Origin of the sequence: Streptomyces sp. NPDC059443 (assembly GCF_042750105.1) — a bacterium.
In the GTDB taxonomy this organism is placed as follows: Bacteria; Actinomycetota; Actinomycetes; order Streptomycetales; family Streptomycetaceae; genus Streptomyces.
Window position 1 is genome coordinate 31,992 of record NZ_JBHYVM010000025.1, and the last position, 57,671, is coordinate 89,662.

The window sequence follows — 57,671 nt, forward strand, 5'->3', positions numbered from 1 at the left end:
GCGCCCGGCCGCGGCGGCCGCGGGCCGGTCCCGGCGCCTTGGGCGGCGCTTTCCGGGGGGGGGGGGCGGCCGGGACCGCCCCGGCCCGGTCCGGTTCGGCCCGGACCGGGCCGCCCCGGCTCACGAGGACCGTGCCCGGCTGGAGACCGTGACGCGGTCGACGCGCATCGGGTGGCCCGGTTCGGTCTCCGGGCCGGGGACCGCGCCGTCGGCGAGGGGGAGGCCGCCGCCGACGGCCACGTCGAGGATCAGGAACAGCCCGTGGTCCACCGCCCGCTTCCAGGTGTCCGGGTCCATGGCGGAGGCGGCCACCCGGTGGTGCACACGGCCGTCCAGGTACCAGCGCACCTCCTCGCCGCCGGGGGAGAGGTCCACCTCGACGGCGTACGAGTGGAACCCCGAGCGGCAGCCGTCGCACGGCCGCGGCCCCGAGCTCAGCCCCGCCGGCTCGCGGCACGGGCCACCTTCGAGGATCCCGCAGTGCAGGGTCGCGTAGACGCTGTCCCGCCCGTTGACGGACTCCATCACGTCGAGCTCCCCGATGCCCGGCCACCCCGTGTACCCGTCGCGCAACGGCGCGCCGAGGGTCCAGAACGCCGGCCAGTAGCCCGCCGCCTTCGGGCCGGCCACCTCGGGCAGGGCGATCGAGGCCTCGATGCGCAGGGTGCCGCCGGGGGGCGGTGCGAAGTCGGAGCGCCTGGTCTCGATGCGTCCCGAACTCCACCGGCCGTCCTTGCGGGTGGGGACGATCTCCAGCACCCCCTTCCCGTCGAGCCGGACGTTGTCGGTGGAGTCGGTCATGGTCTCGATCTCGCCGGTGCCCCACTGGGGTGCGGGGCACCCCGGGTAGCACGTACCGATGTCGTGCAGCCAGTTGGCGGCGGACGGGGCGCTGCCCGCGGGGCCGTCGAAGTCGTCCCGGAGCAGCTCGGTCCAACCGGACGCCTTTGGTGCCGCGGAGGCGGCCACGGCGGGCAGGGCCCCGGACTCCGTGAGCAGCCGTTCCAGCCGGGGGGTCAGGACCACGGTCGCGACATTGGTCAGGTGGGCGTCGTCCCGGTAGAGCAGGATGCGGTCCAGTACGGCCGGGCAGCTCGGGCCGTCCCCCGGGCACAGGACCGGGTTCACGCTGACGCCGAGTATGCCGGGCAGCGCGCCGGAGGCGATCCGCCGCGCCAGGGGATCGGGCCGCAGGGCGTTCGTACGGCCGAACGCGCAGGCGTCGGGGGCCTCCGGGCTGCCGGAGACGCACGCGGGGACGTCCGTGCCGGGCACGGGGGTGTCCTCGATGTAGACGATCGGCACGCCGAGCGCCCGCAGCGGTTCGAGGGTCTTCTCCCAGCCCGCCGCCAGGAGTTCGGGGTCGGCGGTGTAGCGGTTGAGGGAGGAGATCACGATGAGACGGGGCTTCGGCTGCTGCCGCAGCCGGTCCAGGGTGTCGGCCCGCCAGGTGTCGCACTCCCGGTAGGCGCGGCCGAGCTGCGGGCTGTCCACGGCCAGTCGGGGCAGCGGGCAGCCCTGTTTCACGAACTCCTGTAGTGCCCAGCCGCGTTGTGAGGCCATGGCGAGCATCGCGGAGAACCACTGGCCCGCGTGCGAGTCGCCGAGCAGCACGATCCGGTCGGGGCTGTCCACCGCGCCGAACAGGCAATCCGGGCTGCGGGTCACCGCCGGGGCGACCTCGCAGGCCCCGTCCGGCGGGAAGTCCTTGCGCGCCTGGGCGGGTCCGGGTACCACGGGGCCGTCCTGGAGCGGCGCCCCGGCGGTCCGGGCCAGCAGGTGCGGGCCAAAGGCGGCGCCCGGGGGCAGGCCGTTCAGCTCGACCGGCGCGGCCGGACCCAGCAGGTTCAGCGTCGTGGTGCCCACCACGAGCGCGAGGACGACGGGCAGTACGACGGCCGTGACGCCCACCGACAGCCCGCGGCGCGGGAGTTCGGAGACGGTGCGGCTACGGCGCAGCGGCCGCTCGACCCAGCGCATGGTGGCGTAGGCGGGCAGTACGGCGGCCAGCGTGAGCGCGGCCTTCACCGGCCAGCCCAGAGCGCCGAACCGGGCCCCGGCGAGGACGAGCACCGGCCAGTGCCACAGGTACAGGTTGTAGGAGAGCCGCCCCACCGCCCGGGGCGCCCGGCCCGCCAGCGGCCGGCCGACCCCGTAGGCGCCCATCGCGGTGTGCTCGCCCCGGCCGGGTATCGCGGCGAGGATGACGGCGCCGGTGGCCAGGGTCGGCACGAGGGCCGCGTACCCGGGATAGGGGGTGGAGGTGTCGTACGAGACCACGCACCAGAGGATCGCCGCGCCCCCGGACCAGCCGCACAGCAGCCGCAGCGGCCGGGGGCCCCGCATGAGGTGCCAGGGCAGCAGGGCCAGCAGCGCGCCGACGCCGAACTGCCAGACGCGCGAGGGCGTCGCCAGGTAGGCGAGCGAGGCGGAATGCCCCGTCCACCGCAGGGACAGCGCGAACGACCCGAGGACCAGCGGTACGGCGGCGAGGCACACGGCGGAGCGCACGGCGCGGCCACGGCGCACCGACCGGGTCACGCCGAGCACGATCAGGGCGAGCAGCGGGGCCCAGAGGAGGTAGAACTGTTCCTCGACGGCGAGGGACCAGAAGTGCAGCAGCGGGCTCTGGTCCCGTCCGGCGGCGAGGTAGTCGGTCTGCTGGGCGACGAACCGCCAGTTGGCGGCGGAGAGCGCCGCCGCGACCACGTCGTGCTCCAGGTCGGCGCGGCGCAGCGGGACGGTCAGCCAGGCCCCGGCCAGGGCCACCGCGGCGAGCACGACGGCGGCGGAGGGCAGCAGCCTTCGCGCCCGCCGGGAGAAGAAGTCCAGGAGCCGGATCCGGCCGGTGGTGACGGCCTCCCGGACCAGGAGGCCGGTGATGAGGTAGCCGGAGACGACGAAGAAGACGTCCACGCCCACGAAGCCGCCCGCGAGCCCCGGAATACCGGCGTGGAAGGCGAGGACCGCGAGAACGGCGAGGGCGCGCAGTCCCTCGATGTCGGGCCGGAAGGCGGACCGGTGCGGGCTGGGCCCGGACTCGCCGGAGCCCGACGGGGAGGCCGGGGGTCCGGTCGGTGGCGCGGCGGCGCGCCGGCGGTCGCGGTGCGCGCCGGGTGCCAGGGGGAACAGCATGGTCGTGAAGCCTTTCAACTCAGCCAGGGAAGCATCGGGTTGACCCACCCGGATGCCACCAGGCCGGTGAGCAGGAGGACCGCCGAGGCGGCGAGGGTTTCGGGCCAGCGGCGGGGCAGCACGCCGGAGCGGGCGAGCGGGAAGCTCCGTACGAGGCTGCGCGGGCGGGCAGTGGCCGGGGCCGGGGCGGCGGCCGCCGCCGGGCGCAGCTCGGCGATCAGGTCGCGGATCAGCGGGCCGTTGATCTGGCACTGCACGAGGAAGTAGAGGAACAGGCCCCAGTTGGGCTCCCAGCCGTTGCGGGCCACGGCCAGCGCGAGACCCGCGGCGGCGGCGCCGTTGGAGAGGACGAGCCAGAGCAGCGAGACGCCCACCACCCGGCGGGCCATCCCGCCGGAGGAGCCGGTGCTCCGGGCGCCGGTGGGCACCCAGTCGGCGCTGCGGCCGCGCAGGGTGTGCAGGAAGGCGGTGGCGGCGGCGACGCTCGTCAGGACGTTCGCCCGGATGACCTCCACCCGCCAGCGGGTCCGGCTGATCCGGGGCAGCAGCACGTGCCAGAGCCACAGCGGGGCGAGCAGCGGCAGGACGTGCCAGGGCCGGATGTGGTCCGGATACCAGAACATCATCACCAGGGGCGGCAGCGGCGCCGCGAAGGTGTTCACGGCGGCGGCCAGGTAGCCGACGACGCCCTCGTAGAAGCACAGCCTCATCCGCCAGGGCGCGCCCATCCGCCGCAGTACGGGGGTGCCGAGCAGGTGGAGGTTGCCCATCGCCCACCGGTACTGCTGGTTGACGAAGGAGGTGACGGTGTCGGGGGAGGTCCCCTTGGCGACCAGCACCGGTACGTACAGGGTGCGGAAGCCCTGTTCGTGGAGGGCGAGGCCGGTGTACAGGTCCTCGCTGTGGTCGAGCCGGGCGAAGCCGCCCGCCAGGTCGATGGCGCTGCGCCGGTAGACGGCGTTGCTGCCGCAGCAGATGGCGGCGTCGCTCGCGTCCCGGGACGGCTGGATCCAGCGGAAGAACCACTCCTGCGCGGAGCCGGCGGCCCGCTGGATCCAGCCCATGGTCTCGTCGGTGTCGAAGCACTGCGGGCTCTGCACGATGCCGACGGCCGGGTCGGCGAGGTAGGGGACGAGATGGCGCAGGAAGTCGGCCCGGGGTGCGAAATCGGCGTCGAGGATGGCGATGAACTCGGCGTCGCTCAGCGTCAGCGCGTGGTTGAGGTTGCCGGCCTTCTTCAGGTGCCCCCGGTCCGGGCGCACGACGTACTCGTACCCGTACGAGGCCGCCAGCGCGGCGACTTCGGGCCGGTCCGCGTCGTCCAGTACCCAAGTGGTCAGTGCGCCGGGCCAGTCGACGGCCGCCACGGCGCGGTAGGCGTTGGCCAGGACGGGGAGCGGTTCGCCACAGGTCGGCAAGTACAGGTCCACGCTCGGCAGTTGCGTGGGCTGCCAGGCGCGCACGAGCACCTCGTGCGAGGGTCGGGTCAGCCGGCGCTGGCGCAGGCTGTTCACCGAGGAGAGGCCGAGGGCGACGACGTTGAGCCCGAGGACGGCGAGGAAGGCCCACAGGGCCGGGGTGCGCAGCGCGAAGGTGAACATGGTCGCCGCGGTGAAGGAGAAGGCGAGCGAGGTGCTGATGAGGACCCAGCGTCGTTGCGGGCCGAAGTACCAGTAGAGCTCTTCGTCGGTAGGAGGTTGCGGAAGATGCGGAAGATGATGAAACGTCATAAAGCCCCCCACGGCTGTTTATGCGCCGGTTTCAGGTGGCCATCATAGCGTCACAGGTCTAGACCATTTGTTACGGGACGGCCAACAGGCCGAATGAGCCACGGGTTTGGCGCGTCTCATGTGGTCCAGACCTCTCAGGGGTCCATTCGAGCGTCCCCACCCCTCCCCGTCGGGAAGGTGCAGGTCACGTGGGGGTGAACAGACCCCAAAGACTTGCGCGGGCGGCCCGAGTCCGCTGTCGGGACCGGCCCGCGGCCGGGTCAGGGCCGTGACCCGGCCCCGTCCCGCAGGCGTTCGGCGAAGGCCTGCGCCGCGGCCAGGTCGCCGGGGTTCGGTCGCTGCTTGTTGATGCCGCCGACGAGCTTGAAGGGCGCCCACGTGTCGAACGCCCGGCACGAGAAGCTCCCGTCCACCCCGAAACCCTTGGCTTCGAGGAGCCGGACCAGCGGGCGGGTGACGGGTGCGAGGGGCACCTCGGGGAGCCCGCTGGTGGCGAACACGAACGCCCGGCTCCGCCGCCCGGCGGGCAGCGCCTCGACGGTAGCGGTCAGGCTGGAGTGGAGCCTGCCGTAGAAGACGCCCGAGCCGAATCCCACGAGGTCGGCCCCGGCGAGCTCCGCCGGGTCGGCCTGCTCGGGGGTGACGACCTTCGCGCCCAGTACGCGGGCCATGGTGTCGGCTACACGACGCGTATTGCCGTGTGACACGGAGGCGCAGACGATGACGGCCTTCATGGTGACGGTCCCTTCCCTCGGTTCGCTTGCTTCTGTAGCGAGGACCGCGTGGGGACGCCGAATGTGACGCCGCGCCCGTGTGACGGCGGACACCCCCGAACCGGCCGTCGGCCCCCACCCCTCCGGGGAGGGGTGGGGGCCAACGGGGATCCGGGCCGGGCTCAGAAGCGGGCGGAGACGGTGGTGTTGGCGAAGTCCTGGACGGCGTAGAGGCTGATGTAGACGTAGCCGGACGGGGGGTTGCTGATCGTGAGGGTCTCGGTGTTGCCGCTGTGCCTGGAGCGGGCCGTGTAGTTGCTGGTGGTGGCCCAGTTGGTGGGGCTGTAGTAGAGGTCGGCGTTGCCCGTGCCGCCCGAGACGGAGATCTTGAGGGAGGTCGTGCCTGCGGGGACGTTCAGGTAGAAGTAGCCGTAGTTCCCGGTCGTGGCCGAGACGTTGGAGCGCAGGCAGTTGTCGCCGAGCGCCCGGGTGTCGGCGGCCGTGCACTCGGCGGGGCCGGCGGCTCCCACGGTGACCGCCTTGCTTGTGCTGGCGGTCGCGCCCTTGTCGTCCGTGACGGTGAGCGTCACGGTGTAGGTGCCGGCCGCGGCGTACGTCTTGGCCGGGTTGGCGGCGGTGGAGCCGGCGCCGCCGTCACCGAAGTTCCAGGACCGGGAGGCGATGGTGCCGTCCGCGTCCGTGGAGGCGTCGGTGAAGTTGACGGCAAGACCGTTCACCGCGGAGGTGAACCCGGCCACCGGGGCCTGGTTGGCCGGCGGGGTGGTGGTTCCCCCGCAGTCGCCGGCCGCGCACTTGGCCAGCCAGGCCGCGAAGTCGGCGTCGTAGCGGGTGCCGATCGTGGAGGTCAGCAGGGTGCGGGCGGCGGCCCAGTCGCCGGTGCGGTAGTGGCCGAGCAGCGTGGCCACGTCCTGCGGGTGCGACTGGAGCAGGTAGCGCACCGCCAAGTAGCCCCACTGGTAGACGCGGGTCTGGTCGGAGTTGTCGTAGGTGTTGTCGAACAGCGTGCTGAGCTTGTACGTGTTCTTGCCCGCCTCGGTGACCGCCCGGTCGTAGGTGACGTTGCGGTAGGAGTACGAGATGTACTCCGCGAACCCCTCGACCCACATCACGGTCGGGGTCGTCATGCCCAGGTCGAAGTCCCCGTACATGTCGAAGCGGCCGTCGAGGTAGTGCGTGTACTCGTGGTTGAGGTTCCAGATCTGGAACGCGGGCCGCACCCACTCCGCCTCGTAGGCGACGAAGCGCGGCTGGTTCCCGGCGGCGGCAGGGTCGCCCTCCAGGTACATGCCGCCGTTGTCGGTGCTGATGCCGAAGATGACTCCGGCGTAGGTCTGGTAGTCGGAGCTGGAGTCGAACACCACCACTTCGATGGTGGTGTTGTTGTCGTTCGCGACCGGGCCGTTGTCCTTGACCACGTTGTGGAAGAAGGCGTCCTGGTTGGCCAGGCTGGTGCAAGTGGCGGACAGCTCCGCGTCCGTCATCTGCTGCGCGACGATCCGCAGGCTCGGGCTACAGGTGTGATTGACCGTCAGGATGGCGGCGCGCACCCGGTTCGGCAGGTCGCAGGTGCTGTAGTACGCGCAGTTGGCCGCGTCGTACGAGGAGGTCATCTCGGCCAGCGGCACCCAGAGGGAGGCGGTCCGGCCGGTGATGGAGCCGCGGTCGAGGAGCTGCTTGACGAGCGGCCGTACGGCTCCCAGGAGCTCCGGGTGCTGGAGGAAGCGGCCGAGTTCACGGCCGGCGTTGGCCGTCAGGTAGGCCTTGTCCGTGCCCAGCAGGGCGTCGTGGGTGACGGCGAAGTCGCGCAGCACGGTGAGGATGCCCGGGTCCGCCTGTACGGCGGGCAGGAACTCGGCGGTCTGGTGGCCGCGGAACAGGACGGTGTAGGCGTTGTTGACCGCGGCGACCATCGACCAGGAGCTGTCGTAGGAGGAGTTGTAACCGGTCAGCAGCCGCTTGACCACGCCGAGGTAGCGCGCGTTTTCCTGGGCGCTGTCGATCAGCACGACCGCCTCGGACAGGGTCTGCCCGTTGGCCTCGGTCACGTCCTGGGAGCGCGGCGCGCCGAAGAACCCGTCCAGGGCCCCCTGGATCGAGCTCTTCAGGGCCGGGCCGTAGGTGCCGACGGTGGACGCGTTGTACCACTGCACGAAGTACCCGGCGCGCAGGAAGAGCACGAGCTGTCCGGCCGAGGTGCTGTTGTCACCGGGGTACGCGGTGGAGGCGGAGCGCAGCGCGTCGGCCACCGAGACCATCTGTGCCTCGCGGAAGGCGGCCTTCGCGTCGGCGCCCTTGAGCTGGAACAGGGTGTTCACGCAGTCGAGGTCGGAGGCCTTGATCTGCTGGACCAGCGCACTGCCGGTCTTCGAGGTGAAGTCGGCGATGTTGCAGGCCGCGGCGAGGGCGCCGACGCCCGCGCCCGCGCCCGCGCCGACGCCCGCGCCGGTGCCGGACACCAACGTGGCTTTGGCTCTGTGCTGTTCGCTCCGCGCCGGGTCGGTGGCGGCCCGGAGCGGAGCGCGCCCGGACAGGTCCGTGCTCGGCCGAGCCGCGTGCTCCGCCCTCAGTGAGGCGGCCGCGGCCGCATCCGTGGAGGGCTGCGGGGCGGCGCCCGGCTTCCAGGCCGGCGCCGGGGCGGCGGGCTTCGTCTCGCGCGCGAAGGCCTGGCCGGCGGGGGCGAGCATGGTCAGGCCCAGACAGCAGGCCAGTGCGGCTATGAGGGGCCGGACGCGGCCCTTCGTGGTGGGGGAACTTCGCATGGGGGGTGGGCCTCCGAGCCGGTCTGCGGCCGTGCTGGCAACACGGCGAAGGTGAGGAACGGGCCGCGCGACAACGGGAGTTGGTGGGGACTTCAACTCTGTCGTGTACACGGAAACGAGCTGTGCAATGTAACATGGCACACATCACATGGCCCAGGAAGACCCCGATGGATTTTCTCGGCATCTGAGTCGGTGTCAGGCCGGGCCGCGCTCCGTACCGAATGCGCCGCGCGCCTCACGCGGCGATACTGGCGGGGTGAGGCGTACGCGTACGGTCTTGCTGTGCATCGCCGGCCTGATGGGCACCGCCCTTCCGGCCGGGGCGGCCGTGGGTGCGGAACCGGCCGCGGCAGCCCCGCGGGCCTGTGTCAGCTCGCCCGGCCCCGCCGAGGGCGACGCCCGCGAGATCCTCGGCATCGCCCGGCAGGCACAGCGGGAGTTCGGTCTGAACTCGGTCGTCCTGCGGGTCTCCTCCGACGGCCGGGAAGTCCTCACCACGGCGCTCGGCGAATCGATGACCGGGGTCCCGGCCGATCCGTCCATGCACTTCCGTACGGGGTCCGTGGCCATCGTCTACATGGGCGCCGTCCTGCTCCAACTCGTCGAGCAGGGCAAGGCCTCACTCGACGATCCGGTGTCCCGCTGGCTGCCGGACGTGCCGCACGGCTCGGAAATCACCCTGCGGATGCTCGGCAGCTCCACGTCCGGCCTGCACGACTACGTCACGGACCCCGTCTTCCTGGCCGAGCTGGAGGCCGCACCGTTCCGCAAGTGGACACCGGCCGAGGTCATCGGCATCGCCACGGCCAAGCCGCTCCTGTACGAGCCGGGGACCAACTGGAGCTACTCCCACGCCAACTTCGCGATCCTCGGCGCCGCGCTCGAAAAGATCAGCGGCCTCCCGCTGGACCAACTGCTCAGGCAACACGTGTACGAACCGCTCGGGCTGAGCCAGACCAGCAACCAGTACACGCCACAGATCCCCGAACCGGTCCTGCACGCCTTCACCTCCGAGCGCGGCACCTACGAGGAATCCACCTTCTGGAACCCCTCGTGGACCACCGCCCCCGGCGCTGTCCTCGTCCAGGACATCTGCGATCTGGACCGGTCCGCGCGCGCCGTCGGGACCGGGGAACTGCTGACCCCGCAGTCCTTCAAGACCCAGCTCGATCCGGGCACCATAGGCCTCGGCCACGCGACGGCCACCTGCCCGGCGAGCGTCTGCCTGCTGACCAACACGGCGGCCCACCACTTCGGCCTGGGCGTGATCGTCATCGACGGCTGGATCCTGACGAACCCGTCGTTCTCCGGGTACGCGGCCATCCAGGCCTACTTGCCCGCGAAGAAGCTCGCGATCTCCGTCACCGTGACGAAGGGTCCCAAGAGCCCCGCGGGCAACTCGGCCCAGACCATCGCCGAACGCATCTCCGCGGCCCTCGCCCCCGGACACGCGCTCAAGATGCGCTGAGGCCCGGGCCGTCTCCTTCGGATCCTGCCCGGCCCGCGCGCACGTACGGCAGATGGCGGAAGCGATTTGTGGCGCGGCCTTCCCGTCAGCACGCTTGGGTCCATGCCCTCACCCGTCCCCGGTCCGGTCCGCTCTCCCGTGCCGGTCCGGCCGGCCGGCTCCCGCCGGGTGCTGGTGGCGGGGTCGGTCGGCAATTTCATCGAGTGGTACGAGTTCGGCGTCTACGGATACTTCGCCACCGTCATCGCGGCGCAGTTCTTCACCCCCGAGGGCGGCAGCCCCGTGGCGGCGCTCGTCAAGACGTACGCGTCGTTCGCCCTCGCGTTCTTCTTCCGGCCCGTCGGGGCGGCCCTGTTCGGGCGGCTCGGCGACCGGATCGGCCGGCGCCCGACGCTCGTCCTGGTCATCTGCCTGATGACCGCCGCCACGACCCTCATCGGCGCCCTGCCGGCCTACGCGTCCATCGGCGTGGCCGCCCCCTGCCTGCTGACCCTGCTGCGGATCGTCCAGGGGCTTTCGGCGGGCGGGGAGTTCGGGGGAGCGGTCTCGGTCATGACGGAGTTCGCACCGCCGGGCCGCCGGGGTCTGTACGGGGCGTGGCAGTCGTTCACCGTGGCGCTCGGCCTGCTCGCGGGCGCGGCCGCGGCCGCGCTCCTGGCGGCCGTACTGACCCCGTCGCAGCTCGACGGATGGGGCTGGCGGCTGCCCTTCCTGCTGACGCTGCCGCTCGGGCTCCTCGCACTGGGCCTGCGCCTGCGCCTGGACGAGACGCCCGCCTTCACGGCGGCCGCCGACGGCGGGAGCGCACCCCTGCGGCGGCCGCCCGCCGGAGAAACGGTCAGGGCCGTCGCGCTGGGCGCCGGGCGGCTGATGGGGTGGTCGGCGGCCGGCTACACCTTCCTGGTGGTCCTGCCCTCCTACCTCCAGAGCACGCTGAACGCGTCCTTCCAGCAAGCGCTGGCCGCCACCGTCCTGGCGAACCTGGGCTTCGCGGCGTCGATCCTGCCCGCCGGCCTGCTGAGCGACCGGATCGGGCGCCGGGCGGTGATGCTGGCCGGAGCACTGCTGGTCGCCGTACTCGCGCTGCCGCTGCTGAACCTGGTGCAGGACGCCGGCGCGCCGGTGTACGCGAAGGGGGCGGCGCTCTTCGGAGCAGGGGCGGTCGTCGGGCTGATGGCCGGGCCCGGGCCCGCGATGCTGGCCGAGATGTTCCCGACCACCGTGCGCTACACCGGGCTCGGGCTGGCGTACGCGTTGTCCAACGCCGTGTTCTCGGGCAGCGCCGGGCTGATCATCACCAGGCTCGTCCAGTGGACCGGGAACATCGACGTTCCCGCCTACTACGCCGCCACCGCCTGCGCGGTGAGCGCCGTCGCGCTGCTGACGCTGCGCGGCGACGACCACGAGCGGGCGCTGAGGTGAGCGCCCTGCGGGTGGTCGGGCTGATGTCCGGCACCTCCTACGACGCCATCGACGCGGCCGCCGCCGACCTCGCCCTGGACGGGGACGCGCTGGTGCTCACACCGCTGGGCATGATCAGCACGGCGTACGGGGAAGACCTCCGGGCGGCGCTGGCCGGGGCGCTGCCGCCCGCCCGGACGGATCTGGCCGCGGTGTGCCGGCTCGACACGCGCATCGGGCGGGCCTTCGCCGCGGCGGCGGTCCGGGCCGACCTCGAACTGTGCGACGGGCGGGCCGACTTGATCGCCTCCCACGGCCAGACCGTCTACCACTGGACCGAGGACGGCCGGGTCCACGGCACGCTCCAGCTCGGCGAACCGGCCTGGATCGCCGAGGCGACCGGCCGCCCCGTGGTCTCCGGCTTCCGCACCCGCGACGTGGCCGCCGGCGGCCAGGGCGCGCCCCTGGTCAGCGTCGTCGACGTCATGTGGCTGCGGGGACGGCCGGGCGTGCCCGTGGCACTCAACCTGGGCGGCATCGGGAACGTGACCGTGGTCCCGGACGGCGCGGGCGGTGCGCACGGCGCGGGCGGTGAACCGCTGGCCTTCGACACCGGGCCCGCCAACGCGCTGATCGACGCGGCGGTACGGGAACTCGCGGGGCGGGAGGCCTCGGGCGGGGAGCGCCGCATGGACGTGGACGGCGCCCTCGCCGCCCGGGGAACCGTGTGCCCGCCGCTTCTGCGCGCACTGCTGGAGGAGCCGTACTACGCCCGGCCCGCGCCGAAGACCACGGGCAAGGAACTGTTCCACCTGCCCTATCTGCGTGCGGCGCTGGCCGCCTTCGGCCCGCTGTCCGCCGAGGACGTCGTCGCCACCCTGACCCGGCTCACCGCCCGGACCGTCGCCGACGCCGTACGGCCCCTCGGGGCCACGGAGGTGATCGCGTCGGGCGGGGGCACCCGCAACCCGGTACTGATGCGCTGGCTGCGCGAGGAGCTGAGCGGCGCGGGCGCGGGCAGGGGCGCAGGCGCGGGCGTACCGCTGCGGACCTCGGACGAGCTCGGACTGCCGTCGGCCGCGAAGGAGGCGTACGCCTTCGCCGTCCTGGGCTGGCTCACCGCGCACGGCCTGCCGGGAACCGTCCCCTCCTGCACCGGCGCCCGGCGCGCGAGCGTCCTCGGCTCGCTCACCCCCGGCGCGGCGGGCCTGCGCCTGCCGGAGCCGTTGACGACCCCGCCCATCAGCTTGAAGCTCCGAGCGAACCGGGACGATCGAACATACGATGGTCGGGAACCGGGCGCGGGCGGCTCGCCGCGCCGCCACTCCGGGCCGCTCGGGGCGGGAGAGGTATGACAGAGGGCGCCGACACAGCGCGGACCGTGATCCTGACCGTGGACGATGATCCGGGAGTCTCCCGCGCCATCGCCCGTGACCTGCGGCGACGCTACGGATCCGGTTACCGGATCGTGCGCGCGGAGTCCGGGGAATCCGCACTGGAGGCCCTGCGCGAGCTGAAACTGCGGGGCGACCTGGTCGCCGTGATCCTCGCCGACTACCGCATGCCGCAGATGAACGGCATCGAGTTCCTCGAACAGGCCCTGACCGTGTACCCGGGCGCCCGGCGCGTGCTGCTGACCGCCTACGCCGACACCAACGCGGCGATCGACGCGATCAACGTCGTCGACCTCGACCACTACCTCCTCAAGCCGTGGGACCCGCCCGAGGAGAAGCTCTACCCGGTCCTGGACGACCTCCTCGCCGCCTGGCGCTCCAGCGACCACCGGCCCGTGCCCGCCACCAAGGTGATCGGACACCGCTGGTCGGCCCGCTCCTCGGCCGTGCGGGACTTCCTGGCCCGCAACCAGGTCCCGTACCGCTGGTACTCCTGCGAGGAGCCGGAGGGGCAGCGGCTGCTGCGGGCGGCCGGGGCCGACGGGCAGCGACTGCCCGTGGTGATCGCTCCGGGAGGCGGCGTACTGATCGAGCCGGACGACCCCGAGCTGGCCGCGCACGTGGGGCTCGCCACCACCCCCACCGCCGAGTTCTACGACCTCATCGTGATCGGCGGCGGCCCGGCCGGGCTCGGCTCGGCCCTGTACGGGGCCTCCGAAGGGCTGCGTACGGTCCTGGTCGAGCGGTCGGCGACCGGCGGGCAGGCCGGGCAGAGCTCCCGCATCGAGAACTACCTCGGATTCCCGGACGGCGTATCGGGCGCACAGCTCACGGACCGCGCCCGCCGCCAGGCCGGCCGGTTCGGCGCCGAGATCCTCACCGCCCGCGAGGTCACGGGGCTGGAGGTCAACGGCGCGGCGCGCGTGGTCCGCTTCTCCGACGGCTCGGCGATCGCCGCGCACAGCGTCATCCTGGCCACCGGCGTGTCCTACCGGCAGCTCCAAGCGCCGGGCTGCGAAGACCTGACCGGCCGCGGGGTGTACTACGGCTCCTCGCTCACCGAGGCCGCCTCCTGCCTGGAGCAGGACGTGTACATCGTGGGCGGCGCCAACTCCGCCGGACAGGCGGCGATGTACCTGGCGCGCGGCGCGAAGTCGGTGACGCTGCTGGTCCGTGGGGAGTCCCTGGCCGCATCGATGTCGTACTACCTGATCCAGCAGATCGAGGAGGCGCCGAACATCACCGTGCGGACCCGTACCGTCGTCGAGGAGGCCCACGGCGACGGACACCTTGAGCAGCTCACGCTGCGGGACGTGGACACCGGCGCCAGCGAACTCGTCGACGCCCAGTGGATGTTCGTCTTCATCGGCGCGGCCCCGCTGACCGACTGGCTGGACGGTACGGTGCTGCGCGACGAGCACGGCTTCATCCTGGCCGGCCCGGACCTCACCCCGGACGGCCGGCCCCCGGCCGAGTGGGCGCTGGACCGGCCGCCCTACCACCTGGAGACCAACGTGCCCGGCGTGTTCGTGGCGGGCGACGCGCGCGCCCGGTCGGCCAAGCGCGTCGCCTCCGCCGTCGGAGAGGGAGCCATGGCGGTCATGCTCGTCCACCGGTACCTGGAGCAGTCGTGAGCGGGCGGGCCATGCCCTGCTCCCCGCAGGAGATCGCCTCGCTGTTCCTCTTCGAGAAGCTCTCCCCGGAGCAGCTCGGGCGGCTGTGCGCCGAGGGACGCGTGGAGCGGTTCGACGCCGGTCCCGTGTACGCCGAGGGTGACCCGGCGACCTGCTTCTACGTGATGATCGAGGGCACCGTCGTCATGTCCCGCCGGGTCGGCGCCGACGACGTGGAAGTGGCCCGGACCTCGCAGCGCGGGGTGTACGCGGGGGCCATGCAGGCCTACCTGGGCGACCGGGTGCCGCAGACGTACAACAACTCCATGCGGGTGACGGAACCGACGCGGTTCTTCGTGCTGCCCGCACAGTCGTTCGCGGACGTCATGCGGGAATGGTTCCCGATGGCCGCGCACCTGCTGGAGGGGCTCTTCTTCGGCTCGCGGAGCACCCAGCAGGCCATCGGACAGCGCGAACGGCTCCTCGCCCTGGGGTCGTTGTCCGCCGGGCTCACCCACGAGCTCAACAACCCGGCCGCGGCGGCCGTCAGGGCCACCGCCACACTGCGCGAACGCGTCGGCAAGATGCGGCACAAGCTGGCGCACATCTCCCAGGGCAACTACCCCCGCGAGGCGATCGCCGACCTCATCGAGATCCAGGAGCGCACCGTTGAACGCGTGGCGAAGGCGCCGGTGCTGAGCCCCTTGGAGGCCTCCGACCGGGAGGACGAACTCGCCGACTGGCTCGACGACCACGGCATCGCGGAGGGCTGGCGCATCGCACCGACCTTCGTCCAGGCCGGACTGGACACGGACTGGCTGGACCACGTGGCGGCGACGGTGGCCGAAGACATCCTGCCGGGGGCCATCGGCTGGCTCAACTACACGGTGGAGACCGAGCTGTTGATGGACGAGATCGATGACTCCACCACCCGCATCTCCCACCTCGTGGACGCCGCCAAGCAGTATTCGCAACTCGACCGCGCCCCGCACCGGGTCGTCGACGTCCACGAACTCCTCGACAGCACCCTGCTGATGCTGTCGGGCAAGATCGGCCGCGGGATCCGGGTGGTCAAGGAGTACGACCGCTCCGTGCCGGACGTGCCCGCGTACCCGGCGGAGCTCAACCAGGTGTGGACCAACCTCATCGACAACGCCGTCTTCGCCATCGGGAGCACGGGCGGCGAGGGCACGCTCACCGTCCGCACGGCGCGGGAGGGGGACCGGCTGCTGGTGGAGTTCCGGGACACCGGGCCCGGTGTCCCGGCGGACATCCGCAGCCGCATCTTCGATCCCTTCTTCACCACCAAACCGGTCGGCGAGGGGACCGGTCTCGGCCTGGACATCTCCTGGCGGATCGTCGTCAGCAAGCACCACGGCAGCCTCCAGGTCGAGTCCGTACCCGGCGACACCCGTTTCCAGGTCCTGCTGCCGCTGACCGCCCCGGAATCCGGCACCGAGCCGGACGGCGTGCAAGACACCGAGCCGGGAACCGCGCCCCCCGAGGAGCCCGTATGACCGCCATCGACGGAGTCGACCCGAGCGTCCCGCCCACCGGCACCGGCTGCGTCGAATGCGACGCGGTGGGCGGCTGGTGGTTCCACCTGCGGCGCTGCGCCCAGTGCGGCCACATCGGCTGCTGCGACTCCTCGCCCGCCCAGCACGCCACCGCCCACTGGAACTCCACCGGCCATCCGCTCGTGCAGAGCTACGAACCGGGGGAGGACTGGTTCTGGGACTACGCCGGCAACGAGCTGTACGAGTCCGGCCCCGAGCTGGCCCCGCCCTCGGACCACCCGGCCGACCAGCCGGCACCGGGCCCGCCCGGCCGCGTACCGCAGGACTGGACCCGGCTGCTCCACGGCTGAACGGTCCGCCCCGCGCCGGCGGCCCCCGGCGTGCGCCTGATGTCCCCCTCGTGGCGCGGAGTGTCCCCCCGTGGCGCGTTCGGTCCCCTTGCTGGCGTGTGCTGCCCGGGGCCGGGTGATCTTTTCGGCCATAGAGTGGTGATCGTTCCCGGAAGGTACAGGCGGTACCAACACGCCGCGGAGTGCGGACGGAGTACGGGAAGTCCCGGCTGGAGCGGAGCCCCCCACGGGGGTGGGGGCCCGGGATCCGGCGAAACGAGGGTCGCTTCCCGCACTCCGCACCGGTGGTCCGGCGGGAATTGACATCCTCGGCGCGTGCGAATTAACTTCGTATTACTTGAAGGTATGAACTATCTAGCCTCTTAAGTACCCCTGCCGCCCGGAGCGGCACCACCAGCGGAAGGCACGGACATGAACCCCGCCGAGCACGCAGCGGCCGTCGCGGCGGAGGCCGCCGGCTTCGTCGCCACGGTCAAGGCGGCCGACCTCTCCACCCCGGTGCCGACCTGCCCCGACTGGACCCTCGGGGACCTGACCCGGCACGTCGGCAGCGTGCACCGCTGGTTCACCGAGCTGCTCCGCCAGCGCGTCCAGCAGCCGCCGACCAGCCGTGACGTGGACCTGCGCCTGCCCGAGCAGCCCGACGGCCTTCCGGACTGGCTGGCCATGAGCGCGGGCGAGGCGGCCGAGATGTTCGCCGCCACCGACCTGGACGCACCGATGTGGGCCTGGGGAGTCGACCAGCACGCCCGGTTCTGGGTTCGGCGCATGCTCTTCGAGACCCTCGTCCACCGGGTCGACGCCGAGCTCGCACTCGGGCTCGTACCGCACGTCGACCGGGCGCTCGCGGTCGACGGCATCGACGAGTTCCTCACCAACCTGCCGTTCGCCTCGCCGTTCGCGCCGCTGACGGCGCAACTGCGCGCCCCCGACCGGACCGTCCGCTTCAGCTGCACGGACGGCGACGGCGGCCGCGATGGCTACGGTGACTGGCTGGTCGGCCTGCGCCCCGACGGCTTCGCCCTGCTGACCGGCCCCACGGACTCCCGCGCCGCGGCCGCCGCCACGGTCCGGGGAACGGCCGCCGACCTCCTGATGCTCCTCTACGGCCGCCTGGACCACCGGAGCGAGGCCTTCCAGCAAGAGGGCGACCCGGACCTGCTCGCCCACTGGTTCGCCAACTCGGCGTTCTGAGGGTCGTCCGGCCGTCTGCCCCGCCTCCAGGGGCGGAGGCGGGACAGACGGCGGGTGGCGCGGCGCGCCGGTGGTCACCGGACGGGCAGGGCCCCCGCGACCGAGGCCGGGACCGGTGCGAGACCCGCCGGCCGGGTGGTGAACGTGCCCCGGCCCTGGGTCCGGCCGCGCAGCCGGGACGCGTAGCCGAAGAGCTCGGCCAGCGGCACGGTCGCCGTGATCACCGCGGTCCCGGCCTCGGCCGTGGACCCGGAGACCCGGCCGCGGCGGGCCGCGAGATCACCCAGGACGCCGCCGACGCCGTCCTCCGGAACCGTCACCGTGACCTCGACGAGCGGTTCCAGGAGCTCCATCGAGCTCAGGCGCAGGGCCTCGCGCAGCCCGAACCGGCCCGCCGCGCGGAACGCCATCTCCGAGGAGTCCTTGGAGTGGGTCGCCCCGTCGGTCAGCGTGACCCTCAGCCCCGTCACCGGGAACCCGCCGACCGGGCCCTCCGCGAGGGCGTCCCGGCAGCCGGCCTCCACGGCCCGCGCGTACTCCTGCGGCACGCGGCCGCCGACCACCGTCGACCGGAACTCGAAGCACGGCTCGTCCAGCGGCTCGACGTCGAGGACGACGTGCGCGAACTGGCCCGCGCCACCGTCCTGTTTGACGTGCCGGTGGACCAGGCCGCTCACCCCGCGCACGACGGTCTCCCGGTACGAGACCTGCGGCCGGCCGACGACGACCTCCACCCCGTGGCCGCTGCGGAGCTTCTCCACCGCGACCTCCAGGTGCAGCTCGCCCATCCCCGACAGCACGGTCTGGCCGGTTTCCGCGTCCGACCGCACCACCAGCGAGGGGTCCTCCTCGGCCAGTCGCGCCAGGGCCGACGAGAGCCGGCCGGTGTCGCCGTTGCGACGTGCCTCGACCGCCACCGACACCACCGGTTCGGCCACCGACGGCGGTTCGAGGACCAGCGGAGCTCCCGGCGCGCACAGGGTCGTGCCCGCCCGGGCCGCCTTCAGCCCGATCACGGCGACGATGTCACCGGCCACCGCCTCCTCCCGTTCCTCGTGCCGGTCGGCCTGGACCCGCAGGATCCGGCCGACCCGCTCCGTGCGGCCCGTGGCCGCGTCCAGTACCGTCGCGCCCTTGCGCAGGGTGCCCGCGTAGACCCGTAGGTAGGTGAGCCGCCCGGTCGCCGTCGCCGTCACCTTGAAGGCGAGGGCCGCGAACGGCTCCGCCGGATCGGGGGAGCGCTCCTGCTCCGTGCCGTCGGACATCCCCCGCACGGGGGGCATGTCGGCGGGCGACGGCAGGTACGCCAGGACCGCGTCCAGCAACGGCTCGATCCCGCGGTTGCGGTACGCCGAGCCGCACAGCACCACCAGCCCGTCCCCGCACAGGGTCAGCTCCCGCAGGGCGCGCACCAGGGTCCGCTCCGTCAGCGCCGTGGTGGCACAGAACTCCTCCAGAGCGTCGGCGTGCAGCTCCGCCACCGTCTCCTCCAGGAGCCGGCGCCGCTGCCGCGCCTCCTCTCGCAGCGGCTCGGGGACGGGCCCCTCCTCGTACGTGTCCGCGCCGGCGCGCCAGTGCAGCGAGCGCATCCGCAGCAGGTCGACGACGCCGGAGAACGAGTCCTCCGCTCCGACGGGCAGCTGTACCACCAGGGGAACGGCGCCGAGGCGCTCGCGGATCGAGGCGACGGCCGTGTCGAGGTCGGCGCCCGCCCGGTCCAGCTTGTTGACGAACGCGATCCGCGGCACACCGTGCCGGTCGGCCTGCCGCCACACTGTCTCGCTCTGCGGTTCGACCCCGGCGACGGCGTCGAACACCGCGACCGCCCCGTCCAGGACCCGCAGGGAACGCTCGACCTCGTCGGAGAAGTCCACGTGACCCGGGGTGTCGATCAGGTTGACGCGGTGTCCGCCCCAGGTGCAGCTCACGGCCGCGGCGAAGATGGTGATGCCGCGGTCGCGTTCCTGGGCGTCGAAGTCGGTGACGGTCGTGCCGTCGTGCACCTCGCCCCGCTTGTGGATGGCACCGGTCGCGAACAGGATGCGCTCGGTGATCGTGGTCTTGCCGGCGTCTACGTGGGCGAGGATGCCCAGATTGCGGACGGCGGTGGGGGAGGTGGTGGTGAGGGGTCGCCCGTTGGCGCGCATGGCCCGAGGCCTTTCGAGTGAAGAGAAGAAAGGGGCGGCGCGATTCCCGGACCCGTACGTCCGCCCCCGGGCAGCCGCGGCGGCGCCGCCGCCCCGCACGGAAGAGATCCGGGCAGGGAGGCGTACGGGTGCGGCGGAAGGGGACGGAACCTGAAGGACCTGAAGGACCTGTAGGACGGAACCTAAAGGTGGGTCACGGGCATACGGTGACGGCCGCGCAGCCGGCACCGCGCGCCCCGAGACACCGGGATCACGTCGTACCGGGACGGGGGAGCCCAGGCGGCGGTGCGGTACACGGCGGTGTTGTACGAGTACACGGCGCGGCTCCCCTTCTCTTCGTTCGGCATCAGGCACGCGGTGCCCTGTCGGCAGCGCGCACGGCGAGTCTAGTGAGCGGGTTTCCCCGGGGCACGGGAATATTCGGCGCTCGCCGGCCGGCCGCGTAGAGCCCTGCGCCGGGCTACGAGGCCGTCGACGCTCCAGGCGTGCCGGTCCGCGGTGGACAGCGCGAGCATGCCCGCGCACAGCAGGAAGACGCTGTACCGGAACTGCTCGGCAGCCGGCAGCGAGAGGGTCATCGAGACCCCGAAGGCGAACAGCAGGCCCGCCGAGCCGAGCGCGGTGTACCGGAGGCGCACTCCGAGCAGGAGCGCGAGTCCGAGGACGGTCTCGCCGATGGTGGCCAGCACCGCCAGGAGGGGCGCGAGGCCGGCCGGGAGGAACGAGCTCACGTCCCGGGTGTACGAGACGAAGTGCGCGAAGTCCCCCCAGGGCGATCCGGGGGTTCCGGGCGGGCCGAAGGCGCCGAAGCGGTCGCCGACCGACAGGAGGAAGTCGGCGGCCATCAGGAACCGGACGGACACGGCGAGCCACCGCCACCGGCCGTGCAGTGCGGCGAACGCGCCCAGTACGGCCATCACCGCGATGGCGAAGGTGTCCGGACGGTGCGCGAGGCACCAGACCAGCTGGACGAGAAGGGCAGCCCACAGGGCTGCGAAGGCATAGCGCTTCACAGGGTTCTCCATACGAGGGATCGCGGGGAAGGGAAGGCGACGGGCGACGGGCCGGCCGCAGGAGGTCGTCAGCCGATGTCGAGGCGGCCGCGCAGCCGGCGCAGTACCGCCGGGCCGTAGTGCTCGCCGAGCGGCCGCAACGCCGGCCGGAGCAGTCGGGTGCCCGGGAAGCGGAAGCCGCCGAGGAACGCGAACCGGGTGGCATCCCCGTCCGGGACGGCTGCCATGCCGCCGAGCAGGAACCTGCTCTGCATGAGGCACCAGCCGGGCCGCAGCACGATGTCGAACCGGGCCCGTACCCCGCCGTAGCCGCGGGCGTACGCTTCGAGCCGTTCTCCGTCGGCCGAGGTGACCGCGAGGGACCGTACGTCGGGCAGCAGCCGGGGCAGCTCGTTCTCCAGGTCGGCTGATTTGACGGTGCCGACGGGCAGGGCGAGCAGTTCGCCGACGGCCTGCTCGTCGAGCCCTTCGAGGTCACGGAGGGTGAGCACCGCCCGGTGCTCCGGGGTCAGCCGGTCGAGTACGTCGCGGATGTCGGCGGCCAGCTGCGGATCGCCCGGAGCGGGTACCTCGTGGAGCTCGGCCGCCACGGCGCGGGGGCCGCGGTGGGCCATCCGTACCGCCTCCCGCACCGTGATGGCACGGGCCCAGCCGAACAGTGCGGCGGGCTCGTGCAGGTGCCCGATGTTCTTGAAGATCACGGTCAGGGCCTCCTGGGCCGCGTCGGGGCCGTCCGAAGTACCGGCGCTGTCACCCAAGAGAGGAACCCGCCCGCCCGAACGTTCCCTGTGACCCCGGTCACGGTCCCGGAGGGGCGGCTTCCGGGCGGAAGGGAGTGAACCAAGGGGCAGGTGTGTGCGCGACTGGTTTCGCGTACGAAGAGCCGCCGCACGACATGGCCGCCCTTCGGGGGATCGACCCAACATTGGCTTGACCGAAGCACTACGGCGACGTAAATTCGACCGCAACGACTCGTGAGCTACTTGAAGGAGGCGAAGTCGGATGTCCACCATCTCCGCGCTGTCTCGCCTCGCTCACCAGATCGCCTGGGCTCCGGGTCGTGTCGCACACGGCTGCTGAACAGCCCCCCTCCCGGTGTGCCCTTTTTTGTGGCCCCGGGCATCTTTGCGTCTCCGCCACCGCTTAGACACGTCGTTGCGCGCCGTTTTGCCGCGCTCCGGGTTCATGAGCTGCGCCACCGAAATAGAAAGCTCCTGAAATGGCTACTGAGATAGTCCGATCCACCGTGCGCCGAAATGAGGACGTGCCATGGTAGCGGCGCGTATTACGGTCAATGGGAAAGAAACGCCGATCGCTCCGGCCACACCCCAGACCACGGTGCTGGATTTCCTGCGCGAGCGCGGACTCACCGGCACCAAGGAGGGCTGCGCCGAGGGTGAATGCGGCGCCTGTTCCGTCATGGTGGCCCGTCCCGGCGTGGACAAGCCCACGGACTGGGTGGCGGTCAACGCCTGCCTGCTCCCGGTCGCGGGACTCGACGGCCAGGAGGTCATCACCTCCGAGGGTCTGGCCACCGTCGACGCGTCCGGTACGCCGACCGAGCTGCACCCCGTGCAGGAGGAGATGGCCGTCCGCGGCGGCTCCCAGTGCGGTTACTGCACGCCGGGCTTCATCTGCAGCATGGCCTCCGAGTACTACCGGTCCGACCGGTGTGCCCACGAGGTCGCGGAGGGTGAGCACGCCGACCCCGAGCACGGTCCGAACGGCTTCGACCTGCACTCGCTGAGCGGCAACCTGTGCCGCTGTACGGGCTACCGCCCGATCCGCGATGCCGCGTACGCCGTCGGCATGCCCGCCGAGGACGATGCGCTGGCGCAGCGTCGCGAGCAGGCCCCGCCGGAGGCGGTCGCCACCGAGTACACCCAGGACGACAGCTCCTTCCTGCGCCCGGCCACCCTGGCCGACGCACTGCGGCTGCTGAACGAGCGCCCCGACGCCCAGGTGGTCTCCGGCAGCACCGACTGGGGCGTGGAGGTGAACATCCGTTCCCGCCGGGCCAAGCTCGTGGTCGCGATCGACCGGCTCGCCGAACTCCGGGAGCTGCGGGTCGAAGCCGACCACATCGAGATCGGTGCGGCGCTGACGCTCACGGAGATCGAGCGGCGCCTCGACGGCAGCGTGCCGCTGCTGGCGGAGCTGTTCCCGCAGTTCGCTTCGCGGCTCATCCGCAACAGCGCCACCTTCGGCGGCAACCTCGGTACCGGTTCCCCCATCGGTGACAGCCCGCCGGTGCTGCTCGCGCTGGAGGCGTCGCTGGTGCTCGCGCACGCCGACGGTGAGCGCGTGGTCCCGCTCGTGGACTACTTCACCGGCTACCGCCAGAGCGTGCGCCGTCCCGGCGAGCTGATCCGCGCGGTGCGGATCCCGCTGCCGCTGGCGCCCGTAGCGGCCTTCCACAAGATCGCCAAGCGGCGCTTCGACGACATTTCCAGCGTGGCCGTCGCCTTCGCGCTCGAAATCGAGGACGGGATCGTCCGCAAGGCGCGCATCGGCCTGGGCGGCGTGGCCGCCACTCCGATCCGCGCCCTCGCCACCGAGGCCGCCCTTGAGGGCAAGCCGTGGTCGGCGGAGACCGTCGAGGCCGCGGCCCGCGAACTGCGGGGCGAAGGCACCCCGATGAGCGACCACCGCGCCAGTGCCCTCTATCGCTCCGCGATGCTCGGCACGAGCCTGCGCAAGCTGTACGCCGAAACCACCGAGGCGGTGTCGTCATGAGCCATTTGTCCGAGATTCCCGAGAAGCCTGTCGTCGGCATATCGATGCAGCACGAGAGCGCCACGCAGCACGTCACGGGCACCGCGCTCTACACGGACGACCTGATCTACCGCAGCAAGGACGTGCTGCACGCCTACCCGGTCCAGGTCATGAAGACCCACGGCAAGATCACGGCGCTGCGCACGGAGCCCGCGCTCGCCGTGCCCGGTGTGGTCCGCGTGCTGACCGTCGCCGACGTGCCCGGTGTCAACGACGCCGGCATGAAGCACGACGAGCCGCTGTTCCCCGACACGGTCATGTACCACGGCCACGCGGTCGCCTGGGTGCTCGGTGAGACCCTGGAGGCGGCCCGGCTCGGTGCGGAGGCCGTCGAGGTGGAGCTCGACGAGCTGCCCTCCGTGATCACGCTGCGCGAGGCCATCGACGCCGAGGCCTTCCACGGCGCCCGGCCGCTGATGGTGGCCGGAGACGTGGACGCCGGCTTCGCCGACTCCGCGCACGTCTTCACGGGTGAGTTCCAGTTCTCCGACCAGGAGCACTTCTACCTGGAGACGCACGCGGCCCTCGCCCAGATCGACGAGAGCGGGCAGCTGTTCATCCAGAGCAGCACCCAGCACCCCTCGGAGACGCAGGAGATCGTCGCGCACGTCCTCGGCCTGCACAGTCACGAGGTGACCGTGCAGTGCCTGCGGATGGGTGGCGGCTTCGGCGGCAAGGAGATGCAGCCGCACGGGTTCGCGGCGATCGCCGCCCTCGGTGCCAAGCTGACCGGCCGGCCCGTCCGAGTGCGGCTCAACCGCACCCAGGACCTGACCATGTCCGGCAAGCGCCACGGCTTCCACGCCACGTGGAAGATCGGCTTCGACGCCGACGGCCGCATCCAGGCCCTCGACGCCACGCTGACCTCCGACGGAGGCTGGAGCCTGGACCTGTCCGAGCCGGTGACGGCTCGTGCGCTGTGTCACATCGACAACACGTACTGGATTCCCAACGCGCGTGTCGCCGGTCGCATCGCCAAGACCAACAAGGTCTCCAACACCGCCTTCCGCGGTTTCGGCGGCCCGCAGGGCATGCTGGTGATCGAGGACATCCTCGGCCGGTGCGCGCCGCAGCTCGGCCTGGACCCCATGGAGCTGCGCTCGCGCAACTTCTACCAGCCGGGACAGGGCCAGGAGACGCCGTACGGGCAGCTCGTTCCGCAGCCCGAGCGGATCTCCATCATCTGGGACCAGCTCCAGCAGGACGCCGGCGTCGCCGAGCGCAAGCGCGAGATCGCGGCCTTCAACGCCGCGCACCCGCACACCAAGCGGGCGCTCGCGATCACCGGCATCAAGTTCGGCATCTCGTTCAACCTCACCGCCTTCAACCAGGGCGGCGCGCTGGTACTGATCTACAAGGACGGCTCCGTCCTGATCAACCACGGCGGCACCGAGATGGGCCAGGGCCTGCACACCAAGATGATGCAGGTGGCCGCGACCACGCTGGGCATCCCGCTGCACAAGGTGCGCCTCGCCCCGACGCGTACGGACAAGGTGCCCAACACCTCCGCCACCGCGGCCAGCTCCGGCGCGGACCTCAACGGCGGGGCGATCAAGAACGCCTGTGAGCAGCTGCGCGAGCGACTGCTGCAGGTGGCCGCCTCCCAGCTGGGTGCGAACGGTTCGGACGTGCGCATCGTCGAGGGCGTCGCACGGGTCCTCGGCAGCGACAAGGAACTGGCCTGGGACGACCTGGTGCGCACCGCGTACTTCCAGCGCGTCCAGCTCTCGGCCGCCGGCTACTACCGCACCGAGGGTCTGCACTGGGACGCGCAGGCTTTCCGGGGCTCGCCGTTCAAGTACTTCTCCTACGGCGCCGCGGCGGCCGAGGTCGAGGTGGACGGCTTCACCGGCAAGTACCGCATCCGGCGCGTGGACATCGTCCACGACGTCGGCGACAGCCTCTCCCCGATGATCGACATCGGTCAGGTCGAGGGCGGCTTCGTCCAGGGTGCGGGCTGGCTCACGCTCGAGGACATGCGCTGGGATGCCAGCGACGGCCCGAACCGCGGCCGGCTGCTGACCCAGGCGGCGAGCACGTACAAGCTGCCGAGCTTCTCGGAGATGCCCGAGGAGTTCAACGTCAGGCTGCTGGAGAACGCCACCGAAGAGGGTGCGGTCTACGGTTCCAAGGCGGTCGGTGAGCCTCCGCTGATGCTGGCGTTCTCGGTCCGCGAGGCGCTGCGCGAGGCGGCCGGCGCGTTCGGCACGCCCGGAACCATCGTCGAGCTGGCCTCGCCGGCTACGCCGGAAGCGGTGTACTGGGCGATCGAGGAGGTCCGTCAGGGCGCCGCCGCCCAGCACGGTCACGCCAGTGACGAATTCTCCGCGGGTGAGCACGCCGGGAACGGTCAGGCCGCGGTTGGCCACGCCGGGAACGGCCATGCCTCCCACGGCAGGGTCCGTACCGACGCGTCAGCGTTGAGCGGTGCCTGACATGACGTGGGTCGCCGCGGTCGCGCGGTTGCGGGCACGTCGGGAGTCCGGCGTGCTGGTGACCGTCGCGACCGTGCGCGGCCATGCCCCGCGCGACGCCGGTGCGAAGCTGGTGGTGGGGCACGGCGAGACGTGGGGCTCCATCGGAGGCGGCAATGTGGAGGCCGTCTCGATCGACCGGGCTCGGGAGATGATCGAAACGTCCAAGCCCGAGCCGGAGCTGATCGATTTCGCCCTGAACGACAAAGTGACCAACCAGCACGGCGTGCAGTGCTGCGGAGGCACCGTCTCGGTGCTGCTCGAACCCCTGCCGGTGGTTCGGGCGGTGGCGGTGTTCGGCGTAGGGCACGTAGGGCTGGAACTGGCGCGCATCCTCGCACGTCAGGACCTCGACCTCCATCTGATCGACACCCGCTCCGACATGCTCACCAAGGAGCGGCTCGATGTCCTCTCGGACGCGGTGGCGCAGGTGCACGTGCACCACACGCCGCTGCTGCCCGAGGAGGTGCTGGAGGACCTGCCGCGCGGCACCCACGTCCTGATCATGACCCATGATCACGCCGAGGACGCCGCTCTGTGCGACGCCGCCCTGCGCACCGACCACCTCGGCTCCATCGGGCTGATCGGGTCGGCGGCCAAGTGGGTGCGGTTCCGTAAGCGCCTCTCCACCGAGGGCGGGCACGACGAGGCCACCATCGACCGGATCAAGACCCCGATCGGGCTGGCCGACATCACCGGCAAGGAGCCGGCGACGATCGCCGTGAGCGTCGCCGCCGATCTGCTGTGCACCTTCGAAGCCGAGGGCGACTGACCGGCAGACCTGACAAACAAAAGGTGCCCCGCACGAGTGCGGGGCACCTTTTCAGGTTTGCAGAAGTTTATGCGATCAGTAGTCGATGCGGTCGGTCTTGGCGACCCACGCGTCGAACGGCGCGTTGCGGTTCGGCATGTCCACGCGCTCGATCGACATCGGCCACAGCTCCGCGGGCTGCTTCTCGAACAGGTCGTAGAACTTGCGGTCGTCGAATCCGGCCACCGCGGCGTCATCACGGTCGGCGGCGAAGATGATCCGGTCCACTCGCGCCCACAGCGCGGAGGAAAGACACATCGGACACGGTTCGCACGAGGTGACCAGGACACAGCCTTCGAGCGAGAAGGTGCCCAGCTTCTGGCAGGCGGCGCGGATCGCGGTTACCTCGCCGTGGGCCGTCGGGTCCAGGTGCGAGGTGACGTTGTTGTTTCCGATCGCGACTATTTCGCCGTCTTTGGCGATCAGTGCGCCGAACGGACCGCCGCCGTTCTTCACGCTGTTCGTGGCAAGGCCGATGGCCTCGTCCATCCAGGTGCGCTCGATCTCCTGGACGGACTTTTCCTGCGTGTGCGCAGTCAATTTGACTCCTTGGTCGCGGACGGTGGGGACCCACCGAATGGGGAGGTTGGCGCGGCGGGCGCCGTCAATGCGCTTTCGTGAGGCCGGGGTGTGGGTCGGCTTCAGCTCGGGTGCGGACTGAAGAAGTCTTGAATGGTCATCAGGAATCCTCTGCCGGCCCTTCGGCGCTTGTTCACATGCTGTCAATGTGCAATAGCGCAAGTACATCGGCCCCGCGCCGCCGGGAAAAGTCACCAAACCCATAAAGGAGTTGGCCGACCGGTCGGCCACTCTTGTAGAGACGTCCGAAAGACGTCGTTCCATGGCCCGATGACCTCGGTTCGATCACGAGATCCGCGCCGGCCGAGGGACCCCGTCCGCGCGGGGTGCGGTGGTCAAGTCGACTGCTGCTGGGCGAGGTTGACCGTACGGGGTGCTCCGCGGGCTTCGTGCCCGGGCCGGAGAATCCCGTCGTAGATACATCTTATCCGATTCGTCCATTTCTGGGCGTCCTGTCCCGACGGGGGCGCCATGATACAGGTGCGTCAGCCGCCCGGACGGGGCGGCGGCTCCAGGTCGTCCAGGATCAGCTGGAAGGGGCGCCGCAGAGCCACGGCCGCGGGCCGGGGATCCTCGTGGGCGTAGGCGGCCAATGCGCCGCGGGCCGTGCTCACGGCGGCCCGGGGGTCTTCCGCACTCAGCGTGCGCTCGATGGCACGCACGGTGGCGGACACCACGGCGGGCAGCCGGTGCCCGGACCGGGCCAGGACGGGGACGAGGTCGTCCCTGCCGGTGAACGCGGCGACCTCCCTGGCCAGGGTCGACACGTGGATGGTGAGGGTGTCGGCGGTGGCGACCGCCCGGGCCAGCAGCCGTACGGCATCGCGGTCGCGCCGGTGCAGAGGATTGAACCGCATGGCCTGCTCGGCCTGCCGGGCCCGGGTGGCCGCGGCCCGTACCGCCTCGGTGTGGGATCCCACGAGCGCCAGGTTGTCCCGCGCGGCGGCGGGATCGGTACCCAGGACCGCCATCGTGCCCCTGAGGGCCTGCACCAGGTGGGTGCGGCAGTCGCCGGCGATGCGGGACAGCACGCGGACCGGGTCGGCGGGCCACAGCAGCGGGGCCAGCAGGACCGTGACCACCGCCCCCGCCCCGGTCTCCCAGACCCGGTGGAAGGCGTAGGAGCCGGGCGATTCGCTGGCGAAGACCAGCAGGGAGGAGGCCGCCACCTGGATGTTGAGCCCCCCGCCGGCCCGCAGGACCATGCCGAGGCCCAGACCGAGGGCCACCACCAGCGCCAGTGTGGCCGTCGAGAGGTGCAGTGCGCCCAGGACCGCCATCCCGAGCAGCACGCCGGCCACCACGCCCAGCACCCGCTGCAACGAGGTCCCCACGGCGGTCATGGGATCGCTGCGCAGGGCGACCAGGGGAACGATCGCCGCGTAGACCGGCGGCTGGTCGGCGCCCAGCCACAGTGCGACCTGCCAGGCGACGGCGACGGTGACCACGATGCGCGCCGCCGCGGGCCCCTCCGTGGACACGATCTCGCGGGCCCGGTCGGCGCGTCGTGGCCGGACGGCGTCGACGCTGTCGCTCATCCGCGCTTCTTTCCTCTTCGTCGTTCCGCTGCCGGCCGGGCCTACCGCGACCGACAGGCACAGCGTGCGGCCGTCGAAGGCTCCGTCAGCCCCATTACGCCGAGGAGCGGCATGTCACGACGGGCCCGGCGGGGGAAGTCCTCGGCCGGGTCAGGAGCGCGATGCGCTCCCGCAGCCCTTCTCCGTACGGTCGGCGAGCGTCCCCGTGCGGCCTTGGCCTCCGGGAGCTCGATCCCGGCCGCCCCGTCGGCCCACCGCACGGCCGGGGATCCCCTGAAGGGCTCCTTGAGCGTCGGCTGGTCACGCCAGCCGGGCGGCGGGGCCGGAGCTCCGGATCAAGTCCAGCTGCGCGTACAGGGAGTGGCCCGGGCACGCGGTGTTGAAGCCGTCGCGGTGGCCCGAGACCGCCTTGAACGGGTACGGCCGGCCCGCCACGAAGGGGGTGCCGAAGCCGTTCTTCTGGTCCGCGCCCGCCACCAGAGTGACCGTGGCGTTCAAGTCGCCGCCGTACTGGCCGAGTTTGTAGGCGGCGATCCGGGCGACGGACTCCAGGGCGGCCTCCGAAGCCCCGGTGCTCGTGTAGTCGCCGAGTACGGCGATACCCGTCGACTCGGAGTTCCAGCCGTAGGTGTGCGCTCCGTAGACGGGCTGGTCGATGCCGCCCCGGCGGCCCTCGAAGATGGTGCCGCACTTGTCGACCAGGAAGTTGTAGCCGAGGTCCCGCCACCCGTTGGTCTTCACGTGGTAAGTGTGGATGCCCCGGACGATGGCCGCGGACTGCGAGCAGTCGTACGGGGCCGCGTCGGCGGTGTGGTGGACGAAGACGGCCTTGACCCTGGAGCCCGGCAGGTAGGCCGGGGCCTCGTTGTCCAGGCTCTCGTCGGCGTTCCATTCCGCCCGCGAGACCACCTCGGGCCGTGGCGCCGTGGAGACCGGCCCGGGGTGAGGTGTGGTGGTGGCGAAGGCCGCGGGCCCGGCGTTGACCCCGCCCTTCTTCCCTGCGGAGCCGGGGGTGCCGGGGGTGCCGGGGGTGCCCGGCTCCACCAGGTCCACTTCGAGGCCGGCGGGGAGGACGCCGCCGCTCACGCGCACCTCGACACCGTCCGACGCGCCGACCCAGACGGGCTCGGTCGCACCGTGCGCACCGGGGCGCCTGCCGTCGAGCCCGGCCGGTAAGGGGTCCAGCGTGATCCAGTCGGACCACTCGCCGGTCTCCGCGCTACGGGCGCGGGCCTGGATGGTGTCCTCCACCTGCGCCGCGGGGTCGGTCCAGGACACGCCCAGGAGACCGAAGAGACCGGTGTGCCGCCGCGCGAGCGCGGCCCCGCCGTCGCCGGTCGGCTTCAGCGCGAGCGTGCGCATCGCGCCCGCTGCGGGACCGGTCCGCCGCACGCTCGCACCGGCGCCGTACGCCTTCGCCTCGCCCGATCCCCCGGCTCCGTGGGAATCCGGTCCGGATCCTCCGGATCCCCCTGCCACTGCCTGGAAGCCGAGCACCGCTGCCACACCGACGGCGGCGGCCAGCGCGGAGCCCCGCACCTGACCCAGTCTCACGTCGTTCCCCGCCCCGTAGCGAATCCCCGTGCCACAACACCTGATCCGCCGGATCCTACTGACGGCTGAGCCCCTAGCGGACCAGCGCGAAGGTGCCGGACGCGACGGCCGCGCCCACGGCCGCTCCTACGAGGGCCTGGGCGGGGGTGTGGTCCTTCAGCTCCACCCGGGACCAGCCGACGGCCGCGACCAGGGGGCAGGCGAGGAGCGCCCAGGGCCCGTAGGTCATGGCGAGCATGGCGACGCTTCCGCCGGCCACGGCCGCGTGCACGCTGATCTTCCAGACGGGGGTCACCGCGAGGAGGACCGCGGGAGTGACCAGCATGGCCGCGATCAGCGCGGTCATGGTCCGGGGAGCACCGAAGGCCCACAGCAGCAGGATGCCGGTGGTGACCGAGGAGACGACGAAGGTCAGGACGATGACGCGCTGTTGACGCTGGCCGGCGTGCCGGTCGGTCCAGCGGCCGCGGCGGATGCCGTAGTTGATGAACGCCAGCGGAAGGACCGCGGTGAACAGGCAGCCGAGGAGGCCCCAGCCGACCCCGGCGAGGCGGCCCGTGTGCCAGCCGATGAGGAGGGTGTCGGCGACGATCCAGGTCTTGGGGGCGAGCCCGTCGGTGAACAGGCGGGCGGTCCGGGATTCACCGGGCCGGGTGATCGTGGCCGTCACGCCGTGGTCTCCCGCGTAGTCTCCCGCGTGGTCGCGGTGAGGAACTCGTCGGCCACGGGGGAGTGGTAGATCCGGGCGAGCTGGATGAGCCGGTCCACCTCGGTGGTGAAGTCGAGGTCGTCGATCCCCTCGGTGCCGGGCTTGCGCGTGTTCGCGGCGGGCAGGGCGCCGCGTCCCTTGGTTTCGCGCGCTGCCCGCATCCAGAGGGCTTCGGCCGCCGGGCTCGTCTCCGGGTCGAATCCCGCCCGACGCGCGGCGGTCCGCGCCCGCTCGCGGATGTCGGCGGCGGCGTAGGCGTCGAGGGCCAGGGCCGCGTCGCGGATCTCGATCACCCGCCGGTACAGCCGCAGGCGCGGGCTGCGCAGGAGTCCGGCCTTGAGGACGATGTCCGGGGTGACCGCGGTCAGGTCCTGCCAGAGCGGCTGGAGCTGCCGGTGGTGACGGCCGTCCTGGACGGTCCGCCAGGCCACGCCGAAGGCGGGGATGCTGCTTCCTACGAGGATGAAGCCGATCGCCATGTACTTCAGGACATCGGTGGCGTTGTCTACGGCCACGTCGCTGGTGCTGTCCGTGAGGCCCACGAGGCGGCTCGTCATGTACCCGGCCCGTACCAGGGTGTAGAGGACGCCGATGGCGGTTCCGATGCCCATGAGGCGCACGCCGGTCCGGAGCCATCGGGCGCTGGCGTGCCGCGCGCTGCCCCAGAAGAGCCGGGTGGCGGTGGCCATGGCGATGCCGAGGTAGACGACGAAGACGAGGTAGTAGACGGTGGCCCAGCCGTGGCCGACGTTCTCCTCGAAGAAGTCGGCCGCTTCGTAAGGGCGCGGGACGAGGAAGATGAAGAGCACCGCCATGACCGTCATCGCGGTCAGGGCGACGTAGTGGCGGGTCCGCGGCCGGCGGCCGGTCTCCGGGCGGGCGATGGCGACGACGAACTCGACGACCGCGCCGGCCGCGATCATGCCCAGCCAGTGTTTGACGAGGGTGGAGAGGTTGTTGATTCCCGCCCACTCGTCCAAGCCGCGTATCACCTCGGGGAGGCGGAGCGTCATGGAGAGGGTCAGGGCGGCGAACGCCGTCCACAGGGCCCGCTGTTTGGCGGTTCGCAGGGCTGAGGGGAGGCGCCAGAGCGTCACCGTCCACAGCATGACCAAGACGGCGATTTCGAGATGCTTCACTTTCACGACCACGTGTTTCGAACGGGGTGCCCGAGGGCGTCATGGAGGCGAGCGAGACGGTCCTCGGCCTCGCTGGAGGTCGACTGCGTCGTGTAGCGGCCGGCGCGCTCGTGGATGAGCGTGGCCAGGGTCTCGGCCTGGCGCTCCTGCGGGCTGGCGAACTTGCTCCGCCCCATGAGGTGCGCCAGGCGCTCGATGTCGAGGCCGAGTTCCTCGTCGATCGATTCGGTCCTGCGGGCCACGCTCCTGATCCGGGCCGCCTCGGCGCGGATGACCGAGGCCACGGGAAGCTCGGGCCGGTCGAGACCGGAGACGGCCGTCTGGGTGCGGGTCAGCAGGCGCTGGAAGTGCTCGGTGGCACGGGCGATCTCGTGCTCCGACGGCTGTTCCGGCATGTCGAGCTCGGGGGCGACATGACCGAGCAGCATGTGGGAGATCTCGTGGAGGACGATCTGCACCTTGAGGATCTCGGCCGCGACGGCGTCGTAGAAGACGAGGTCGGCCACCTCCAGGCCGAGCCAGATCCCGCACGGCAGGGCCGGATCGGGCGGACCGTCGAGAGGCAGCAGGATCAGCGGCCGGCCGCGCTGCTCGGCTATGCCCTCGCAGAAGACTTCGAGGTCGAACGGCTGGGGGATGACGAGCTGGTCCGCGACGGCGGCGCACTGCGCGTCGGCGCGCTTCCACCACCGCATAGTCGCCCTTCCCGCCCGTTGGCCCGCACCGGCGCGAGGCTCAACAGCCCGTGTCGTTCGGCTGTTCGCGCTCCCGATCGTTTTTGAGAGTAACGGGAAGCACACGCGTGGCCGACAGTGGACGTACCGACCGACCGAAAGACCCTTGTTTGTGCGGGCCGTGTGACTGATTCGCGTCTCAGGTTTCCTTGCGGCGGCGACGGCGGGGCTTCACGTCCGGAAGCCCTTCGGCCTTCCGGAGCTGCTTGATCAGGCCGGTGACGGAGCGCATGGACCCGGCGGACAGCCCGCTGAGGCGGAAGGCCGCGGCCTTGACCTCCTCGTCCTCCAGGACCTGGGCGAACTCGTCGGCCGCCGCCGCCCTGCCCATCTCCTCGCGGAGCCGCGTGATCCGCTCCTCGATCCGCTGCTCGATGGCCTCGGCGTTCTCGCCGTCGGCGAGGTATCCGACGGTGACACCGAAGAAGTTGGCGATCGCGCGGATCGAGTCGATGCCGGGGTTCGGGTTGTTGTTCAAGCGGATGGTCTGGACCGTGCCGTGCGAAACGGAGGGGCCGGCCAGCTTCCTCGTGCCGTCGGCGATCTCCTGGTACGTGTACGGGCCGCGGCCCGCCGGGTGGATCGTCTCGATCAAGAAGCCGAGGCGGTCGCCCATGGTGTCTCGGCGGCCGGTGGGGGTTTCCTCACCCATCACCGTCACTGCTCCTGTCTACTGCCGGATCTCGTGGTCCACTGCTGGACCACAGCCCTCATTGTCTACCGAACTAGATGGATGTCGCCACACTGTCCAACGAATTGCGTCTACCCCGCTAGCGGCCGTCCGTGAAAGTGACCCACACCACGGCGCCGCACGAATACCCCGCACTTCCCTTGACAAGGCCGGTGTCCGGCGACGTATCTTCATCCAGCCATCTAGCCCACTAGATGATGTGGCACTCGGTCGCTCGACGGTTCACGTCTAGTCTGCTGAGTGTCGATGCTGATGGGCGAGAACGTGGGCTGAGGTACGGGGGTCCTCAGCCCACGGTCGGCGCAGAGCTCGCCGGTGGCCGCGGTGGCCGCGGTGGCCGCGCCGGTGCGGAGGTCAGTACTCCACCGTCAGGGCGAGCTGGCGGTCGCGGTCCTGTCTCAGGAGCTGCGGGATGGCACCGCTCGGGGCGACTCCCAGTTCCGATATGAGCAGTTCCCGGTAGCGGCGGTACCGGCGGTGCGCGTCGGCGACCTCGCCGACCGAGAGGCACGATTGGACGGCGATGCGCCGGGGGCCCTCCCGCAGCGGGTCGGCCTGGGCGGCAGCGTCGGCCAGTTCGAGCGCCGCGGAGTGCTGCCGGTGAAGCAGGAACGTTTCGGCGAGCCGCTCCAGCGTCTGGACCCGCTGCAGCTTCCACTTCTCCTGGAACGGCACGAGCCAGTCGTGGTCCCAGCTGTACAGCAGTGGGTGGCGCAACAGGCTCCACGCGTGCGGCGGACTGTCGCCGCCGCTCGCCGCCCCGCCGGCCCGTGACACGGCGGACACCAGAGCGGAGGCCGTCCGGTAGTCGACCTCGACCTCATCGGCCAAGGTGATCGTGGTGTTGGAGGCCCGCAGCACGGCTCCGGCCGTAGCCTGGTTCAGCCGCCACAAAGTTTGGCGTAATCGCGCCCCTGACCGGGCGGGCGGGACGTCCGGCCAGAGCCTGGCGGCGAGCTCCCCGCGCCCCACCGGGCGGTCGCCGATCGCCAGGGCCGCCACGAGCCGTTGCTGGATGTCGCTGAGATCGGCGACCCGTTGGTCCGTGCGGCAGACAAAGCCTGGCAGCAGCGATATGCGCACGATGCCGGAGCCTGTGGGATTCATCGCACCTCTCGGGTCGTCCGACGGGTGGTTGGCCCGCCGACTGGGTGTGTCGTTGATCTCCGGTGCCGATATCCCCGTGCAATTCACATGAGCTTCACAACAGCTGTGGTATGAGCGTGAAGCACGGCATGGAGATCGTCAACACCCCCGAGTGGCCGGTTCAAGCCGCTCTGAACTCCCTTCCAGACTCCTCCGGACTCCTTCCGGATTCCTTCCGGACTCCCTTCCGGGGCAGGGCCCGTCCGCGCGCGTATGTCCCGGCCGCCGTTCCGGCACAACCCACATTTGTGGGGTTGTTTCGCCGATCCGCCGCGCGCAGTCTCGGTTGCATCCCCGATCGATCGGACACTGCGAAAGGTGGAAGACATGTCCTTCAACTCCCTGGAGGCGCTCCGTGCCGCCGGCGTTGTCGGCGGCACGATGGCGCCCGCGCTCGAAGAGTTCTACGCGAGCCTGACCCCTGAGGAGACCAACGTCCTCATCTCCACGAAGACCCGCCTCGCGGCGATCCTTCCGGACGTGGCCGCCCACTCCCAGGAGTGGTCCTCGCCCGAGGCCACGAAGGAGGGCTTCGACGCCGCGATGCTGTGTGCCTGCGGCCTCTGGTCGGGCTCGGGTCAAGCGGAGCAGTAGGAGAGCAGTTCACGGGCGGGGCCCGGCGGCCGTTCGCGTCGGGCTGCGCCCGTGCCACCCCAGGGAGGAGGCGGGATGCGCGGGAATCTGGTCCGGAACCTGTCGTTGTTCGATGTGCCGCAGGGCCTGACGTACTTTGTGCACGGCGAGGACCACCTCGTGGTCAATCCGGAGGTGGCCGCACGGTGCGTCCTGACGGGGCGTGAGTTCCTGGTCCTCCAGGTGCTGGCCGCCGCCCGGGCGCGCGGGGAGCAGCCGGTGCTGGAGCCGGACAGCGGGACGGAACGCGCCCTCGCCAAGCTGATCTTGAACTGGATCGTCTACTTCAACGGCAACAGGCCCACGGTGCGGCTCTCCGAACCGCCCCTGAACGTCGCCTACTACGCCATCACCGACGGCTGCAACCTGCGCTGCCCGTACTGCTACGCCTCCTCCGAGAAGTGCCTCCCGGGCGAGCTCTCCACCGCGGAGTCCCTGGACCTGGTCTCGCAGCTCGCCGACTTCGGCACCGGGACCATGATCTTCACCGGCGGCGAGCCGATGCTGCGCAAGGACCTGTTCCAGATCGTGGAGCACGCCAAGAGCCGCGGCATGAAGTCGAACATCATCACCAACGCGACGATGATCCGGAACGCGGCGACGGCGCAACGGTTCGCCGAGCTCTTCAACGCCGTCACGGTGAGCCTGGACGGAGGAACGGCCGAGACCCACGACCGCACCCGCGGCAAGGGCTCGTTCGCCAAGACCCACCGGGCCATCCAGCTGCTCAACGAAGCGGGCGTGAAGCCGGCCATCAACCACATCGTCACCTCGGACAACGTCGACGAGCTGGAGGGCTTCGCCTCGTTCCTCGACGGGATCGAGATCCACAGCGTCCGCCTGATGAACCACAACGACCTCGGCCGGGGCGCGAGCGACGACGACGACTTCGGCTGGCAGGACCACCTACGGGTGCAGCAGCTCGTCTGGACCTCACCGGTCGCGGGCAAGTTCAAGCCCGACGGGCCCAGGCCGGTCTCCCCGTGCTCGGTCAAGGGCAACTGCGGGATGGGCGGCCACGAGATCTACATCAACTCCCTCGGCGACGTCTACCCGTGCAAGCTGGTCACCAGCAAGGCGGACCACGCCGGCAACATCAGGAAGCAGCCGATCTCCGAGATCTTCGACAGCCCGGTCCTGACCTCGATGCGGCGGAGCACGGTGTTCGGCGGGGAGTTCCACGCCGACTGCGAGAAGTGCTACATCAAGGCCGCGTGCGGCGGCGGCTGCCGGGCCGCGCACATGTCGGAGTCCGGGGACCTGCGCCGCAACAGCCGGCACCTGTGCCGGATCCTGCGGCACGGCGTCACGACGCAACTGTGGACGGAAACGGGCGTGACCCGCGCCCAACTCGCAGCCAGTGACCTCGACATGACGGTGCCCCGGATGGTCGACACCGGCGAGGTGCACGAGGTCCACGAGCAGTGGAAGACCTACGTCCGCACCCCACAGCCCGCGATCAAGGTCGGCGAACTCATTCCCATCATGCCGGTGAACAGGAGGCTGGGCGATGTCCCTGCACATCAGTGACGCGGTCATCTGGCAGGAGACCCCGGACGGCGTCTCGCTCTACCACACGGAGTCCGGCGACTTCCGGACCCTGAACGCGACCGCCGCACAGATCTGGGTGCTCGTGGAGAGCGAAGAGGACCGCGAGACGGTCAGCGGGAAGCTGGCACTGCTGTTCGCCGGTCACAACCCCGTGATGACGAAGCACATCCGCGCGGAGGTGGACGCGTTCATCAGCTCCCTGGTCGAGGCCGAACTGCTGGAGGAGACCTCGGAACAGCCGGCCGGTCGCCCGTGACCAAGGCCGTCGTCCTCGGCGGGGGCTTCGCGGGCGTCCTGGCGGCCACGGTGCTCGCCCGGCACGCCTACGAGGTCACCGTGGTCGAAGGCGGCCGGTACCCGGCGGGCCCGGCCCCCCGGCCGGGACTGCCCCAGGCGTTCCACAGCCACGTGCTGGTGACCGCCGGCGCCGAGGCCCTGGAGACGCTGCTCCCCGGCACGCGGGCGGCGCTGGCCGCCCGTGGCGCGCACCGGCGCGGCCTCTCCGACGGCGCCCTGATCCTGAGCGCGGGCGGCTGGTTCCGCCGCCACGAGACCGGCGCCTTCCTGATCTCGTGCAGCCGGTGGCTCATGGACCACGTCATCCGCGAGCGGGCGCTGGCCGGTGGCGCGGTGTCGGTGCGGGAGCGTACCCGGGTCCTGGGGCTGGCCGGGGACGCCTCGCGCGTCACCGGCGTCCGCGTCGCGCGCGAGGACGGCTCCACCGAGACCCTCCGCGCCGACCTCGTGGTGGACGCGACGGGCCGCCGCTCACGGGCCCCCCGCTGGCTGGCCGCGCTCGGCGCGCCCCCCGTGGAGGAGGAGGTGGTCGACCCGGGACTGGCGTACTCCACCCGGATCTACCGGGCCCCCGCCGCCCTCGCCTCCCACATCCCGGCGATCATGCTGCACCCGGACCCGCACCCGCGGAGCGGCCGCCCCGGCCACGGCGCGACGCTGTTCCCCGTGGAGGACGGCCGGTGGACCGTCACCCTGACCGGCACGCGCGCCGCGGCGCCCCCGGCCGACGGGCAGGGCTTCACCGACTGCGTCCGCGCGCTGCGCTCACCGGTCCTGGCGGAGCTCCTGGCCGAAGCCGAACCCCTGGGCGCCGTACGCCCGTTCCGGGCCACGGCGAACCGCCGGAGGTACTTCGAACGTCGGCCCGGACCGGAGGGCTTCCTGGTCCTCGGGGACGCGCTGGTCGCGGTCAACCCGGTCCACTCCCACGGAATGTCCGTCGCCCTGCTCAGCGCCGTACGCATCGACCGCGAGCTGGCGCGCGGCGGCGCCGGACCCGGCGCCCTCCCCGCGCTCCAGGCCGCCGTGGCGGAGGTGGCGGACACCTCGTGGCGGATGGTCATCGAGCAGGACCGGGGACCCGCCTGCGGGGAAGGCGCCGCCGCGGCCGCCGGGCACCGGGTACGGGCCCTCATGTCCCGGGCCGTGCTCGGCAACCCGGCGCTGCTGACCGACCTCTTCCGCACGCAGACGCTGCTTCCCCCGCGGACACGGACCGCGGCGGACCCGCCCCCGCACCCCGTGCCGTCCGCCGCGGCGAGGCCGCCGCGCGACACCGACGAGGCGGTCGCGCAGTTCCCCGTACTCGCCGAGTGGTGGTTCTCGGGGCGCCGGACACTCCCTGAGCCCGCCCTGGAGGAGAGCCGTGGCCACTGACGGCGTACCGCTGATCCCGCACTCCGTGCTGTTCGGGAACCCCTCGTACCTCGTTCCCGAGATCTCGCCGGACGGGACCCGCCTGCTCTACCTGGCACCGGAGGAGGGCGTCCTGAACGTGTGGACGGCGCCGGTGGACCGGCCGACCGAGGCCAGGGCCGTGACGCACGACCGGGGGCGCGGCATCCGGACGTACGGCCTGTGCCACGACGACCGCACGCTGTTCTACCTGCGCGACGGCGACGGAGACGAGAGCTGGAAGCTGTACCTCGTCGACCTGGTCACCGGCGAGGAACGCTGCGCCACACCCTTCGACGGCGTCCAGGCGCGCGTGCTGGCACACAACCGGTGGCACCCCGGCACCATCCTCCTCGGACTGGACAAGGACCGGCCGGGGCGGCACGACGTCTACCGCCTGGACCTGCCGACGGGGGCTCTCACCAAGGTCGCCGAGAACCCCGGGTACCTGAGCTGGATCATCGACACCGACCTGCGGGTCCGCGGGGGCACGGCCCTGAAGCCCGACGGCGGCATGACCGTCCGCCTGCACCCCGCGGACGCGCCCGACCGCGAAGGTACGCTCCCGTGGCTCGACGTGCCCTACGAGGACGCCATGGGCACGCGCGTCATCGGCTTCGCACGCGACGGCGCCACCTGCTACCTCCTGACCTCCCTCGGGGCCAACGCGAACCGCCTCCACGCGGTGGACGTGGCGACGGGACGGCGGACCCTGCTCGCCGAAGACCCCGTCTACGACGTCAAACAGGTCGAAATGGACCCGCTGACCCGTACGCCGCAGGCCGTGCTGTTCGCCAAGGACCGCGACGAACGGGTCTTCCTCGATGAGGAGTTCGGCGAGGACGTCGGGCGGATCCGCGCCGCGCTCGCGCTCCAGGAGATCGACGGCGAGATCTACATCGACCGCACCGACCGCTCCGGACGGCTGTGGACGGTCTCGGTGGTCACCGGAGCCGGCCCGGTCCTCTACTACGTCCACGACCGCGCGGACGGCACTCTGCGCTACCTCTTCAGCCACCACACGGAGCTCGAACGGTACCGGCTGGCCAGGATGGAGCCCTTCGCGTTCACCGCGCGCGACGGGGTCGCCGTGCACGGCTACGTGACCTGGCCGCCCGGAGCCGACCGCAAGGCCCTGCCCGCGGTGGTCAACGTGCACGGCGGGCCGTGGGCCCGCCACACCTTCGCCTTCGACGAGGAGGCCCAGCTCCTGGCCAACCGCGGCTACGCGTGCGTACAGGTCAACTACCGGGGCTCGACGGGCTACGGCAAGCACTTCCGCAACCTGGGCGCCAAGCAGTGGGGCGCCGCCATGCAGACCGACCTGCTCGACGCGCTCGGCCACCTCGTCGCCGAAGGGAGCGTGGACCCCGCACGGGTCGCGATCATGGGCTGCTCCTACGGGGGCTACGCCGCGCTGGTCGGCGCGGCCTTCACCCCGTCCGTGTTCAGCTGCGCGATCGCCCTGTGCGGTCCGTCGAACCTGCTGACGATGCTGGCGGCCGGGGCGCCCCAGCGGACTCCGCTGCGGGCGTTCATGCACGCCCAGGTCGGAGATCCGGACACCGAGCGCGAGATGCTCTGGGAGCGGTCCCCGCTGTCGCGGGCCGAAGACATCCGCATCCCGGTCCTCGTGGTCCAGGGCGCCAACGACATCCGGGTGCCCCGGCAGGAGTCCGAGCAGCTCGTCGCGGCGCTGGAGGCCAAGGGGCTCCCGTACGAGTACCTGCTGTTCCCGGACGAGGGCCACGGCCTGGCCAGACCCGCCAACCGGCAGGCCTACTACGCGGCCGTCGAGCGGTTCCTCGCCGCCCACTTGGCGTGACCCCGCCGGGGCACCCCGCCGTCCGGTGGGCGGGTTGCCGTCACCCCGCGGTCAAGGCCGCCCGCAGCAGGTTCGGCAGGTGCAGGCGAGTCTCCGCCTCCTCGTGCGAGGCCCGGACGAGCCCGCAGGCCATCAGCGCGCCCAGCTCGTCCACCACCTGGGTCAGCGGCCGGCGCAGCGCCCCGGCCGCCTCGGTGACCGTAGGCGGCCGCTCGAACCGCACCAGCTCCTCCAGGACCGCCCGCCGGGCGGCGTCCAGGTGCTCGAAACCGGACCGGATCATGGTGCCGACCGTCCCGGGAACACCCGCCGACCACGCCGGGACCGGCAGATCGAGCAGGTCCGGCGCGGGCGCGTCCGCCAGCTGGGCCAGACCGAGCACCCGGAACCTCGCGGCCACCGCCTCCAGGGCCACGGGCAGCCCGTCGAGCCTGCGGCACAGCAGTACCACCGCGTCGGCGTCCTCCCGGCCGAGCGCGAACCCCGGCCGGACCTCCGCGAGCCGGTCGACGAGCAGCCGCACCGAGGGCACCGGGGCCAGCGCCTCCAGCGACCTGGTCGCCTCCCAGTCGGCACCCGGCGTGGCCAGCGGCGGGACCACGGTCCCCTGAACGCCGGCGACGTGCCACGGCGCACGCGAGGTGCTGACCACCCGGACCCCCGGGCAGTGCGTCAGCAGCTCCTCCACCCCGGCCCCGCACCGCACGTCGGCCACCCCGTCGAGCACGAGCAGCACCTCACGGCGGCCGATGAGCCGGCAGACGGTGGAAACGTCCTCCGCCCCCGATTCGACCAGCAGCCGCAACGAGGTCATCACCGAGCCGAAGGCCGTGCCGTGACCGTCGAGGGCCATCGTTCCCGACCCGATCCACAGCACCGGCCACCCGCGGCGCGCACTCAGCCGCGCCGCCATCTCCGCGGCCACCCGCGACTTCCCCACCCCGGGCAGCCCGGACACGGAGACCATGCGGCGGTGGTCCGACTCCAGCCCGCCCGCCATCGCCCGTACCTCGGTGTCGCGCCCGATGAGGGCGTTGACGGGCCGGGGCACGGTGAGACCGGGGTCGCCCCCGGCCGGCCCCCGCTGCTGGGTGCCCAGGGCGGCGGTGATGAAGAGCTCCCGGGGCAGCCCCCCGAGCCTCAGCGCGTCCGCGAGCAGCCGGACCGTCTGCATCCGCGCGTTCACCCGGCCCGACTCCAGGGCGCGGATCGTGCGCGGGCTGATCGTCGACAGGTCGGCGAGCGTCCGCTGGGTCAGCCCGGCCTGGACCCGCTTGAAGCGGAGCAGTTCGGGAAACGAAGGTGCCTCGGCCTCGGCCCTGTGAACCATGGGCGGGAGCGTAGGAGCGGCCCGTTCCGCAGGCGTCTCCACCGGCGTCTCCAGCGCGTCGCCGACACGTCTGCGTTCCGTCTCCGTCGGCCGTCAGACCGGCTCCGAAGGGGAATGCGCACGCCGGTCCAGCAGGTCCAGACAGATGCCGAGCAGCGAGACGGCCAGCGGGTCGGAAACGTCCGTGACCGCGTGCCGAGACAGCCGCGCCACCAGATCGCCCAGGCGCGGCACCGCGGTCGCGGCCTGCTGGCTGCGCCGCAGCAGCGCGAGGCTGAGCGCGGCCTGGGTCGCGAGCAGGCCCAGCAGCTCGATGTCGTCCAGCTCCCGGCCGGGGGCGCCCGCGTCGCGGGTGTGCCGGTCCAGCACCTCGATCACGCCGATGCACTCCCCGTCGGCGATGAGCGGGGCGGCCATGATGCTCGCGGGAACGTAGCCGGTGGACGCCGCCGCGTCGCGGGCGAACTGGTCGGTCCCGCCCACGTCGTCCGTGATCAGGGGCTGGCCGCTGGCCGCCACCCAGCCGGCGATGCCGGTACCGGGCTCGAAGCGCTTGCCGACGAGGCCCTGTTCGCCCTCGCCCGCGACCGCCGCGAAGATCAGCTCACCGGTGTCGGGACTCACCATGAACACCGACGACGCGGCGGCCCCGTAGATGTACCGGGCCACCGAGACGACGGACTGGAGCAGTTGGCTTTCGGTGGCCATCAACTCGGGTGACCAGGGCGTCATTTCACTCCTCCTCTGGGTGCCACGTTCGCGGCGCAGTGGTACAGGACGCTCTTGAGCTGGAACGGCGTGAGCCAGGGATGCTTGCCGAGGACGAGCGCCGCGATCCCGGCCATGTGCGGGGCCGCGAAGCTGTTGCCGGTGTTGCGGACGGTGCCGCCGCCGGGGCTCGCCACCGGCACGCGCACCCCGCGCGCGCGGAACTCGACCGGGGGCGCCGCGTTGTAGTAGAAGCGCATGCCGTCCGGCTCGGCGTGACTGGCGACCGAGACGACCGAGGCGAAGTTCCACGGGAAGCTTTCGATCGGCAGGTTGTGCGCGGCGGCCACCACCGTCGTCCGGCGGAAGTAGGCGCGGTCGCACAGCTCTCCCAGCCGGTCGCGGAACTCGATCCTGTTCGTCGACAGGCTCATGCTGATCACGTCGAACCCCTCCTCGACCGCGAAGGCGAGTCCGGCGATCAGCGCGGAGGCGCTGCCGGACCTCCCGTCGCCGAGCACCTTCAGCGAACTGAGCGACACCCCCGGCGCGATGGAGCGGATGATCCCCGCGCAAGCGGTGCCGTGCCCGGCGCTGTCGAGCGGCTCGCACTCCTCCACGCGCGGCGCCCGGCCCTCGGCCGTCACCACCTGCCACGCCCGCTCGACCGGCCCGACCAGCGGATGGGTCGCGTCGACACCGCTGTCGAGCACGCAGACGCGTACGCCCTCGCCGCTCGATCCGCCCCAGGCCCAGTCGGCGTCGATCCCCTCGAACAGGACCGTGGGCACGGGCTCGCCAGGGCCGCCGTCGGCCGGCATGCTCCAGGCCGGCATCCCGGAGGCGTGCGGTACCCGCTCGCGCCGCCAGGGCGCGTCGCTCACATCCACGCCCGTACCGCCTCCAGAGGTTTCGTGGCACCGACGGCCGCGTAGCTGTCGGCGGCCAGCACGGCCATGGCACGGGCACCCGACGGGTCGCCCAGGAGCCGGTGGGCACGGGCGAGGTCGAAGCAGACCTCGCCGCGCAGACAGGGGTCGTCGATGTCCTCCAACAAGGTGACCACTTCGCCGCGCATCGGATCGGACCGGCCCTCCTCGGCGGCGATCAGCACGGAGGCGGACATGCACAGGATCCGCCCCCGTACGTCCATCCGGTCGCCCTGTGCCAGGAGCTCCGCGATCCGGTCCGCGGCTTCGCCCGTCCCGTCGTGTCGCGCGAACTCGCGCGCCGCCTGCACCCGCATGGTCAGCGCCGTCGGCACGTAACCGGCCTGTTCGAGGGCGCCCGCCGCGCCGCGGAAGCACCGCTCGGCCTCCTCGTGCTCGCCCTCCAGCGAGGCCGCCAGACCGGCCACCTGGTCGACCAGGACGCCCCCCAGGGCCAGCCGGAGCTGCTCGACCACCGATTCGGCCTCGGCCAGCGCCGAGCGGGCACCGGAGCGGTCCCCGGTCAGCGCCAGGCAGCGGGCCCGGGCGGCCAGCGCGGGCAGCGCCAGGAACCGGTCCGCGGCGAACCGGTCGAGGAGCTCCGCGCAGCCCGACAGCTTCTCCGCCATGGGAGTCGCCGACCACTGCCGGATCTCGCACAGGGCCACCAGGAGGCGGTCCTCCTCGTACGGATCGTTGATGCCCCGGGCGTGCCCGAGCGCGGAGTCCGCGGCTTCCTCGGCCGCCCCGTACCGGCCGTGGTCCAGGTGGAACAGCATCCGCACCTGCTCGAACCGACACCAGGCGAACCGGTCGCGCCCGCAGCCGAGTTCCGCATCGGGCGGCCCCAGTTCCGCGCGCAGCTCCTCCACCTCCCCGGCCGTGACCCTGCCGAGCCGCGCCGCCAACAGGTACCGCTGGACCAGGCAGGGCCCCCCGGGCGAGCCGTCCGCGACCACCTCCAGGGCGCGCCGGGTGTCTCCGGCGAGCATGAGGGCGTCGCTGAGCCGGATGGCCGCGACCGCCAGGCAAGCGTCGGACCCCTTGCGCGCCAGTACGAGAGCTCGTTCGAGCAGCCCGATCGCCGTCGGCACATCACGCTGCCGGAGCGCCACGGTGCCCTCCGTCAGCAGCGCCTCGGCGGCCCGCCGGGTCAGCCCCGGCAGCTCCGCGTCGTCCGGGCGCAGCCCCGTCAGGAGCCGCGCGGCCGCTTCGAAGTGGAAGCCGGGGCCGAAGCCGCGCTCGGCCAGCCGCCGGTGCCACGCGATGCGCTGCTCCTTCTCCAGCCGCCCGTACGCCACTTCGTGCACCGGCTGCTGCGCGAAGCGGTAGCCGCCCTCCTCCGGCGTGGCATGGATCAGCCGCCGCCCCTTGAGCGCGTCCAGGCCCTGCGCGGGCAGCTCCTCGCCGAGCAGCGCGAGCTGTTCCAGGGTGAACGAAGGGCCGATCACCGAGGCCGCGCCGAGCAACCGCCGTGCTGGCGCCGGGAGTTGGTCGATCATCGCGCCCACCATGGCGGTGATGGTCGGCGGAGCCTGGTCGACGGTGCGGCCGCCCCTCAGCCAGTCCATCATCAGCCGGATGTACAGCGGATTCCCGGAGCTGTACTCCAGGACCCGGTCGACCAGGTCGAGGGCGTGCAGTTCCACCTCGCCGGCGTCCCCCCGCACGGCCAGCGAGAGCGCCAGCTCCGCGCTGTCGATCGGCAGCAGCGCCCCGAGGTCGATCACCTGCTCGTCCGGGAGCGGGGGACCGCCGTCCCGCGCCACCGGCTCCGGTCTGGACACGCAGACCGTCAGGAGCGGGATGTCCCGCAGCCCTTCGGCCAGTTCGCCGATCAGCGTCAGGAGCGACTGCCCCGCCCACGCGAGGTCGTCCCACACCACGACGAGCGGTCGGGACGCCGCGGCGGTGAGCAGTTCGCGCGCCGCCCAGGCCACCTCCTCGATCCCCGGCCCGGGAACGGCGGCGCCGGCGCCCGCGCCGCGGGGGAGCGAGGCCTCGCGCAGCCCGTCCAGCACCGCGGCGACCCGGCCGTCCGCCCGCAGCAGCTCCGCGCTGGCAGGGGCCTGCCGGGTCAGCCCGTCCAGCACCTCGACGAGCGCCGAGTAGGTGCCGTCCGCGCCGTAGGACGGACAGTTCCCGAACACGGCGATGGGCTCCGCCCCGGCCGCGACGAGATCGTCCAGGGCCTCCCTCACCAAGCGGGTCTTGCCGATGCCCGGCGGCCCGAGCACGGTCACCAGCTCGGGCCGCCGGTCGCGGGCCACCCGCTGGTAGATCAGGCGCAGCCGGCTCCGTTCGGCGCCGCGGTCCACCATGGGCGAGCCGTCGCCGGTCCGGTCGGCGGAGGCGGTGCCGGTCACCAGGAGCACGGGCACCGGCTCGGCCTTGCCCTTCAGCGCCACCGGAGCCACCGGGGCCATGGCGTAGTGCGCGCGGGCCAGGTGCGCCACGGTCTCGTTGACGATGATCTCCCCGGCCACCGCCAGCGATTGCAGGCGCGCGGCCAGGTTGACCACGTCTCCGACGACCCGGATCCCGGCCCTGGCCGAACGCGTCACCAGCGCCTCACCGGCCGCGATCCCGCAGTGCACCTCCACCGGCGCCGCGTCGGCGGCCGGTGTGCGCAGGTCACGGACTTCGATGCGGATGCGCGTGGCCGCCCGCAGCGCCCGTAGGGCGTCGTCCTCCCGCGAGGTGTCCGCGCCGAAGACCGCCATGACGGCGTCGCCGATGAACTTCTCCACGACCCCGCCGTGCTCCTCCACCGCGACCGAGCAGATCTCGTAGTACTCGTCGAGGAGCCGCTGCAACGCCTCCGGATCCACCCGCTCGGCGAGCCGGGTCCATCCGACGAGGTCGAGAAAGAGAACGACCACCAGTCTGCGGCTCATGCGCGGTCCTCCTCCAGGGGCGTGTTCCGTCGCCCGGCGGGGGCGGCACCGGGGTCAGAGCAGCTTCAGGTCGTGGGCCCACACCTCGGCGTCCGCCCCGGACTCCGCCTGGTTCAGCCGGTGCTGGACCGCCACGATGACGGTGGCCTCCTCCTCGGTGAGGTGCGCCAGGACCTCGCGCTGCGCCGCGCTCAACTGGTCGACCGGGAGTCCCGCTTCACGCAGAGCGGTCAGAGGATCGAACACGTCACTCACCCCATTCACGGGGCCGCACGGGGGCGGCCAGACATCGATCGGCAGGATCCGGTGGACGTAGCAGTAGGCCACCAGCTCCGCCCTGTTCTTGCAGTTGAACCGGTCGAGGAGGACGCTGATCTCCTCTCCCACGGTGTGTCTGCTCAGGCACAGCGCGCGCGCCACGCGGTCGGTCGTGTGGCCCCGCGCCACCATGGCCACCAGCACCAGGCCCCGGGTGGACATCTTGGGGCCCCGGATCGACGTCACCAACGCGAGCTCCTCACGACGTACTCCGTACGAACAACTCGCGCACCATCACGGCGGCCATGAAGGAGACGCCGTGCCAGCCCGCCTTGCGTTCGAACCACAGCCAGTCCCCGTCCGGATTGGCCTCCAGGAACACCGGCTCCCCGGTGTCGGACACGAGCAGGTCGAACGCCCCGTAGCGCAGGCCCCACGCGGCGCACAGGGTGCGCACCGCTTCGGCCGCGGGCTCCGGGCAGTCGACGCGCGTCACCTTGACGCTCTCGGGGTCCGTCATCGGACTCGACGGGCCGGGCTTCTGGACCTCGAAGGCGCAGATCCCGCCGTCGACTTGGTAGACCCGCAGCTCGCGGGCGTGGGCCACGTACTCCTGGACGACGACCGGACGCCCGTCGGCCGAGACCGCGCGGGCCGAGACCGCGCCGGCCGAGACTCCACCGGCCGAGACTCCATCGGCCGGTCCCCGAGTCGCCACCTCGCGGCCGACGACCGAGGGCAGGCACGCCGGCCAGTTCCGCGGCTCCGGCTCGAACAGCCGGAAGTCCGGCGTCTTGACGACGAGGACCGGCGCTCCCACCGCACGCGCACCCGCGGACACGTCGTTGGTGAGGACCGTCCGGGGCGTCCGCACGCCCAGCCTGCGGGCGTCCGCCAGCTGACCCGGCCCGACGACCGTCCCGCCCGGCAGCGAGACGGTCGCGGCCGACGCCACCTGACGCAGGAACCCGGACCACGATTCCGCCTGCAACGGTGTCACCGAGCCCGCCGGCCGCGCCTGCGCCAGCAGCGCGCAGGCCGATCCGTGGCGCACCCACACCACCGCCGGTCGGACGCGCCGCCCGGCGACGTCCAGCAGACCGGTGTCCATGTCGAACGCCATGGGCGTCGACGGGATTTCGTCTTGACGGATCAACAGGGTCGGTGTTTCCAACGGCCCCGTCAACGCGTCGCGAACGACCTCCAATTCGCGGCCGCCCGCGCAATTCACAAGAACCACAACGGATTTGCCGTCACGGTCCTCCGGATCCTCTGAACGGCTCATGCAGCCGATGTTAGCCACGGCATCGTGCGCGGGGCGGCAGAACAGGGGCAGCTCAAAGGCAGCTTGGGCAGGGCCCGTCGCACCACGGGCCGACAGGCGTAACGTCCACCCGCAGCAACACGATCGACAATCCTGAGAAACAGCGGACACAGGGTGGAAGGGAGAGATCGTGACCAGTGGTGTGGTGAACGCCGAAGAACTCACCAAGCGTTATCGCGGGAAAGAGACGCCGGCCGTCGACGGTATTTCGTTCGACATCGCCAAAGGCGAGACCATCGGTCTGCTGGGCCCCAACGGAGCCGGCAAGACGACCCTGATGAAGATGATCTGCGGCGTCACCCCTCCCACGACCGGGAGGATCCGGGTGTTCGGCGCGGACCCGGCCCGCGACCCGGTCGCGGCCAAGACCGGGATCGGCGCGATGCACCAGTCCGCCCCCTACGACGAGATGCTCTCCGCCCTGGACAACCTGCTCATCGCCACCCGCTTCAAGGGCCTGTCCTGGCGCACGACCCGGCCCTGGGCGCTGGAGGTGGCCGAGTACCTCGGTCTCAAGGACGCGCTGTCACGGCTCGTCTTCCAGCTGTCGGGGGGACAGCGCCAGCGGCTGCAGCTGGTACGGGCCCTCCTGACCATTCCCGAACTCCTCATCCTCGACGAGCCGTCGGCCGGCCTCGACGTGGCCGGCCGGCACGAGATCGAGCGCTTCGTACGGTGGCTGCGCGAGGAGAACGGCATGACCGTGATCTGGACCAGCCACATCATCGAGGAACTGGAGCGCAACGCCGAGCGCGTCCTGGTCATCAACAAGGGCAAGGTGGTCCGCTTCGCCCAACCGAGCGAGCTGGTGCGGGAGTTCGGCGGCGCCCACCTGCTGGTGAAGGTGGACGACGCGGTCGGGGCCAAGGTCGTCAAGGAGTGGGCCGGCACGGCCGGACTGACGGCGACGGCACTGGACGCCGAAGTGCGCATCGAGAACGCCCAGGTACGGGACGTGCTGCCGCAGCTCTCCCGGCACTGCCACGACTCCGGAGTGGCGATCTCGGGAATCTCCACCGTCACGGACTCGCTGGAGAAGGTCTTCCTCCGTATGACCGGGAATGAGGGCTGAGGCCGTGACCGACCTGGGATTCAAGAACACCGCGCCGGTGGGGAAAGGGAAACCGGCCGACTTCGCCGCGGTCTTCTACCGTGAATACGCGCTCCTCGCCCGCAACAGGGTCAACCTCATCCTCGGCCTGACGCCCATGCTCGTGTACCTGCTGCTCGTGAACACCTCGCTCGGAAACGTCGTCGGGAACATCGTCTACCGGGGCGAATCGCTTCCGTTCTCCGTGTTCCTCCTCCCCATGGTCCTGTCGATGTCGGTGGTGAGCGCATCGGGGACGACCGGCATGGCGATGTTCCAGGAGGAGATGAGCGGGGTGTCGACCCAGCTCTGGAGCTGGCCGCTGCGCCGGTCGCGCTTCCTGGCCGGCAAGCTGCTGGCCGGAGTCTCCCTGGTACTGGCGCAGAGCGTGCTGGCCCTGGCCGTCGCCGCGGTCATCTTCGACTACCCCTTCGAGGCCTCCCACTGGATCTGGCTGCTGCTCGCGCTGGCCCTGTCGTCGGTGGCCTTCAACGGGCTGTACCTCGCGGCGGCGGTCCTCATCAGCGACTACCGCACCTTCATGGTGCTCACCAGCATCTCGGTGCCCGTCCTGGTCTTCGCCGCGCCCTCGCTGTCCACGGCGCAGCAACTGCCCACCGTGCTCCAGTGGATCTCGGTGGTGAACCCGGTGACGTACGCGGTCACCGGCATGCGCGACGCCGCGATCTTCGGCCTGGACAAGGCGTGGCCGTCGCTGACGGTCCTGGCCGTCGTCGCCCTCGTAGCCAACGCCGTCGCCGCCCGCGCGCTGCTGCGGCGCACCCGCAACCTCTGACCCGCAGGGAGTCGCTCACCGTGCAGACCGAAGAATCCGCGCTGTCCTGGCTCGCCTCCCCGCAGGACCTCTCCGTGCTCCGCCTGCCGGGCACGAACAGGGCCCGCCCGCCGGCGGCTACCTGGGAGATGGCGAGCCGCGCCGCGGCGAAGGTGGGCGTCACCCGGGTCGCCGACATCACCCGGCTCGACACCATCGGCATCGCGACCTTCCAGGCCGTCCGGCCGCTGTCCAGAACCCTCGCCGTCTCCCAGGGCAAGGGGATGACGCCCGAGCTGGCCAAGCTGTCGGCGGTGATGGAATCGGTCGAGACCTGGCACGTGGAACAACCGGTGCGGCCCGCCCTGAGGGCGGCGCCGCGCGACATCGGCGCGGAGCTGGGCAAGGAGCTTGGCTACGACGTCCACGCCCTGCCGCCCTCCACGCCGAGCCTGCTGCACGACGGCCTCCCCCTGGACTGGATGGCGGCCCGCTCACTGGTCGACGGCGCGCGGACGTACGTACCCGTGGACCTCGTCCGGCTGAGCCTGGAGGAGAACACCGACTGGAACCCGCCGGTGTTCTTCGAGTCGACGAACGGCCTGGCCAGCGGCAACACACTGGTGGAAGCCACGCTCCACGCGCTCTGCGAGGTCATCGAGCGGGACGCGATGACGGCGGCCGTCGCGGCGGGGGGCGAGATGGGCGTACGGGTGGATCCGCGCAGCTCGGGGTCGGCGGAGGCCGCGGAACTGTGCGCGCTGATCGAGCGGGCCGGCGTCACCCTCGAAGTGCGCCTCGTACCGTCACCCACCGGTCTCCCGTGCTTCCTGGCCTGGGTCGCCGACCACGACTACCCGGCCCCGATGTTCGGTTTCGGCTGCCACCTCAACACCGGGATCGCCCTCACCCGCGCCGTGTCCGAAGCGGCCCAGGCCAGACTCGCGTACATCTCGGGGGCCAGGGACGACCTGAAGGAGGACTTCGCCGCTGCGGACACCGACCGCCTGAACAGGGCGCACGAAGCCCCGGCGGCCGGCATCCCGGACCTGGTCAGGGAGCCGCCCCGGCACGAGGGCCTGGTCGGTGATCTCGGGTACGTGGTCCGGCAGGCGGCCGAGGCCTTCTCCCACCCGCCCCTCGTGGTGGACCTGACCCGCGACGACATCGGTGTTCCGGTCGTCAAGGTGGTCGCACCGGGCAGCCGTGTTTCTCCGGAGGTGCTGTAGTGACTGGAACGAGCGTGAGTACGTCCAGGGTGGTCGTGTACGTCGGGCCGACGCTCTCCGCGGCCGACGTACGCGCGGTGCTCCCGGACGCGGAGGTCCGGCCCCCCGCCGGCCGGGGCGACCTCCTGGCGGACCCGTGGCGGCCCGGCGACGTGGCCGTCGTCATCGACGGCTACTTCCGCGAGCGGCGGTCCGTCGGCCACAAGGAGATCCTCCAACTGCTCACCGAGGGCGTGGACGTCGTGGGGGCCGCGAGCATGGGCGCGCTGCGCGCCGCGGAGCTGGGGCCCTGCGGCATGCGGGGCGTCGGCGTCGTCCACGAGATGTACGCCTCGGGCGAGATCGACGGGGACGACGAGGTGGGCGTACTGCACGGCCCGGCCGAGATGGGCTATCCGCCGCAGACCGTGGCGCTGGTGAACCTCCGGTACGGCTGCGCGGAGGGGGAGGAGCTGGACCTGGTCCCGGCGGAGTCCGGGCGACGGATCCTGGCGGCGGCCGCGGCCCTGCCGTTCACCCACCGCGGCTGGAAGGACATCGAACGGGAGGTGGAGGAACAGGACCACGCGGCGCTGTGGACGCTGGAGGAGATGATCGGCTCCGGTGTCTGGGACCTCAAGCGGCTCGACGCCCTGGCGGCGCTCGGCGCGATCGCGACGGGCGAGGCCGACGACGGAGCAGTGGAGCCCGGCCCGGACGCCGCCGGGCACGTGCCCTTCACCGGGATCAGCCGTACCCAGTCCCTGGTCCGCGGGACCCGGCGGGAGTACGCCCCCGGCCGGTGGATGTCCGACCTCGATGTCCTCGACGCGGCACGGCTGTTCGACGCCGACTACCCCGCGCTGCACGAGGAGGTCCTGACCGGTGTCCTGGCGGAGCTCGCCGCCGCCCGGGACCTGACGGCCGGGGCGTACGCGACGGCCAGACTGGGGCTGGACGGCCGGACCCCGCTGCCGGACCCCCTCGCCCGCTGGTTCACGGAGCCCGAACGCGAGCACCTCACCGGCGAGGAGCGGGCCCGGCTGCTCATGGTGCGGGTGTGGCCCGTGTGGCAGTCGGTCGACTGGCGGCCGGCGGTCCTGGCCCGGCTGCGGGACTCCGAACGCTGGGAGGAGTGGTGCGCCCTCGTGGCGCAGGCCGACGAGGCCGCAGAAGCGGCCCGCCCGCGGCTCGTGGTCCCGCCACCGGCGATGTGCGCGAAGCTCTTCCTGCGCCACTGGCAGCGGCGCGGCACGACATCGGACGCCGAGATGGCCCGCCGGGGGTTCTCCACCCCGGAGGAACTGGGCGGCGCCGTAAGGCGGTTCTTCGCCTACGACATCCGCCGGGGCCGCAGCCGAGGGAACGCCGCCGCGCGGTGAGGCGGGTTCGCCGGGGCCTTCCGTTCCGCCGCGCGCACGGCCTCAGGCGCCGTTCCCGGTCCACGGACGGAGCTTCTCCGGGTTGCGGACCGCCCAGATGTGGGTGACGCGGCCGCCGGAGAGACCGAGGGCCGCCACGGTCACGGTGGTGCCGGTGTGCTGGGCGACCAGGCCCGGCCGGCCGTTGACCGTGCGCTCCAGGAGCGTCAGCCCGGGGGCCTTGTCGGAGATGTGGATCAGGTACTGGGCGATGCGCTCGCCGCCCTCGACGGGGCGCAGGGCGGCGCCGGCCAGGCCGCCGCCGTCGGCGGTCATCGTGGCGTCGGGGGCGAGGAGTCCGACGAGGGCCTTGATGTCCTTGGCCTCCCAAGCCTCCTTGAACTCCCGTACCAGGCCTGCCTGTCCGGCCGCAGGAACCGTCGCGGCCGCCGGGGCCTGCGCGGCCCGGACGCGCCGGCGGGCCGAGGTGGCCAGCTGGCGGCAGGCCGCGGGCGAGCGGCCGAGGATCCCGGCGACCTCGGCGAAGGGGTAGCGGAAGACGTCGTGCAGGACGAACGCCACGCGTTCGGCCGGGGTCATCGCCTCCAGCACGATGAGGAAGGCCATGTTCACCGACTCGTCCAGGGTGACCTGGTCGGCGGGGTCGCCCGGCCCGGCCGCGCCGCCGGCCGCCGGCCCGCCGCCCCACTCCGTACGGTCGGGCAGCGGCTCGGGTATCCACGCGCCGACGTACCGCTCGCGCCGCACCCGCGCCGAGCCGAGCAGGTCCAGGCACACGCGGCTGGCCACCGTCGTCAGCCAGGCGCCGGGCGACTCGACGGCCTCCCGCTGCCGCCGCGACATCGCGTACCAGCGGGTGTACGTCTCCTGTACGGCGTCCTCGGCCTCGGCGAGCGAACCGAGCATCCGGTAGGAGAGGTTGATCAGCTGACGCCGCTCGCCGACGACCGCACTCAGGTCCGGCTCCGACCGTCGCCGCACTGATTCGACTGGCGTGCTCATGGTTGCGACCGTTCCCTCGTTCTTCGCCTCGCCTCACATTTCGCGGGGCTGCGTCGTCGGACCGTCGAGACACTACCGATCCACCGCCGCGAGGCAGAAGAGGGGACCACATCATGGCCACCCAGACGATGGCAGTACCGCGCACCAGCACGTTCGTGCAGGTCACGATCGCCCTTCAGACCCTGGCGATCTTCTTCCAGGCGGTCACCGCCGGACTGCTGCTGTCCACCTCGTACGGCGAGACCCTGCACGGGGTCGGCGCACGCGTCATGTACGGGGCGACAATGCTGTACCTGATCGCCGCGATCCTGGCCTGGCGGCCGGGCGGCGGCTCGCCCCGCCCCATCCTGTACGCGTCGGGTTTCCTCGTGCTCGCCTCGGTGCAGGTGGTACTGGGCGTCGCCCACATACCGATGTTCCATGTCCCGCTGGGCGTCCTGATGTTCGGCCTGAGCGTGCTGGTCCTGGGTCAGGCGCTGTCCACCCGCCTGTCGCGGCGCGCGGGCGGTACCCGGCCGTAGGGCCCGCCGCCGCGATCAGGGCGACGGCTTCGGGCGGGTGGTGCCCGGGAGGCAGGTCACGGCCGAGTTGTAGGTCTGGAACGCCCCCTTGGGGTTCTCCTTCCAGAGCCACAGGTGCATCGCGTAGTGGATGGGCTGGCCGCGGAAGTGGCCGCGGTGCGGGCCCGTGAACTTCCGGCCGAACATCGACGGGCGGTCGTCGTCCGTGGCCATGTCCTGGTCGCGGTCGTAGACCACCCACTGGACACCGACGAGGCGTTTGCCGCCCCGCTGGTCGTCCTCGTAGAACAGGGCCGCGGGCTTCGCCGGGTCGACGGAATTGTCGTACGCGTGGTTGAAGTGCGGGTAGCCGAGAGACCCCGATCCCGCCCGGTCCACGATGCAGTACTTGTCCGGGACGTAGCCCGCCTTCACCGCGTTGGCGTGCTGCTGGAACGGGGCGGTCGCGCGGTACGCGATCGCCCGCTCGATGCGGGCCCTGGCGTTGTCCGCGCCGTTCGAGGGCGCGGTGGTGGCGGACGCGCCGGCGGCGGACGCGGTGGTGGGAGCGGCGGCGGCCACCAGGGCGAGGGCGGCGGCCGCCGCGAGGGTCAGGGGGGAACTGCGGGCCATGCGCGGACTCCTCGGTCGCGGGCGAAGGTTGCCTGACGACAGGCCCTAGCAGCATGTCTCCCGGCCACGGGGCCCGCCACACGGCCGGTCCGGACGGCTGACCCCCCGACGCCGCATCTGGCGGAGCGCTCTGACTCGAACGAACCAAGGACCGTTTCGCGGCGGGCCTCCACGGGGAACCGGTGTCGGCACGGAACACCGATGTCACGGAGGACGCGGAGCATGACGCAGGAGAATGCGGCACCGACCGGCGACGAACCGCTGAACGAGCTGGTGACGGCCGTGTCCAGGGGCACACCGGAGTACCGCGCCTGCCCGTACCCCGTCTACGCCGCCCTGCGCGAGCAGGCGCCGGTATGTCGGCTGACGCCTCCGCACGGGGTCGAGACCTACCTCATCACCCGCTACGACGACGCCCGCGACGCCCTGTCGGACCGGCGCTTCAGCAAGAACATGCGCGGGGCCATCGACACGTACCACGCCGTGTTCGGCAGCTTCTTCGACGCGCTGGACGACAACGTCCTCTTCTCGGACCCGCCGCGCCACACCCGTCTGCGCCGCGTCCTGCGCAGCGCCTTCACCCCGCGCCGGGTGGAGGACATGCGACCGCGGATCACGGAGATCGCCGAGGGACTCCTGCGGGAATGCCGCAAGAGCGAAACGGTCGACCTGATGTCCGCCTTCGCGTTCCCGCTCCCCATCGCGGTCCTGTGCGAGCTGATGGGGATCACCGAAGCCGACCGGCCCGAGATCCTGGAGCAGTTCGGGGTGGTGACGCGGTCCAGGTTCAACCCCGCGCTGAAGGCGGAGCTGAAGGCGGCCGAGGGATGGCTCCAGCAGCGGCTGGGCCAGATCGTCTCCCACACGCGGGCCAACCCGTCGGACTGCTTCCTCAGCGACCTGATCACGGCGGAGGAAGGCCTCGACGACGCGGACCTGGTGTCCTCGATGTGGGTCCTGTTCTTCGCCGGCCACAAGACCACCGCCTACCAGATCGGCAACTCGGTCCTCGACCTGATCCTCCATCCGGAGCAGCTGGCGAAGCTCCGCCGGGATCCCCGGCTGATCCACGGCGCGATCGAGGAACTCGTACGGTTCGACGGCTCGGTGGAGACCTCGACGTTCCGGTACGCGGCCGAGGAGGCCGAGATCCGGGGAACCGTGATTCCCAAGGGGGCGCTGGTCCAGATCGCGCTCTCCTCGGCGAACCGGGACCACGAGAAGTTCGACGCCGCCGACGAGCTGGACGTGACGCGGGAGGGGATCCAGGGAACGCACCTGGGCTTCGGCCACGGAACGCACTACTGCCTGGGAGCCCCGCTGGCACGGCTCGAACTGGAAATCGCGCTCTCCTGCCTGCTCCGGGAGTTCCCGGAGATGGAGCTGGCGGCCGAGGAGGAGGGCGGGGGCGCCTGGCTCAAGGGCCCCGTGGCGGCCTTCCGCGGTCTGGAGCGGCTCCTGATCGTCCTGGAACCGCGGCCGGCCGGGGACTTCGCCCTGGCACCGGTGGCCTCCGCAGAGTAGACGAGACCGACGGGCGGTTCTTTGGCATGCGCAATTCTGGGAGTACGACCGGCCCGGAGCTCCAGGAGGCCCCTCCGCAACCGGACGGCGTCCACGGAGCCCGGGCGAAGATCGACATGCACCATCACTTCTGCGCACCCCAGTGGCGTGCGTGGGCCGAGCAGCACGGGCTGATCCAGCCGGAACAGCTGCCCCGCTGGGCGTACCTCGACGCCGAGGCCTCCGTCCGGTTCATGGACCGCGCGGGCATCTCCACGGCCGTGCTCAAACCCATGCTTCCGGCCCGCTACGGTTCGTCGGCGCAGCTGCGCGAAGCCGTCAACATCACGCTGCAGTCGATGATGGAGGTGGTGAGCGCGTACCCGTCGCGGTTCTCGTTCTACGTGCCCCTCTTCCTGGACGACGCCGACGCGTCCTCCTGGGCGGTCCGCCGGGGTCTGGGGCAACTCGGCGCCGTCGGGGTGAACGTGACGGCCAACTACGGCGGCGTGTACCTCGGGGATCCCGGCTACGACCGGATCTTCGCCGAGCTGAACGAGTCCTCCGCCGTGGTCGACACCCACCCGCACCATCTGCCGGGCGGTCGCCCCGGTGCGATGACGGTTCCTGGCGTTCCGAACTTCATGTGCGACTTCCTGCTGGACACCACACGGGCCGCCGTGAACATGATCAGCAACAGGACGCTGGACCGGTTCCCCGACATCTCCGTGATCCTGCCCCACGCCGGCGGGTTCCTGCCGTACATCGCCAACCGCATGCAGGCGCTGGGCCGGTTCTGCGATCCGCCGGTCGAACCGGCCGCCGTCCGCGACCACTTGGGCCGCTTCTACTACGACACGGCGGGTCCCATGGAGCCGGCCGCCACGCTCCTGGCCCATGTGCCCGCCGACCACGTCCTGTTCGGCACCGACTGGCCCGCCGCGCCCGCGGACACGGTCATGGACCTGGCGATCCCCGCGCTCGACGCCGACCCGGCCTTCACCGCCGGGCAACTGAGCGGGGTCTACCGCGAGAACGCGCTGCGCCTGATCCCGCAGCTGGCCACGGTGTAGCCCCGCCCCTCGTGAACACCGGAGCCCGCGCCCGAATCCGGGCGCGGGCTCCTTTGCCCGTGATGGGCGACCACGGGCTGCGGGGCGGTCAGTCGCGCCCGCCCGGCGCGAGCCCGGAGGTCGGCGCGGTGGGGCGGCCGGGGAGGAAGAGGGAGCCCAGGCCGGCGCAGGCGGTGAAGAGGGCTGCGCAGAGGAAGGCCCGGCCGTAACCGGCGGTGAGGGCCTGGGTGGTGGAGCCGATGTGATCGCGTGCGGTGTGGGAGGCGATGGTCGCGAGGATCGCGAGACCGAGCGAGCCGCCCACCTGGCGCGAGGTGTTGACCAGCCCGGAGGCCAGGCCCGCTTCGCGACGCTCGATGCCGGTGGTGGCCGCCGCGGTGACGGGAAGCATGCACATTCCCAGGCCGAGGGCGCACAGCACGAAGGGCGCGGCCACCGCGGTGAGGAAGGGGCCGTTCCCGCCGATGCGCGAGAGCCACAGGAAGCCGAAGGTGCTGAGGGACATGCCGGTGACCAGGAGGGGGCGCGGGCCGGTGCGCTGGATGAGGTGCGCGGAGGTCCGGGTGCCCACGATGATCCCGAGGCAGCCGGGCAGGAACCACACCCCGGTCTCCAGGGCGCTGTAGCCGAGGACTTGCTGCATGTAGAGGGAGAGCAGGAACCACAGCGCGAACATCGCCGAACCCAGGCCGATCATGACCAGGTTGGAGATGGCCAGGGTGGGGCGGCGCAGGACGGCGAGGGGAACCAGTG

General features: G+C 71.8%; 47 protein-coding genes (1 of these 47 only partly in view). 22 read left to right on the plus strand and 25 right to left on the minus strand.

The genetic code is table 11. The features are described from left to right. Positions 1–120 precede the first annotated feature (120 nt). The 4 genes from ACFXDJ_RS23360 to ACFXDJ_RS23375 form a co-directional block, all read right to left on the minus strand. A complete protein-coding gene (locus tag ACFXDJ_RS23360) occupies positions 121–3,135 on the minus strand; it encodes an acyltransferase family protein (protein ID WP_384850177.1) in 3,015 nt (1,004 codons plus the stop codon). A gap of 14 nt (positions 3,136–3,149) precedes the next feature. After that, a complete protein-coding gene (locus tag ACFXDJ_RS23365; protein WP_384661946.1) occupies positions 3,150–4,865 on the minus strand; it encodes a glycosyltransferase family 2 protein in 1,716 nt (571 codons plus the stop codon). Between the two features lie 260 nt (positions 4,866–5,125). Beyond that, positions 5,126–5,599, minus strand: coding sequence for a flavodoxin family protein (locus tag ACFXDJ_RS23370; RefSeq protein ID WP_384661943.1), 474 nt, complete (start codon positions 5,597–5,599; stop codon positions 5,126–5,128). A 161-nt stretch (positions 5,600–5,760) separates the two neighbouring features. Further along, positions 5,761–8,358, minus strand: a complete 2,598-nt coding sequence (locus ACFXDJ_RS23375; RefSeq protein ID WP_384661940.1) for a collagenase — start codon at positions 8,356–8,358, stop codon at positions 5,761–5,763. A gap of 256 nt (positions 8,359–8,614) precedes the next feature. Here ACFXDJ_RS23375 and ACFXDJ_RS23380 point away from each other — a divergent pair, with 256 nt between their 5' ends. From ACFXDJ_RS23380 to ACFXDJ_RS23410, 7 genes are all read left to right on the plus strand, one after another. Then, entirely contained in the window at positions 8,615–9,826 is a 1,212-nt protein-coding gene (locus tag ACFXDJ_RS23380) for a serine hydrolase domain-containing protein (RefSeq protein ID WP_384661937.1), read from the plus strand. 102 nt (positions 9,827–9,928) lie between these two features. Continuing rightward, positions 9,929–11,248 carry an MFS transporter gene (locus ACFXDJ_RS23385; protein ID WP_384661934.1) on the plus strand — a complete coding sequence of 440 codons (1,320 nt, stop codon included), beginning with the start codon at positions 9,929–9,931 and terminating at the stop codon, positions 11,246–11,248. Positions 11,249–11,253: 5 nt separating this feature from the next. Next, positions 11,254–12,582 (plus strand): anhydro-N-acetylmuramic acid kinase, encoded by a 1,329-nt coding sequence (locus ACFXDJ_RS23390; RefSeq protein ID WP_384850237.1) that lies wholly within the window; start codon positions 11,254–11,256, stop codon positions 12,580–12,582. Continuing rightward, positions 12,579–14,255 (plus strand): FAD-dependent oxidoreductase, encoded by a 1,677-nt coding sequence (locus tag ACFXDJ_RS23395; RefSeq protein ID WP_384662973.1) that lies wholly within the window; start codon positions 12,579–12,581, stop codon positions 14,253–14,255. Before ACFXDJ_RS23390 ends, ACFXDJ_RS23395 begins: the two co-directional genes overlap by 4 nt. After that, the gene (locus ACFXDJ_RS23400; RefSeq protein WP_384850180.1) at positions 14,252–15,751 is read left to right on the plus strand and encodes an ATP-binding protein; all 1,500 of its coding nucleotides are present in this window, start codon (positions 14,252–14,254) and stop codon (positions 15,749–15,751) included. Before ACFXDJ_RS23395 ends, ACFXDJ_RS23400 begins: the two co-directional genes overlap by 4 nt. Further along, on the plus strand, positions 15,748–16,101 hold the full coding sequence (locus ACFXDJ_RS23405) for a UBP-type zinc finger domain-containing protein (protein WP_384662970.1): 354 nt from the start codon (positions 15,748–15,750) through the stop codon (positions 16,099–16,101). Before ACFXDJ_RS23400 ends, ACFXDJ_RS23405 begins: the two co-directional genes overlap by 4 nt. 411 nt (positions 16,102–16,512) lie before the next feature. Further along, a complete protein-coding gene (locus ACFXDJ_RS23410) occupies positions 16,513–17,295 on the plus strand; it encodes a maleylpyruvate isomerase family mycothiol-dependent enzyme (RefSeq protein ID WP_384662968.1) in 783 nt (260 codons plus the stop codon). A gap of 74 nt (positions 17,296–17,369) precedes the next feature. Here the strand turns inward: ACFXDJ_RS23410 and fusA are convergent, their stop codons facing one another. The 4 genes from fusA to ACFXDJ_RS23430 all read right to left on the minus strand — a co-directional run bounded on the left by fusA (position 17,370) and on the right by ACFXDJ_RS23430 (position 21,213). Next, positions 17,370–19,442, minus strand: coding sequence for an elongation factor G (fusA, locus tag ACFXDJ_RS23415; protein WP_384850183.1), 2,073 nt, complete (start codon positions 19,440–19,442; stop codon positions 17,370–17,372). 182 nt (positions 19,443–19,624) lie between these two features. Beyond that, complete coding sequence (locus tag ACFXDJ_RS23420) at positions 19,625–19,789, minus strand: hypothetical protein (protein ID WP_384662344.1); 165 nt, start codon at positions 19,787–19,789, stop codon at positions 19,625–19,627. A 39-nt stretch (positions 19,790–19,828) separates the two neighbouring features. Continuing rightward, on the minus strand, positions 19,829–20,455 hold the full coding sequence (locus ACFXDJ_RS23425) for a hypothetical protein (RefSeq protein ID WP_384850186.1): 627 nt from the start codon (positions 20,453–20,455) through the stop codon (positions 19,829–19,831). Between the two features lie 68 nt (positions 20,456–20,523). Beyond that, positions 20,524–21,213, minus strand: a complete 690-nt coding sequence (locus ACFXDJ_RS23430; RefSeq protein ID WP_384662338.1) for an RNA polymerase sigma factor — start codon at positions 21,211–21,213, stop codon at positions 20,524–20,526. A 511-nt stretch (positions 21,214–21,724) separates the two neighbouring features. Here ACFXDJ_RS23430 and ACFXDJ_RS23435 point away from each other — a divergent pair. Genes ACFXDJ_RS23435 through xdhC form a run of 3 tightly spaced genes read left to right on the plus strand, consistent with a single transcriptional unit; the run spans position 21,725 to position 26,476 of the window. Further along, positions 21,725–23,191: a xanthine dehydrogenase small subunit gene (locus ACFXDJ_RS23435; protein ID WP_384662336.1), complete on the plus strand. Its 1,467-nt coding sequence runs from the start codon at positions 21,725–21,727 to the stop codon at positions 23,189–23,191. After that, on the plus strand, positions 23,188–25,665 hold the full coding sequence (gene xdhB / locus ACFXDJ_RS23440; RefSeq protein ID WP_384662333.1) for a xanthine dehydrogenase molybdopterin binding subunit: 2,478 nt from the start codon (positions 23,188–23,190) through the stop codon (positions 25,663–25,665). The genes ACFXDJ_RS23435 and xdhB overlap by 4 nt, the downstream gene beginning before the upstream one ends. 1 nt (position 25,666) lies before the next feature. Further along, positions 25,667–26,476 carry a xanthine dehydrogenase accessory protein XdhC gene (xdhC, locus tag ACFXDJ_RS23445; RefSeq protein ID WP_384662349.1) on the plus strand — a complete coding sequence of 270 codons (810 nt, stop codon included), beginning with the start codon at positions 25,667–25,669 and terminating at the stop codon, positions 26,474–26,476. A gap of 75 nt (positions 26,477–26,551) precedes the next feature. On the opposite strand, the gene ACFXDJ_RS23450 is transcribed toward xdhC, so the two are convergent. From ACFXDJ_RS23450 to ACFXDJ_RS23485, 8 genes are all read right to left on the minus strand, one after another. Further along, positions 26,552–27,004: a nucleoside deaminase gene (locus tag ACFXDJ_RS23450; protein ID WP_384658861.1), complete on the minus strand. Its 453-nt coding sequence runs from the start codon at positions 27,002–27,004 to the stop codon at positions 26,552–26,554. Between the two features lie 575 nt (positions 27,005–27,579). Next, a complete protein-coding gene (locus ACFXDJ_RS23455; RefSeq protein ID WP_384658855.1) occupies positions 27,580–28,632 on the minus strand; it encodes an aromatic acid exporter family protein in 1,053 nt (350 codons plus the stop codon). Positions 28,633–28,932: 300 nt separating this feature from the next. Further along, a complete protein-coding gene (locus tag ACFXDJ_RS23460) occupies positions 28,933–30,186 on the minus strand; it encodes a peptidoglycan recognition protein (RefSeq protein WP_384850189.1) in 1,254 nt (417 codons plus the stop codon). A 73-nt stretch (positions 30,187–30,259) separates the two neighbouring features. After that, complete coding sequence (locus ACFXDJ_RS23465) at positions 30,260–30,856, minus strand: hypothetical protein (RefSeq protein WP_384658852.1); 597 nt, start codon at positions 30,854–30,856, stop codon at positions 30,260–30,262. After that, the gene (locus ACFXDJ_RS23470) at positions 30,853–32,034 is read right to left on the minus strand and encodes an MAB_1171c family putative transporter (protein ID WP_384658849.1); all 1,182 of its coding nucleotides are present in this window, start codon (positions 32,032–32,034) and stop codon (positions 30,853–30,855) included. The genes ACFXDJ_RS23465 and ACFXDJ_RS23470 overlap by 4 nt, the downstream gene beginning before the upstream one ends. A 2-nt stretch (positions 32,035–32,036) precedes the next feature. Continuing rightward, on the minus strand, positions 32,037–32,729 hold the full coding sequence (locus ACFXDJ_RS23475) for a hypothetical protein (protein WP_384658846.1): 693 nt from the start codon (positions 32,727–32,729) through the stop codon (positions 32,037–32,039). Between the two features lie 178 nt (positions 32,730–32,907). Next, positions 32,908–33,420 carry an XRE family transcriptional regulator gene (locus ACFXDJ_RS23480; protein WP_384658843.1) on the minus strand — a complete coding sequence of 171 codons (513 nt, stop codon included), beginning with the start codon at positions 33,418–33,420 and terminating at the stop codon, positions 32,908–32,910. A 393-nt stretch (positions 33,421–33,813) separates the two neighbouring features. Next, the gene (locus ACFXDJ_RS23485) at positions 33,814–34,566 is read right to left on the minus strand and encodes a BTAD domain-containing putative transcriptional regulator (RefSeq protein ID WP_384658841.1); all 753 of its coding nucleotides are present in this window, start codon (positions 34,564–34,566) and stop codon (positions 33,814–33,816) included. A 366-nt stretch (positions 34,567–34,932) separates the two neighbouring features. Between ACFXDJ_RS23485 and ACFXDJ_RS23490 the strand changes: the two genes are divergently transcribed. The 5 genes from ACFXDJ_RS23490 to ACFXDJ_RS23510 all read left to right on the plus strand — a co-directional run bounded on the left by ACFXDJ_RS23490 (position 34,933) and on the right by ACFXDJ_RS23510 (position 40,306). Further along, the gene (locus tag ACFXDJ_RS23490) at positions 34,933–35,199 is read left to right on the plus strand and encodes a StsA-related sactipeptide RiPP (RefSeq protein WP_384850192.1); all 267 of its coding nucleotides are present in this window, start codon (positions 34,933–34,935) and stop codon (positions 35,197–35,199) included. Between the two features lie 75 nt (positions 35,200–35,274). After that, positions 35,275–36,768 carry a StsB family radical SAM/SPASM domain sactipeptide maturase gene (gene stsB / locus ACFXDJ_RS23495; RefSeq protein ID WP_384658836.1) on the plus strand — a complete coding sequence of 498 codons (1,494 nt, stop codon included), beginning with the start codon at positions 35,275–35,277 and terminating at the stop codon, positions 36,766–36,768. Further along, the gene (locus ACFXDJ_RS23500) at positions 36,749–37,045 is read left to right on the plus strand and encodes a PqqD family protein (protein WP_384658833.1); all 297 of its coding nucleotides are present in this window, start codon (positions 36,749–36,751) and stop codon (positions 37,043–37,045) included. The genes stsB and ACFXDJ_RS23500 overlap by 20 nt, the downstream gene beginning before the upstream one ends. Beyond that, positions 37,042–38,463 carry an NAD(P)/FAD-dependent oxidoreductase gene (locus ACFXDJ_RS23505; protein WP_384658831.1) on the plus strand — a complete coding sequence of 474 codons (1,422 nt, stop codon included), beginning with the start codon at positions 37,042–37,044 and terminating at the stop codon, positions 38,461–38,463. The genes ACFXDJ_RS23500 and ACFXDJ_RS23505 overlap by 4 nt, the downstream gene beginning before the upstream one ends. After that, complete coding sequence (locus ACFXDJ_RS23510) at positions 38,453–40,306, plus strand: S9 family peptidase (RefSeq protein WP_384658828.1); 1,854 nt, start codon at positions 38,453–38,455, stop codon at positions 40,304–40,306. Before ACFXDJ_RS23505 ends, ACFXDJ_RS23510 begins: the two co-directional genes overlap by 11 nt. A gap of 40 nt (positions 40,307–40,346) precedes the next feature. Here the strand turns inward: ACFXDJ_RS23510 and ACFXDJ_RS23515 are convergent, their stop codons facing one another. From ACFXDJ_RS23515 to ACFXDJ_RS23540, 6 genes are all read right to left on the minus strand, one after another. After that, positions 40,347–41,636 (minus strand): helix-turn-helix domain-containing protein, encoded by a 1,290-nt coding sequence (locus ACFXDJ_RS23515; RefSeq protein ID WP_384850195.1) that lies wholly within the window; start codon positions 41,634–41,636, stop codon positions 40,347–40,349. 93 nt (positions 41,637–41,729) lie between these two features. Then, positions 41,730–42,368, minus strand: coding sequence for a GAF domain-containing protein (locus tag ACFXDJ_RS23520; RefSeq protein ID WP_384659992.1), 639 nt, complete (start codon positions 42,366–42,368; stop codon positions 41,730–41,732). Further along, positions 42,365–43,228: a S8 family serine peptidase gene (locus ACFXDJ_RS23525; protein ID WP_384850198.1), complete on the minus strand. Its 864-nt coding sequence runs from the start codon at positions 43,226–43,228 to the stop codon at positions 42,365–42,367. Before ACFXDJ_RS23525 ends, ACFXDJ_RS23520 begins: the two co-directional genes overlap by 4 nt. Next, on the minus strand, positions 43,225–46,170 hold the full coding sequence (locus ACFXDJ_RS23530) for an AAA family ATPase (protein WP_384659986.1): 2,946 nt from the start codon (positions 46,168–46,170) through the stop codon (positions 43,225–43,227). Before ACFXDJ_RS23530 ends, ACFXDJ_RS23525 begins: the two co-directional genes overlap by 4 nt. Before the next feature lie 54 nt (positions 46,171–46,224). After that, the gene (locus ACFXDJ_RS23535) at positions 46,225–46,674 is read right to left on the minus strand and encodes an aroma-sacti cluster domain-containing protein (RefSeq protein ID WP_384659983.1); all 450 of its coding nucleotides are present in this window, start codon (positions 46,672–46,674) and stop codon (positions 46,225–46,227) included. A 13-nt stretch (positions 46,675–46,687) separates the two neighbouring features. Continuing rightward, on the minus strand, positions 46,688–47,551 hold the full coding sequence (locus ACFXDJ_RS23540) for a hypothetical protein (protein WP_384659981.1): 864 nt from the start codon (positions 47,549–47,551) through the stop codon (positions 46,688–46,690). 331 nt (positions 47,552–47,882) lie between these two features. On the opposite strand from ACFXDJ_RS23540, the gene ACFXDJ_RS23545 reads away from it, so the two are divergent. From ACFXDJ_RS23545 to ACFXDJ_RS23560, 4 genes are read left to right on the plus strand one after another with little or no spacing between them, the layout of a single operon-like run. Beyond that, entirely contained in the window at positions 47,883–48,824 is a 942-nt protein-coding gene (locus ACFXDJ_RS23545) for an ABC transporter ATP-binding protein (protein WP_384850201.1), read from the plus strand. A gap of 4 nt (positions 48,825–48,828) precedes the next feature. Beyond that, positions 48,829–49,638: an ABC transporter permease gene (locus tag ACFXDJ_RS23550; protein WP_384659977.1), complete on the plus strand. Its 810-nt coding sequence runs from the start codon at positions 48,829–48,831 to the stop codon at positions 49,636–49,638. 20 nt (positions 49,639–49,658) lie between these two features. Continuing rightward, a complete protein-coding gene (locus ACFXDJ_RS23555; protein ID WP_384659975.1) occupies positions 49,659–50,846 on the plus strand; it encodes a YcaO-like family protein in 1,188 nt (395 codons plus the stop codon). Between the two features lie 14 nt (positions 50,847–50,860). Continuing rightward, on the plus strand, positions 50,861–52,207 hold the full coding sequence (locus ACFXDJ_RS23560; protein WP_384659973.1) for a TfuA-like protein: 1,347 nt from the start codon (positions 50,861–50,863) through the stop codon (positions 52,205–52,207). 42 nt (positions 52,208–52,249) lie between these two features. Here the strand turns inward: ACFXDJ_RS23560 and sigJ are convergent, their stop codons facing one another. Then, positions 52,250–53,209, minus strand: a complete 960-nt coding sequence (sigJ, locus tag ACFXDJ_RS23565) for an RNA polymerase sigma factor SigJ (RefSeq protein WP_384850204.1) — start codon at positions 53,207–53,209, stop codon at positions 52,250–52,252. A 113-nt stretch (positions 53,210–53,322) separates the two neighbouring features. On the opposite strand from sigJ, the gene ACFXDJ_RS23570 reads away from it, so the two are divergent. Beyond that, positions 53,323–53,730, plus strand: coding sequence for a hypothetical protein (locus ACFXDJ_RS23570; RefSeq protein WP_384661766.1), 408 nt, complete (start codon positions 53,323–53,325; stop codon positions 53,728–53,730). 15 nt (positions 53,731–53,745) lie between these two features. Here the strand turns inward: ACFXDJ_RS23570 and ACFXDJ_RS23575 are convergent, their stop codons facing one another. Beyond that, positions 53,746–54,342 carry a hypothetical protein gene (locus tag ACFXDJ_RS23575; protein WP_384661764.1) on the minus strand — a complete coding sequence of 199 codons (597 nt, stop codon included), beginning with the start codon at positions 54,340–54,342 and terminating at the stop codon, positions 53,746–53,748. Positions 54,343–54,564: 222 nt separating this feature from the next. Here ACFXDJ_RS23575 and ACFXDJ_RS23580 point away from each other — a divergent pair, with 222 nt between their 5' ends. After that, entirely contained in the window at positions 54,565–55,866 is a 1,302-nt protein-coding gene (locus ACFXDJ_RS23580) for a cytochrome P450 (RefSeq protein WP_384661762.1), read from the plus strand. A 26-nt stretch (positions 55,867–55,892) separates the two neighbouring features. Beyond that, positions 55,893–56,918 carry an amidohydrolase family protein gene (locus ACFXDJ_RS23585; protein ID WP_384661759.1) on the plus strand — a complete coding sequence of 342 codons (1,026 nt, stop codon included), beginning with the start codon at positions 55,893–55,895 and terminating at the stop codon, positions 56,916–56,918. A gap of 88 nt (positions 56,919–57,006) precedes the next feature. Here ACFXDJ_RS23585 and ACFXDJ_RS23590 read toward each other — a convergent pair whose 3' ends face one another. Then, positions 57,007–57,671, minus strand: the 3' portion of a protein-coding gene (locus ACFXDJ_RS23590; protein ID WP_384661756.1) for an MFS transporter. The gene runs 814 nt beyond the window's last position; 665 of the gene's 1,479 nt are visible here — the last part of the coding sequence; the start codon falls outside the window, past its right edge; its stop codon occupies positions 57,007–57,009.

Coding starts and splice junctions, on each gene's coding strand:
- ACFXDJ_RS23360 (WP_384850177.1), bottom strand. CDS start 3,135: ATGCTGTTCCCCCTGGCACCCGGCGCGCACCGCGACCGCCGGCGCGCC.
- ACFXDJ_RS23365 (WP_384661946.1), bottom strand. CDS start 4,865: ATGACGTTTCATCATCTTCCGCATCTTCCGCAACCTCCTACCGACGAA.
- ACFXDJ_RS23370 (WP_384661943.1), bottom strand. CDS start 5,599: ATGAAGGCCGTCATCGTCTGCGCCTCCGTGTCACACGGCAATACGCGT.
- ACFXDJ_RS23375 (WP_384661940.1), bottom strand. CDS start 8,358: ATGCGAAGTTCCCCCACCACGAAGGGCCGCGTCCGGCCCCTCATAGCC.
- ACFXDJ_RS23385 (WP_384661934.1), top strand. CDS start 9,929: ATGCCCTCACCCGTCCCCGGTCCGGTCCGCTCTCCCGTGCCGGTCCGG.
- ACFXDJ_RS23395 (WP_384662973.1), top strand. CDS start 12,579: ATGACAGAGGGCGCCGACACAGCGCGGACCGTGATCCTGACCGTGGAC.
- ACFXDJ_RS23405 (WP_384662970.1), top strand. CDS start 15,748: ATGACCGCCATCGACGGAGTCGACCCGAGCGTCCCGCCCACCGGCACC.
- ACFXDJ_RS23410 (WP_384662968.1), top strand. CDS start 16,513: ATGAACCCCGCCGAGCACGCAGCGGCCGTCGCGGCGGAGGCCGCCGGC.
- fusA (WP_384850183.1), bottom strand. CDS start 19,442: ATGCGCGCCAACGGGCGACCCCTCACCACCACCTCCCCCACCGCCGTC.
- ACFXDJ_RS23420 (WP_384662344.1), bottom strand. CDS start 19,789: ATGCCGAACGAAGAGAAGGGGAGCCGCGCCGTGTACTCGTACAACACC.
- ACFXDJ_RS23435 (WP_384662336.1), top strand. CDS start 21,725: ATGGTAGCGGCGCGTATTACGGTCAATGGGAAAGAAACGCCGATCGCT.
- xdhB (WP_384662333.1), top strand. CDS start 23,188: ATGAGCCATTTGTCCGAGATTCCCGAGAAGCCTGTCGTCGGCATATCG.
- xdhC (WP_384662349.1), top strand. CDS start 25,667: ATGACGTGGGTCGCCGCGGTCGCGCGGTTGCGGGCACGTCGGGAGTCC.
- ACFXDJ_RS23450 (WP_384658861.1), bottom strand. CDS start 27,004: ATGGACGAGGCCATCGGCCTTGCCACGAACAGCGTGAAGAACGGCGGC.
- ACFXDJ_RS23455 (WP_384658855.1), bottom strand. CDS start 28,632: ATGAGCGACAGCGTCGACGCCGTCCGGCCACGACGCGCCGACCGGGCC.
- ACFXDJ_RS23475 (WP_384658846.1), bottom strand. CDS start 32,729: ATGCGGTGGTGGAAGCGCGCCGACGCGCAGTGCGCCGCCGTCGCGGAC.
- ACFXDJ_RS23480 (WP_384658843.1), bottom strand. CDS start 33,420: ATGGGTGAGGAAACCCCCACCGGCCGCCGAGACACCATGGGCGACCGC.
- ACFXDJ_RS23485 (WP_384658841.1), bottom strand. CDS start 34,566: ATGAATCCCACAGGCTCCGGCATCGTGCGCATATCGCTGCTGCCAGGC.
- ACFXDJ_RS23490 (WP_384850192.1), top strand. CDS start 34,933: ATGTCCTTCAACTCCCTGGAGGCGCTCCGTGCCGCCGGCGTTGTCGGC.
- stsB (WP_384658836.1), top strand. CDS start 35,275: ATGCGCGGGAATCTGGTCCGGAACCTGTCGTTGTTCGATGTGCCGCAG.
- ACFXDJ_RS23500 (WP_384658833.1), top strand. CDS start 36,749: ATGTCCCTGCACATCAGTGACGCGGTCATCTGGCAGGAGACCCCGGAC.
- ACFXDJ_RS23515 (WP_384850195.1), bottom strand. CDS start 41,636: ATGGTTCACAGGGCCGAGGCCGAGGCACCTTCGTTTCCCGAACTGCTC.
- ACFXDJ_RS23520 (WP_384659992.1), bottom strand. CDS start 42,368: ATGACGCCCTGGTCACCCGAGTTGATGGCCACCGAAAGCCAACTGCTC.
- ACFXDJ_RS23530 (WP_384659986.1), bottom strand. CDS start 46,170: ATGAGCCGCAGACTGGTGGTCGTTCTCTTTCTCGACCTCGTCGGATGG.
- ACFXDJ_RS23540 (WP_384659981.1), bottom strand. CDS start 47,551: ATGGCGTTCGACATGGACACCGGTCTGCTGGACGTCGCCGGGCGGCGC.
- sigJ (WP_384850204.1), bottom strand. CDS start 53,209: ATGAGCACGCCAGTCGAATCAGTGCGGCGACGGTCGGAGCCGGACCTG.
- ACFXDJ_RS23570 (WP_384661766.1), top strand. CDS start 53,323: ATGGCCACCCAGACGATGGCAGTACCGCGCACCAGCACGTTCGTGCAG.
- ACFXDJ_RS23575 (WP_384661764.1), bottom strand. CDS start 54,342: ATGGCCCGCAGTTCCCCCCTGACCCTCGCGGCGGCCGCCGCCCTCGCC.
- ACFXDJ_RS23580 (WP_384661762.1), top strand. CDS start 54,565: ATGACGCAGGAGAATGCGGCACCGACCGGCGACGAACCGCTGAACGAG.
- ACFXDJ_RS23585 (WP_384661759.1), top strand. CDS start 55,893: ATGCGCAATTCTGGGAGTACGACCGGCCCGGAGCTCCAGGAGGCCCCT.